The sequence below is a fragment of the Acinetobacter pecorum genome (assembly GCF_014837015.1).
GTDB lineage: Bacteria > Pseudomonadota > Gammaproteobacteria > Pseudomonadales > Moraxellaceae > Acinetobacter > Acinetobacter pecorum.
In genome coordinates this window covers 1-57,671 of sequence record NZ_JACSPT010000001.1, presented here as the reverse complement: position 1 = coordinate 57,671, position 57,671 = coordinate 1, and the positions used below count along the sequence as shown (strand labels likewise).

Here is a 57,671-nt window from a genome sequence, read left to right as displayed (position 1 = left end):
GTTGTGCCGTTGCCTTGCAGCAAATCGGTATAGAGTCGATCCGTGAAACACTGGAATTCCAGAATCCGATCGAGATGGACTGTCAGTTCTGTAATAGCCAGTATACGTTTACGGCTGAAGAAGCTTTAGGTCTTTTCGGTGAGCATCTGAGCTAACCAACCCTACTTCTCTGTTTTAAAAAGCATTCTTCAGGAATGCTTTTTTTCCATTTGAATTTCTACAACGCTGAAGAATAGAAAAAAGTATGTCCTTACAGTAGAAAATTCGCCCCTGCCTTAAGTTTCACTCTCTGGTAAATCTCACCCCAGACCTCTACTTAAATTGCGATATTATTCACATCAATAAAAGCCTAACATTTCTCATTTTCAGAAAATTTAAGAGAAAATAATCACATTTTATTTTCTTGATTTAATTACACTTTTAAAATAAATTAGAGCAATAATTCTAAAACGAATAGATTATCTTACCAACAGGCATGTTATGAAGAAATTATTGAATACTCTAGTAATGGGGATGAGTTTGGCCGTAGTTTCAAGTTTGGCCTTTGCCTATGAAGATCCGCTAGTGGGTAAATGGAAAACCATTGATGATCAATCTGGCTATTCCCGTGCAGATGTAGAAATTCGCAAGAAAGCGGATGGTAGCTATGAAGGAATTATTGTTGAAACACGCAGCCTGCCAGGTGCAGAAAAAATGGGGATCTGCCATAAGTGTCCAGGTCAGCTCAAGAACAAGCCTTTCCTAGGTTTGCCATTTATCTGGGATTTTAAAGCAGATCCAAAAAAACCGCGTGAATACCATGATGGCAAAGTGCTCGATCCGATCAGCGGCAAAGTATACAAAGGTAAAGCACGCTTAAGCACGAATGGTAAACGTCTGACCTTACGTGGTTACGTCGGCGTATCAGTGATCGGACGCAGTGTAACCTGGGTAAAATATTAATTTAAAATATAGATTTTAAAGCCCCTGTTTTCAGGGGCTTTTTACTTTGTCATGATTTGAAACAAGAAGGTACAAATAAAAACTGTTTCCTAGGGCGGAAAATTATAATAATGGATTGAAGACGGTTATTTTTTATTCATGTATATATGATGATCAATCTTCAGCCTCGTTCAACATCAATTCTGCCTTTCGGGCTGTTATGTCATCCTCATTTGGTGCCACCTGTTCATCGCAGCTTTGTCAATATACGTGCCCTGCTGATCGAATATAAAACTATAAAAACAGGTTCAGCCTCCATCCTTTTGTATTTAGATGCTACTGAAGCAGATTTGGTCAGAGAGGCCGCATCATTGCATGCTCCCGTATATTCTCTCTGCATTTATGATCAGCTGAATCATCATGCCAAATATGCAGATCAGGAAAAAGATGGTGCTTTATACCAGCACCGTAATTTTCCTTTCATTTTGCATAGTTAGGCGGTTTAAGGAGTAGATCCATGACTACGATTCAATACCAAGAAAGTTTTTCACACGGTTATATTCCATCGGAAATTGTGGATGATCGTTCATTTGACCTGGCTCACTTTGCCGAAGCATGCGGACAAAGCCCGGAATGGGTCATGCAACTGATTGAATATGGAATATTGCCGGACCGTTCCAAAACCCAGCACAGTATCTTCCTGGGTGAAGATATCTCACGCGCACAACGCGCCTACCGTCTGCAACGCGATTTCGATGCTTCGTTTACTGCAGTTGCCATGATGCTGGATTTGATCGATGAAGTGCAAGAGTTACGCCGTGAGGTTAAACATTTGCAACTCAAGTAAATCCTCTAATGCTCTGTCTATCTGCATGCTTTTGCGGTAGCTCAGAGCTATCTATTTAATTTTAAAATGAGAGTATTAGAGTTACTATGAAAACCAAAGATTGTAATAAGAAAATCAAATATATGTTCCCCGAATATCGCGATTTAATTGTCCAGCTTCGGGAGGAAGATCCACACTTTGCTAAGTTATTTGAGGAGCATAGTGAACTGGACAAGCAAATCACTCAGCTGGAACTGGATCCAGTAAATCAGATCAATAGTGATATTGAACTGATTAAGCGTAAGAAGTTAAAAATAAAAGATGAAATATATAAAATACTGACGCAAACGGCTGAGGCAGGAAACTTGTCTTAAGTAGGAGCCAGGCAAGCCAAGCTAGGATCATTCTGCACATTGTGCGTAACGTTTGAATCCGCTTGGCTATGCTTAAAAATGTTATCTTTGTATATAAAAAAGATATCACTGTTTTTATTTTAATTTGGTCAGTTTTTCGACTTTTTCTACGGTTTTTTTGACAGACTGCCTGATGGGCTTATAGTCCAGCAACCAGAGCAGGTTGATGTGTTGATCTTTATTTTGCTGTGCTAACAGATCAATCACGCTTTTCTCGCCCAAACCCACCAAGTGTCTGCGATAAAAATAATAAATTAATAATATGGTCGTAATACCCATGACGATTAGCATCATCCAAAATCCGGTGGGAGATTTCAAACCTGGAATAAACTCAAAATTCATCCCATAAATACCGGTTAACAAGCTCAAAGGTGCGAAGATGGCCGTGATAATGGCCAATATACGCATGTTTTCATTGGTTTGGTTGGCGATTGCAGAAAAATGTAAATCTATAGTAGCTTGGATCGAAGCACGCAGACGAACAATATGTTTCTGAATTCGCTCCACATGACTGATCAAATCATTGATACGGACTAGCAATATATCCAGTCGTTCAGACTTTTTCTTACCTTTCGCATGTGGGTAATTATCTATAATTTCATCCCTGAATTCTTGTAGAGTATCAATCTGCTCTTCACATAAATCTTCAACCTGCTGAAACGAGATGCTTTCTTGTAATAACTGATCCCATTTCTTAAATCGGCGACGCCCTTGCAATAATTCTTGCTGCCAGAATCCAACCCGTCGGGTCAGCGGTACACGCAAATCCAGATAACCATCCACCATGCTGTTTAGTAGGCGCAAGGACAAATCAAAAGGTGAAGCTGGAAGTTTACGTGACTTATTCTGTTCCCTGTTAGAATGAATAAAATTTAGCTCAATCCGGGAAATATAGTTTTGTAGGACTTTATTTCCTTGTTCACGTACCGTAACCAGAACTTGCGGCGTGATAATAAAACTGACAGGTGTGGTAGCCAGACCAAACATTTGTTCATGCTGTTCATCTGTCGTCCCTATCTCATCATCCGGAGTAATGAGCTTACGGAAAATCAGCAAGTTATAATCATCCATCGTATCAAATGAACAGGGATGCTCTAAATTTAAAATATCTTTTACATGAAATTCATTTAAAGACATATGAGCATGTTGATATATTTCTTTTTGCCAAGTTTCTACACGATTTACAACATCTATGCGGGTGCAATCAATCCAGATAAATTCAAGTTGAGTTTCAGCATCTGTAATGCGTTCTTTTTGTACAGAAAGATAATGATCTGAAAGACGCTGATAAAAATAATAAATTTTCATTAAAACTATTCTCTATTCACTATTTTAATTGCTCTATGACTGAATAGAAACTTAAGCCACTTTATCTATCAGCCTTAAAATTATGAGTCGGGCTGAAACCTTAAGCAATCACATAATGCTTTTATTTATAAGTCTTCATGACTACGCAGCTTAAAATAAGGTACAAAAAAGCCCTGTACCTGCCAAAGCAATCACCTTGGCAAAGTACAGGGCTTTTACTGATCTTTTACTCACATGGACTCAGCCATGTGAATGTGCAATCAATTATGCTTGTTCGATGTCTTTCATAGTCAGTTTAATACGACCACGGTTATCAACATCCGCAACCTGTACTTTCACATCCTGACCTTCTTTTAAAACATCTGCCACATTCGCAATACGCTCGTTCGAGATTTGAGAAATGTGAAGTAAACCGTCCGTACCTGGAAGGATGTTTACAAACGCACCAAATTCTACGATACGAATGACTTTACCTGCATAGATGGTACCTGGCTCAACTTCAGCAGTAAGTGCCTGGATTTTTGCAATTGCCGCTTGCGCAGCCGCTTTAGTTTCACCAAATACACGAACTGTACCGTTATCTTCGATATCGATTGCCGCTTTGGTTTCTTCAGTAATCGCACGAATGGTCGCGCCGCCTTTACCGATCACATCACGGATTTTATCCGGATTGATGTTGATTACCTGGAATGTCGGTGCGTGCATCGAAATTTCAGGACGCGCACGTGAAATCACCTGGTTCATCTCATTCAGGATGTGCATACGACCCGCATAAGCCTGGTTCAATGCAGATTCCATGATCTCTTCAGTGATGCCTTCGATCTTGATGTCCATTTGTAGCGCAGTAATACCGTTTGCAGAACCAGCTACTTTAAAGTCCATATCGCCCAAGTGATCTTCATCACCCAAGATGTCAGAAAGCACTGCGAAACGCTCGCCTTCTTTCACAAGACCCATCGCGATACCCGCAACTGGTGCTTTTAGTGGAACACCTGCATCCATTAACGATAATGAAGCACCACATACAGACGCCATTGAAGACGAACCGTTTGACTCTGTGATGTCAGAAACGATACGGATCACGTACGGGAAGCGGTCAGCCGCAGGAAGTACAGCTTGAACACCACGACGTGCCAGACGACCGTGACCGATTTCACGACGCTTAGGACCAGATTCACGACCAGTTTCACCTACAGAGTATGCAGGGAAGTTGTAGTGCAACATGAAGTTGTCAGTTTTGGTACCTGCAAGGGTATCAACCATCAGTGCATCACGAGTATTACCCAAAGTTGTTGTTACCAACGCCTGAGTTTCACCACGTGTGAACAATGCAGAACCGTGTGCACGATCTAGAACACCCACTTGTACGTCAATTGCACGAACAGTTTTGGTATCACGACCATCAATACGTGGCTTACCAGACAGGATATTGTCACGTACGGTACGGTATTTAAGATCTTCGAATAATTCGTTAACTTCATCAGCAATGCCAGTTTCGTCATTTTCAGGAACGAATTGAGCCAATGCTTCTTCTTGAAGTGCATCAAGTGCTGCATAACGTTCATGCTTAACTGCAATGGTGTATGCTTCAGAAATTTTCGCTTCGAATGCTTCTTTCAATTTGCCAAGAAGTTCTTCATTTTTAACCGGAGCAACCCAAGTTGACTCAGTTGCACCCGCAGCGGCAGCAAATTCTTTGATCGCCTGGATCGCGATTTGCATTTCGTCATGACCAAACAATACAGCGCCCAGCATCTGGTCTTCTGAAAGCTCTTTCGCTTCAGATTCAACCATCAACACTGCAGATTCTGTACCGGCAACCACAAGATCAAGATCAGACTCTTTGAGTTGTTCAAGGTTCGGGTTCAGAATGTATTCGCCGTTGATCAAACCAACGCGTGCGCCACCGATTGGACCACGGAATGGTGTACCAGCGATAGACAATGCAGCAGATGTACCTAACATTGCAGCAATGTCAGCATCCATCGTTTTGTCAGAAGAAATAACGGTTGCGGTTACTTGAATTTCGTTGAAATAACCTTCCGGGAACAACGGACGGATTGGACGGTCAATCAGACGTGAAATTAAAGTCTCAGCTTCAGACTGACGGCCTTCACGCTTGCCATAACCACCCGGGATACGACCAGCAGCATATTGCTTTTCTTGATAGTTTACAGTCAATGGGAAGAAGTCTTGACCTGCTTTTGCTTTAGGCTGTGCAACAACTGCTACAAGCACCTGTACACCACCCATGGTGATTACAACACTGTTTGCCTGACGGGCCACACGACCTGTTTCTAAAGTTACAGTGTGCTGACCGAATTGAAATTCTTTACGAACAATATTAAACATCGACATGTTTTATTTTTTCCTAATTTTATTCTAGTGGAGACCCCTAAGGTTTGGCATTCACGACCAACTGGACGAATAAATGACAAAGCTTAGAAGCCGACCTCACCAGATTAAATACTATTTTTAAACACAAAGAAGGAGCGAAATATTCGCCCCTTCCACAGACCTAGCCATAAGCCAAGCCAACTTTAGTTTTCAGCAATACAGCACAAAGCATGCAATAAACCCGAAAATAAAGTTTAAATCGAATTAACGACGTAAACCTAAAGCACCGATCAAAGCTACATAACGACCGTGGTCTTTACCATTTAGGTAGTCAAGAAGCTTACGACGTTGGTTAACCATACGGATCAAACCGCGACGGCTATGGTGGTCGTGTTTGTGCTCTTTAAAGTGACCTTGTAAGTCATTGATTTGAGCAGTTAAAAGAGCTACTTGAACTTCTGGTGAACCAGTGTCGTTTTCAGCGCGAGCAAATTTAGCAATGATCTCTGCGCGATCTGCGTTAGTTAAAGCCATTCGATTTCTCCGAGATGCTTATATATTTTGATAAAAATCAAAGTAATGAGAATTCAAAACCTTGACTGCCGTGCATCACTACAGCAAGTTGCATATTTTAAGGGAAAATGCGTCAAATTGCAAAAAGAGATCCATACTTTCGCATAGTTTTGGTCGCTCATTTTCTGGGTGCTGATCCGTTAAGCTCCGGTTCATGAAGTATTTATATACTGCAGTATGATTAAGGGAAAAATGATGAAATGAATGTGACTGAAATTTTTCTGTAAAGCTCAAGCGTGATGTAATTTACCCGCATCGTCAGCCTGCTCCGAAAAAATGAATAAAAAAAAGCCCGAGTAAACTCGGGCTTTTTGGCGCTGTAGTTCTTTCTCTTATCATTATTATTTATTGTATTGTTATATAGCGTTTTACGCTTATTATTATTTTCAAACATCCTGTTGAAAATTCATCTTCCGTGTATGGTAGATTTTGCCACACTCTCTCCAGACACATAGAGGTATTTAGCGCATCTCGGTGTAAGCCATTGCGTACAATTTCTCGCCTGAAAGTTGCACAATGTTACATTAATCTCGTTTTATTTAACTTTAGTTACCTAAATCTACTCAATAAATTATATAAATTAGGTTAAGGAATTAAGATAATAATCTAACAACTTAGAAGTTAAAAAATAACAGGATATAAAAAAGCCTTGTAGTCTCTCCCAAAACTACAAGGCTTAGCGGCTGTAAGTTTCCTCTTTTACTTACTTCACTGTAAGTTCGCTGTCTACCGACATTATTATTATCATTATGCGATTATGCTCAACTTTCCATGTTGAGTTATTTTGTAGGACCAATCTTCTCAAATACTGAGTAAAAGCTCTATGCGTCAATTTCCTGAATCCTTGTAAGCTTTTACCTACACGATTTGATTATTTTTTGCCAACCAAATTACTAGATTGTTCAATAATTTTCTGACTCAAACCACTTTTTCTTATGCTTCTAACACATAGTGCTTGTGTAAAAGCGTCATAATCCACCAATAAACTGACCACCTTTTTAGCTCGAGTAATTGCGGTATAAATCAACTCTTTGCTCAATAAGTTTTTTGCATATTGATCCAGTACCACTGCGGTATGGGCAAACTCTGAACCTTGAGATTTGTGAATGGTCAGCGCAAAAGCAGTTTCAATGCTTTTAGGTAAACGGGTGGCTAATACCCATTTTTCCAGACTCGGAAAATACACTTCAAACTGACGCTGACCAGACTGTTCACGTAAAAAACAGATGCCAATATCACCATTGGACAGCCCCAACTGATAGTCGTTATACCCCATCATCACGGGTCGTCCGACATACCAGTCGCCCTGTTTCAACTGACCTTGGGCTGCCAGAAAACGTTGCTCAATCTGCAAATTGATCTTGAGCAGACCCAGATCACCAGAACGGATTGCAGTTAAAATCCGGTAATGATCAAAAGTTTTGACTACCTGTTGTACATACTGCTCAAAATCAGCTGAGTTTTCTTCTGTTTTTATGGCCTGTACATAAGCCTGATAACCATACATAAGCTGGTCATAATACTGATTCAAGTTATGCGCGGTCTGTTCGGCGCCAGCGAGCAGGTATTGCAACTGCAACTGGTCGATCTCAACCTGATCCAAATCGATCGCCTGTAACTCACTGGCTGCCACAATCTGCTGCTCAAATTTCTGTAGTACTGCTGAAGGCTCATGACTCTGCTGGATAAACTCTGCCATTGCCCCAATCCTGGCTCCAGCCGCAAAACGTCGCGTGGTGATTAAATTGACCCGGTTATCCTCCAGAGTCGTCACTTGCTGTAAATCTGCCAGTACCGTTCCGACATCCACAGAGGCCAGCTGGTCTGCATCACCGAGTAAAATCAGCCGTGCATGAGACGGTACGGCGGCCAGCAACATCTGGGACAGATTCAAATCCAGCATTGAGGCTTCATCGACCACGATCACATCATAGGGCAAAGGCTGTTTGGCATGAAAGCGTGGCTGTCCGCGAGTACCCAGACCTAGTAAGCGATGCAGGGTCACTGGTTGTAACTGTTTTAATGCTTCTAGCTCAAACTGTTGTAACGCTTCACTGTGCAAGGCTTTTTGCAGTGCTTCTTTCATTCGCTGCGCGGCCTTTCCGGTAGGTGCTGCCATAGCGATCCGTATATGCGGCAAGGCTTCATACAGCACAGCAATAATATGCGCCAAGGTATAGGTTTTACCTGTTCCAGGCCCACCGGTAATAATATTCAGCGCCTGCTGCGCAACCATTTCCAGTGCCAGTTTCTGCTGTGGATCTGAGAGAAGATTGCGATTATGCTCGCTTAAATTCACCGGAGTCACCGTTTGTGACTTGATCCGTACCAACTGTGTAGCCACTGCCTGTTCCAGTTGCCAGTAGCGGTACAGATATAAATGCTGATCTGCACAAATAAATGGTGCAATTCCTGCACTCTGCTGATGGCGGTCTAGAACCAGATTATGCAGTAAGGCAACCTGCTGAGGATTAACTTCGATACAGCTATCTCCCGCCTGCATCGCTTCCAGCAGTTGCTCGATCAATAATTTTGCTGCCGGATCAAATGCAGCTGTACTGAATGGAGGCTGACACAGATAGTCAATCCAGGCCATTAAATCGGAATGTTGCTGTGACACGTGATTCTGCTCATTTTCCACACAGTTATCCTCAAAGTTATCCACAGGATAATTTCATGTTTAATCTATACATATTTTATAAAATCGCAAAATCATGCTGATTTTTTCTGCTCACAATAGCCCAATATTTGATCCAGTCTTTCTATGAATTCAGAGTCCGGTTGCCAATGATAGGCTCCTTGCTGCGCCTGTCCATTCATCCCGCGCAAATACAGATAGGTTGCGCCGCCCAAGTGCTGCTGAATCGAATAAGTCTGCATATTGGCACTCAAGTACCGATGCAGCGCCACCAAATACAAAGCAGCCTGCAACCAGTAACTGGACTGGCTCATATTCTGCTGAATCGCCTCAGCACTATAGTGCTGCTGATCCGGCCCGAGGAAGTTACTTTTATAATCGGCAATATGGTAGCGCTGACCATCGAAATACACCAGATCGATGGAACCGGTCAGATATCGCGCCGATTTGGCCTCATTAAAATCGCTCATGACCATGTCATGTTCGAGAAAAAGCTGATGGATTTGCCGAATCTGCAAAGGGGCATCGGTCAAGGACAGATAAAAAGGAAATTCTGACAGATACTGTTTAGCCTCCAGCTGTGCCAAGGCAAAATCTGTCTGGATCGGAGTGGCCAGAATGTCATGTACCCAGTCATGCATCAGATTCAGCAAAATATCTTCTGTGATCTCGTCCAGCAATCCCTCAAAAGCAGTCTGGAAAATACTGTCCACATTCAGCGATTCAGTGCTTGCAGAGCGTGTGAGCTGGGCCACTTCCTGTTCAAAAAACTGGATAAAGGAGTCATCCTCCAGCCCATCAAAATACACCCTAAACTGACCTAAAAATTCCAGCAGAGCTGAACGCTTGAGCTGTTGTGCCGAGTGAAACAGCTGCTGCCATTGCTGGCGATAAGCTTCACTTTGATCATGCAGGCGAATTCCGGTCAATAACTTATAGTTCAGGCTGGACAATACGCGCTGCATACTATGACGCAATTCCTCGGCTTTGAAATCTGCCTGAGCTGTGGCCTGAAACAGGGTTCGCAGATTCACCACAGCGGCCTGATAATGAGGGAAAAAGGCCTGTTCCAGTACACTACGTATATGAAAAGCCTGTTCAAATTTTTCTTTCAGTTCCTGCCAGATTTGCGGTGCGGTATTTTTAAAACGGCGCCGGATTTCCAGATTCCAGTAACTGCTGTCCTGAAAATCAATATGTTCAAAAATGCTGTGCAAGAAAGTTCCGGCTACGGTGCCTTTAGGAAAATTCAGCCTAATCCAGTTTAAGGGTACGGCTGCTGGCTGTTCTTCCAGACCAGTAAAATGAATTTCATCGGCAGCACTATCGAGCTGTTCAGAAGCCATGACCAGGTCATCCTGCAAGATATGTCCATGTAGCTGATGCTGTGACAAGGCAGTAAAACTGGTTTTGGTTCGCGGATAAAACTGCCGCTCTGGCAAAGGTTGCGCCCGCATGTCAATCTGATGATGGTTCGACTGCTCCACCAGACGCGGTGGTTCCTGAGACAGGGACGGCTCGACCAGACTTAAAGCATGTTGAAACAGTTGATCTCCCTGACCACGCCAGAAGGCCAGCCCGGAATCGGACTGTGCGTTCTGGTCCTGCAGCATGGCATATACCCGGTGACTGGCACGGGTCAGCGCCACATACCAAAGCCGGTGGTTTTCGGCAGCATTACGCGCTGCATTCTGCAGAATCGCCTGCTCATGTAAATTCTTGTGATTGACTGCAATCACCCGGGATTGTTCCAGAATGTTGTCCTGTTCAGGCGCAGACAGGGAAAAATTCAGGTTGCCTTTATTCACATCAAAAGCAGCATCTGCTCCCAATAAAAACACCACTTTAAATTCCAGCCCTTTGGAGGCATGAATGGTCATCAGCTGCACCCCATGATCCCCAGACAGCTTGCGTTCTTTTTCGCTGTCCTTGCCTGAAGGTGACTGAAGCTGGCGCAAATACCAGTGATAGAGTTTTTGCGCCCCCTGATAATATTCACTCTGCTGGCTCAGCATCTCGGTCAGATGGCGCAGATTAACCACTACCCGCTCATTGTCCAGACTTTGACTGGCCACCAGATTGGTCCAGACCTGAAACAGGTTCAGTGCATAATTCCATGCGGTCAAAAAGCCTTTCTCAAACCACATTTCCCGAATGATATCCAGATCCGCAATATAGCGACTGAGGCCTTCACTCTGCTCCTGTAATTCGATCAGTTTTTTCAGATTGAAGCCCAGCAGACGGGTCAGTAAAGCCCGCTTGACCTTGGCCTCATTGAAAGGATCCATGATCGCCGTCAATACTGCTGCGACATCCTGAGCGATTGGACTGGCAAACACGCTCTGTTTGGATTCTTTATAGCAGGGAATGCCCATACGCTGCAGACGCTGCTTCACCTGTTCCAGAGCAAAATGTCCAAACCCCAGTACGGCAATATCATCTGCGCTCAGGCTTTGCTGATGCTCTTGCTGCTGAAAGTACAGTTGTTGCTGGGCAGACTGATTCAGCAATGCACGGATTTTCCAGGCCACCTGATCTGCTTCCAGATCCGATTCACCTAGCTGAATCCATCGTAAGGGCTGCGGGTTGATCCTGCCCATATCGACCAGATCTGGATGTGGGCGACTACCCGCCTGAATCCGGGTGTACTGCACCTGTTCGCCAAAATCCATTTGCCGCTGGAACAGCGCATCAACCACTTCTACGAGCGGTTTGACTGAACGATGGTTCTGCATCAGGGTATATTCACGACCCTGCTTGTGACGTACGTCAGCGTGTGCCTTGTTATAAGTCAGCATGTCGCCGCCACGGAAACCGTAAATTGCCTGTTTCGGATCGCCGACCATAATCATGCAGCCGGACTGCACCCGGTTGGCATCACGCCAGATCTTGGCCAGCAGATCATCCTGATCCTGATTGGTGTCCTGAAATTCATCGACCAGAATCAGCGGATAACGTGCCTGCACAAACTGGGCAAAACGCTGTCCCTGCTGGCCTTGCAATGCTTCCGCCAATGTACGGATTTGCTGGGAAAAAGTGGTTTCACCCTGCTGCTGCAAGGTTTGCGGCAAACGGGTCTGCACACTTTGAATAATATGAAATTCCAGATGGGTCGTAAGCTGTTGCAGCTGCTCATCCAGATACTGTTTGACCTCGCACAGCGCATCAATTGCCACGATCAGACCATGTTGCAAAATCAGCTGCTGCTCTGCATCCGGACAGCTTTTGTTAAAGACCTGAGTGGTCGGCTGGAAATCGGTTTTCTTGCGGCGCAAATGGCACAGATTCAGTATAATCGGCTGTAATTCAGCATCAAAGAAACTCATGCCCCCCTGATTTTGCAGGGCTGCGCTCCAGGTCATAAAGTTTTCACAAATTTCGGTTAACTTGGTCAAAAAACTCTTGTGAAAATACTTCGGACTTTCCTGACAATAACGCCGCATGACGGCAAGATCATGCTCCTGAATATTCACTAATTGACTGATGCAGGCTTCCAATTTGTTCAGGTCACATTCAGCCGGTTCGATCTTGCGGAAATGCTGCTTGCTGAAATTCAGTGCATCACGTACCAGCCCGGTATAATGCTCCACCGGTTTCAGCAGATTCTGAACATACAGATGATTGACCATATATTGCGGCTGTTGCTGAATCCAGTCACGCAGTACATCATGAATCAGCTGCTGGATATACAGATCCTGATCTTCGGTCAGTTCTGCACGTTCAATCTTGCCACTTTCAAAGGCAAATTCACGTAACAGTTTCTGGCTAAAGCTGTCCAGGGTGCCGACAAACAGTTCATCCAACTGGTTCAGCACCAGACGTAAACGGCGACGGGCATAATCCAGCCGTGAACCATAATCTTTCAGTACCTGCTGAAATAAGGGATCGGTTTCATTCTGGATTTTTGCTGTGATTTCAACTGAATTGAGCTGCTGATGATGCTGGATATAAGCTAGGGTTTCCTCAACCCGGAGCCGTACCCGGTTTTTCAGTTCAGCCGTGGCCTTACGGGTAAATGTCGTCGCAATCACCTGATGCGGATAATACTGATCCAGAAAAATCCGCACCATCAGACTGGAGAGCGTATAGGTCTTGCCGGTTCCTGCGGAGGCTTCAATCCAGTGCAGGCCACGGAATTTCATGTCCTGAATCGGATTGGTGGAAATGGCTTTTTGCATCTGCTGCTTTAATAAAGTCATACGGCTATTTCACCCACTCCAGATGTTGATGAATCGGCGCATACAGGCCATGGGCAAAATCATGGCAGCAATTTTGCAAGGCCAGATCCGGATCCTGATCCTGCAAAATAAATTGCCAGTCCTGATGCAGCAGACTGGATTCATCCGAAGCCAAAGGTTTGGCACTCTCATAGCTGTTGTTCCAGGCCTTTAGCAATTCCGGCATTTCCACAATGGTCATCTTGCCCTGTTCATTCTCGGCCCACTGCCACTCTTTTTTCATTAGTAATTCTGCCGGCAAGACCAGCGGCTGCTGTTGACCAATTTCCCAGGCCTTTAACCAGAGCTGCAAATACTCATGTGCCTTGCTCGAACTCAAGCCAGAAAACTTCAGGGTTTTATTACTAAAAATGACAATGCGCTCCAGTTCTGGTGAGCGTGCATCATCATTTAAGTAAGCCAGCCACAACAGATACTCCAGCCAGATCTGGGCACGGCGTTTTTCCGAGGCCGAAGAGGATTGCATACTCAGCCAGTAGCTGCTGTGTGGAACCTGAGGTACGTTTATATGAATGATCAGTTCAGGACTGAACTGCAGGGATTGTTGGGTGACTGGCGTCAGTTCTTTGCCCAACTGTAGCAAACGTTCTTGTAACAGCTGCTGTTCCTGCTGGCTGCCCAGCCAGGTGGCTTGCTGGGTTTTGCCCACCGGCAAACGGTCCAACATCAGATTTGGCTCAATCTCCTGCTCTTGTTGCAACAGGAAATCCCGTACCTGATACTGTTCTAGCTTGTTCAATAATAAGGGTTCCCGGGAACTCGGCAAATCGGCAAATCGAATTGTGGAAACCCCGACACTTTTCAGGAATAGACGTGCAGGGAAAATCATATCGCGGATCCATTCATCACCTTTGAGTACCCGGATTTCTTTTTGTTCTAGTGCCGGATAATGTGCATTAATCCAACTGCTGCGTTTGCCTTCGGCACTACGGATATACTCTGCTACCGCAAACCACTGATCCTGATAACGTGGTGTCTGCATATCTGTAAATCCGGCCGGATCAAAAGGCTGCAAGGGATGTACATGATAAAGCTGTTGGATATGTTGAGCCACGGACAGACCATGCATATCCACCATCGGATCGACTTCGGCATCCGGCTGTTCAGACTGGCAGATCAGCGCGAGATGCTGAACCAGTTCCTGCAAGGCAGTGGATGGATCGCGAGCTTCACCATCCTCCAGATCAAAGCCATTATAGAACAGCCATAGATTTTCCTGTGCCAGCAGCAAGGCATCCAGAAAAGCGCCCTGCTCGTCATCCAGACGGGAACGGTCACCAAGTTGCGGCTTCAGGCTGCGCATCAGGTCAAACGGAACCTGTTGATTGCGGCTCGGAAATTTACCGCTATCCAGATTCAGCATCACCACCAGTTTATAAGGCAATGGTCGGATCTGGCCAATCTGGCTAAAAGTAATCTGTCCGGTCGGTTCGGCCTGATCCAGCTGCATCTCCAGGGTATTCTGAATTTCTTCCAGCACATAAGGCAGAGGCAGACTGAGTGCCACTAGCTCTTGACTGGCATGCGGATCATCTTGGTCATGATAATCGGCCAGGGTCAGCATCCGCATTTGCTTGTCGATAATTTCGGCAACGGTTTTGAGTGATTCTACCCCGGCATCACGGAACTCGTTCAGATCGGCACGCAGATATTCCAGCCAGGTTTTGACTGGCGTACGTTGTCCAGTTTCATGCAAAGTCAGCCAGTCACGGCGCTGTACCAGATCCTGATAAATCCGGATCAGGGTCGAAATCAGCGGAAAATCACTAGTCAGAACCTTGGCATAACTCAAGGTATCCTGAAACAGGGTATGTTCAGGAATCGCCAGCCCCAACGCCAGACGGTCCAGCGCGAATTTAAAACTAAACCGGTAATCTTCATCGCCTGCGCTGAGGCTTTGCTGTAAATGCTGCTGGTCCAGTCCACGCTTGAAACCGGCATCTGTCAGCAACTGCAACATCCGTTCTACCTGACTATAGTCCAGACCATAATACTGCTGGGTGGCATTCAGGCTGAGCCAGTCGGCAAAGTCCTCAATACTGAAACGGCGCCGTACCCACTGAATCCGGCCCAGTACCGCGCGCCAGGCATTGCTGACATCCAGACGTGATACCCCGGCAATCTGGATCGGTAAATACAGGTTATCTTTCTGCAGGCGTTTGCTGCCAGTCTCGCGCTCACGCGGTGGCGGGGCAAAAACACTGCGAATTGCCGGTTCCAGTTCTTTCAGACTTGGCGTCAGCACCAGAATATCACTGGGCTGACGCGGCGCGTCATTCGTATCTTGAGCCAGCCAGTGAATTAGCTGTTCTTTGAGGACTTCTAGCTGACGTAATGAAGAATGACAGACATGAATCTGTACTGAATCATCGTCAGGGCTTAAAGCATATTGATGCTGTTGGGGTTCCAATAAATACAGGATATCCGACTGGATTTTGGCCAGCAGCCTGTCCTGATATTCATCGACAAAGACATCGGCCCAGAGACCCTCTTCCCCCGAAGACAGTTTAGAGAGTAGAGAAAAATGATCCCGTGCCTGCTTGCCGAATCGGGTCAGAAGCGGATGCCGCGATTCCCGGTCTTCGGCATTAAAATTCAGTTGCTTGATCCTGAAGTCTTTTATTTCCGCATCATTTGGTTTACGTTGACGGGTTTTTTCAAAACGCTGAATAAAGCGCTCTTCGCGCTGCAAATCAAATCTGGCTTTCCAGTCAGGATCGACACTGTCCGCCCAGTATTCCTGCGAGGGGTTGAAGTGAAAAATATAGATATCAATGTATTGCCCCAGACGACGTAAAAAATCCAGCTGGCTCGGTGGTAGTTCCAGCAGGCTAAATACCACAATCTGGGCCGGCAGGCGTTTTAGAGCCTGGGCGCGGGTTTCTGCATTCTCCAGCCGCTCCCAATACAGGCGTTCAATCTCCAGGATTTTGGCATAATCATCTTGAAATACATGCTGCCACAACCAGCGTTGCCAAGCTTCCAGTTCACGTGCCTGAATCTTGACAAAATCCGCCACCTGCATCTCATGACCATTTTCATCTTTGGGGCTATAGAGCATCTGTTCGATATCAAGCGCAATATCCTGCCCCCAGGCCTCGAGCCAGTTGGTCGGGCAGCTACAGTGTTTTGGAGGACAGTTACGCGCGCAATAACCGCGATAATCCATATAATGGCTGAACAAACGCGATACCTGCTCGGCTACCCAGTACAGCATGCTCTGTTTTTTCAGCTGCTTCTCTGTACCCTGCTCCAGCCGATCAGCACTGTCATAAATCCGTTTGATAATAGAATACAGCGGATGATCCATGTCTAAGGAAATCTGTTCGGGCAGAATATATTTACGTAGCGCCTGAAATACCCGCCATTTGATGATAATGCGCGGAATATTGGCTTCGCGCACCTGTTCCACCTCTTTGGGTGCATTCAATACCCACTGATAGGAAGCCCATTGAAAGGCGCGAATCCGGTGATGAAACTGGGTATTGGCACTAATGCCTTTTTTCTCGGCAATTTTCTGGGTCAGCCAGCTTTCTACTGCCGGAGACGGCACAATAAAGTGCCGGGTCTGTAACACTTCAAACGGATTTCGGGCAGTCTGGTTGACAATATGCAGCATACTATCCAAAAGTACATCAATACGTTGACTCTGAATAACATGGATGGCCATTGGTTCCCCTGAACTGCTGAATGTGGTTTTTACTACAAAACGATAAAGATTATTTACTATACATCCCGAGCGCGCTATGACACCTTAAAACCACACTTCAGTCGAAAAATTTCTTTGAAAAAAGCATCTTAAAGATGCTTGAATGGAAAAAAACAACATAGAGCTTAGGTAGTGCCCATGAAATTAGATAAAATTCCTGAACGTCTCGACGCGAACCTGGATCTGGAAAAAATCCGCGACGAATGCCTGGAACTCACCAAAAAACGCGCCTACTATTCTGCCGGTGCCGCTGTTATTCCGGTACCTTTTATGGACGTGGTCATTGATGTCGGTATCTTGTCGCAATTAATTCCCGAGATCAATGCCCGCTTTGGCTTGGCCCCTGACCAGATCAGTGTTTACGATCCAAAAACCCGTCAGATCCACTGGCAGGAGCTGCGTAAACGTGGCGTAGAGTTTTCTGGTCTGGTGGTCGCACGGACGGCAGTTAAAAAATCTTTGAACAATGTTGCAGCGAAAGTGCTGATAAAGCAAGTCACAAAATTCATTCCGCTAGGGGGTCAACTGGTTGCTGCAAGTCTGGGTTATTTTGTCATGAAAAAAATTGCCGATGCCCATGTGCAAGACTGCTATCGCACGGCCAAAAGTATCCAGCAAAAACAGGTAGCACAGGCTTAATCCTGCGCAAGCTGAATATTTTAGACAATTGCTTTCCTTTACTTCAGGCAGATTTATTCTGCCTGAAGCTGTTTTAAAATGACCTTTAACACTTCGACCCGTGCGGTATTTTTATCATCGGTGGCAATAATATGCCAAGGCGCATAATCGGTTGAGGTACGTTCAAACACGTCCGCTGCTGCTTTTAGATAATCATCCCAACGTGCCCGGTTTCGCCAGTCTTCGTCGGTAATTTTAAAACGTTTATGCGGTGTTTCTTCACGTGCCTTGAAACGTACTGCCTGTTCATCTTTGGAGATCGCCAACCAGATTTTTACGATAACGGTTTGATGCTTGACCAGGCTCTGCTCAAAACGGTTAATTTCTCCATAGGCACGCTGCCATTCTGCCGCACTGATCAGCCTCTCGACCCGCTCGACCAGGACCCGCCCGTACCAGGAACGGTCAAAAATACAGATGTCATCATCGGTTTGCAGTTTGGTCCAGAAGCGCCATAAATAGGGATGGCTATGTTCATATGTTTCTGGTGCCGAAATACTGTAAATTTCATATTCACGCGGATCAAGTTTCTTGACAATGCGCTTGATGGCTCCCCCCTTCCCCGCAGCATCCATGCCTTCAAACAGAATTACCACATTACGCGGATCGGAACGCATGGCTTGGGCAACCTTAGCGCTTAACTTTTTCAGTTCCGGTTTATATTCTTCTGGTGCAGCCCGCGTATTGGCAGGATGTTTCAACTGCTCGGGAATCTTGGCCTGTTTCCATTTCCCGCTGGCTCTGACTCGATGTTCGGGACAGTTTTCCATCGCATTCAGAACGTACTGGGCAAATTGCTGGTCGCGCCATTTTTCATTTTTGCTGTCAATAACAAACCAGTCCTCAGTAAAGCGCTGCCGCAAACGCTGCAAGTTCTCGTACTGTTTTCTGTTCCGCCAGTCTACCCCCTGCATTTGATGCCAGTGGGTTTCACTTGGGTCCATGGCCTTCAAACGTTTTTGCAGGTCCTTCCATGACAGATTGAACCAGACCTTGACTACATCCACATGGTTATTTTTCAGATCCTGCTCAAAGTCCTGCATTTCTTTCAGGTATTCATTAAACTGTGCTTCATTAATTGGGTCAGATACCCGCATTGCACTGTTAAGTAAATCGGTATACCAGTTGCCAAACAGCACGACGATCTGCCCTTCGGCTGGAATAAATTGCGCATAAGGCTGCCAGAACACCTGTTTGGGACTGACCGCTTGTGGTTCATCGGCCTTCACCCTCAGATAACGTGGATCGACCCATTCACGCAACTGTTTGACCGCTTCGCCCTTGCCAGCCAACTCGATACCATTGACCAGAATAAGCAGACTTTTAGCATTTTTCTGGCCGCGCGTTTTTCTTAAATCGTATTGGGCATCAATTAGCTCGGCCGATAACTGATCTTCATCCATTAACTGGAATTGTGGTTGTTCCATCTGTATCTTCAACCTTTATCTTTTATTCTTGTTGCAGTATAGCGAGGAGCTTTGGGCCAAAAATAGCGTTGGCAACGTTTTTCACACGATTAGATTGCCTGTTTAAACAACAAATTGACATTCAAATAAGTAATCATTGACCAATTTGTCATAGCGAGATTGAGCCACACCCTCTAAGATTCTGACATCGCAAAAATCATATTTGAAAAATTCATGTCCAAACTTGCCCGATTAGATGAACTTTTAGAACAATATTATCAGCTCAAGTATCACACTCAGCCTGAAATTTTAAGCCGTTTACAGGATGTACAGGCATGGCAGAAAGCACGAATGCAGCGTACCCATCAGCAGCATTTTTCTGAAAAAAACAATCAGCTGATGGCAGAATATTTCCTGAACCGGCTTTATGGTGGCTCAGACTTTGATGCACTGGCTGAACAGATTGCACGGCTGATGAAATATGCACACAAGGCAGAAAAAATTATTCCAGAAAATGCAATTAAAACTGGAACTTCAGGCGTAGAACTGGCGATCCTGGCGGTGCAGCTGGACGAACAGGTCGCGATTCAGCTGCTAAAGGATTACCCAGCCCACACAGCATTAACTGATGAAATGATGCGCCTGACCTACCTGAAACTGGATCAGGGTGAAGCACGCTTAAAACAGCTGGCTCTACTGGACCAGCTAGGGGTCAGCCTGGATAAATATATGCGTTCTTTTGTGGTCTATACTGCCTTTAAAATGTGTAAAAGCGCGGCCAACAAGTATCATTTTCAGGTGATGTATGAGTTTATGCAGGACGGATTTCAGGCTATGAAACCGTTAAAGTCGGCAGAAAAATTTGTAACCGATTTTACTGCAATCGAACGCGGTATCATTGACAAGGTACATTCAGGCGATCCATTACCCTTCCAATAATAGCTTCTTTGCTGATCTACAATGGATGCTATTCACCGTCCTGTCTGATCCTGATATTTTCAGGTTTTTGTGGCAGGACAGCGCAAGTGACAAATCATATGAATTATTCGATCACTGGCCATGAAGATTTCCGCCCACATTCCTATTTTTCTGTATATTATTCATAACAATTGCATCATGACTGCTGAATAACATCCAAGAATCTGTCATTATGCAGACAATGCAAGATTAACCCGATTGATATGTTAGGAGTGACTCCAATGTCAAATGAAAATACAACGCCTACCCCTACACCCGAGTCGGCACAACAGACAGACAAAGTGAGCCCATTCTTAACCACTCCGCTTCCACAAGGTGCTCCACAAGGTCAGCAACAATCTCTAGAACAACGCCTGACCGATACGCCTGTGACGGGCACTATCCCTAAATATAACCTGCCACGCGGTGCCAATACCGGCAATGTCGGAACTACCACGCATTTTGGCTACCAGACCGTAAACAGCGATGAAAAAGCCCAGAAAGTGGCTGAAGTGTTCCATTCGGTCGCCAGCAAATATGACATCATGAATGACCTGATGTCTTTTGGTATTCACCGCCTATGGAAACGTTTTGCGATTAACATGTCAGGTGTGCGCCGTGGCCAGCATGTGCTGGATATCGCAGGGGGTACGGGTGACCTGGCAAAAGTATTTAGCCGTGAAGTCGGCCCAACCGGTCATGTGGTGTTATCTGACATCAACGAATCAATGCTCAATGTTGGTCGTGACCGTCTGATCGATGCAGGTTGCACCAATGTCGACTTCGTCCTGGCCAATGCTGAAACTTTAGAACCGTTCGCCGACAACAGCTTTGACCTGGTGACGATTTCTTTTGGCCTGCGTAACGTAACAGATAAAGATGCGGCACTGGCTGCAATGTACCGTGTGCTTAAGCCAGGCGGCCGTTTGCTAATTCTGGAATTTTCTAAACCGGTGTTTGAACCATTTTCGAAACTGTATGACCTGTATTCGTTCACCGCGCTACCAATCATGGGTAAAATCATTGCCAATGATTCAGAAAGCTATAAATATCTGGCTGAATCGATCCGTATGCATCCAGATCAGCGCACCCTGAAAGGCATGATGGAAAATGCCGGCTTCCAGAACTGTGACTACCACAACCTGACTGGTGGTATTGTTGCCGTTCACCGTGGCTTCAAGCTTTAAGGGCCTTAGCCAATGTGGTCAATTCTCGCCCTAGGTACTATTGAACGCGTGATTCATCATGTGATTGATCTGGATGCAATTACCCGTATTCAGCTCAATGCCTTGGCCGGTAAAATGTTGCGGGTGGTGATCGCCTCACCGCAACTGTCAGTCGATGTCTTTTTCGATGACGGCAAGGTTCGTCTGGAACCGACCGCAACCGGTCATTCTGAAGTATCTTCCATCTTCGAACAGCGGCCTTATGAAGCGAACAGTGCGCAGATTTCTGAAGCAACAGCGACTTTACAGGTCAGCAATGTCGTAGAACTGCTCAAGCTGCTGCTTGCTGACGAAGTCGGTAATATTCCACTGCAAGGCGACTATAAGCTCTTGCAAGAGATCCAGCGCATCATGCAGCAGGCTGAACCTGATCTGGCAACGCATTTAAGCCCCTGGATTGGCCCTGCGCTGGCACATGAAATCGGCAAATTGCAACTTGCGCCAAAATATTTGAAGCGTACGTTGCAAAGCCAGTTATTTTTTGTCGAAGATGCCCTGAAAGAAGACAGTGGCCTGTTTGCTCCACGCTGGCAAATGGATGACCTGAATCAGGATACCCGTATCCTGAACCAGAATTTAGACCGTGTCGAAGCCAAAATCCATCAGCTTCAGGCCCAGATTGAAAATCAGCAAGATTCAACTCAGAACTAGGTACACCACTTTATGATTCCGCATGTTTCACGTTTACTCGAACTCTGGCGCATTGCCGCGCATTATCGACTCGACACGTTGTTTCCTGCGGAAGAACTCCCTGAAAAAAGCCGTCATGTCCTGTCCCTGATTCGTATGCACCCGGCAGCCTGGTCTAGCCGTGAGCGTAAAAATCCACTCAAGCTTAAAGAAGCTTTAGAGGAAATGGGGCCACTGGCGATCAAGCTGGGGCAATTGCTTTCGACCCGTCGTGACCTGATTCCACCTGAAGTTTTACAGCAGCTGGTGTTATTGCAAGACCAGGTCAAGCCCTTTGACAACGACGTCGCCAAAATGCGTATTCAGGAATCGTTAAAGGCCGATGTAAATACCCTGTTTGCCCGTTTTGATGCCCAGCCTCTGGCAGCTGCTTCAATTGCGCAGGTACATACCGCAGCACTGCATGATGGCCGGGAAGTCGTGGTCAAAGTCACCCGCCCGAATATTCGCCAGCAGATCTTGCAGGATTTTGAGATTTTGAACTGGCTGGGTGATTTTCTGGAAAAGCGTCTGGAAGCAGCACGTGCCCTACATTTGTCGGAGATCATTCAGGACTATCGACAGATTATTCTGAACGAGCTGGACCTGACGCTGGAAGCCGATAATACCCGCCGGATGCGTCATTACTTCACCGGCTCCAGCATGATGTATGTGCCTGAAGTCTATATGGACAGCAAGGATGTACTGGTCGCAGAACGGATTACCGGTGTGCCGATTTCAGATATTGCCACCTTTGATGAACTGGGCATGGACCGTGCTGATCTGGCGCGTAAAGGTCTGACCATTTTCTTTACCCAAGTGTTCCGTGACAACTTCTTCCATGCCGACATGCATCCAGGCAATGTCTTTGTGGAAACCATCAATCCGGCCAATCCGCGCTTTATTGCGCTGGACTGCGCGATTATGGGTGAACTGTCCAAGCATGACCAGATGACTGTGGCGCGTATGCTGCTGGCGGTCATGAACAGTGACTTTATGCAGCTGATCCAGATTGTGCATCAGGCAGGCTGGATTCCACCAGGTACCGATCAGGATGCCTTGGCCCGCGAAATGCGTCGTACTGTTGGCCCAATGGTCTCCAAACCGATGCATGAGCTGGACTTTGCCGGTATTCTGATTCAGGTCATGGATATTGCCCGTCGTTTCCACCTGGAAATTCCTCCACAACTGATGCTGTTACTGAAAACGCTGGTTCATGTGGAAGGTTTGGGTACGGATCTTTATCCAGAACTGGATATCTGGAGTCTGGCCAAACCGATTCTGACGGACTGGATCAAGGCTCAGGTAAATCCACAAAAGAACCTGAAAGAACTGGGACAGAAAATCCCGGATCTACTGTTAGGGGCGCAGGATTTACCCACCCTGATGATCGACAGCCTGAATGGTCTGAAAAACCAGTCGGCCTGGCATGCCAAACAGCTCAATGAACTGCAAAGCATGCGTCTGCAAATGGAACATCAGCAGAAACGCAGCTGGATGTTTGGCAGTATCATGGCGATTCTGCTTTCAATTGCAATTATTTCACCCTGGTTTGTCTCAGTCATTCTGATTGCGTTGGCAAGCGTTCTGGCAGTCTGGCGGATTGCGAAATAACTAAATGAGCTTTAAAAAAACCTGACACTGTTCAGGTTTTTTGTTTTCTGGACATAGCATGACTGCAAAGTCACCTTCGGGCACATCTTGCCATTGGGTCTGGTAAGCAGAGGCTTAAAATAAGCCTCACTGATCGAATATGGGTTGAACCTCTATGCAGATTTTACAAAAACATGCGCCTGCCCTGAGAATCCGGGCCGGACATCTGGCACGTGAGCTGATTCTGGAACAAGGTTTGCAACCCGAACAGGTCGATATTGTGCCAGGTGCGGCAGGCGGCCCCAAAGGCATCGGTATTCAAGGACTGGATCAGGCCATTTTTGGCGAGTTTTTTTCACGTGCTCCTCAGCGTAGAACTTTGGTGGGCTCATCCATTGGTAGCTGGCGTTTTGCCAGTATTGCCGCACATGGAGCTCAACAGGGAACCGAACGCTTGGGTGAGCTGTATACAAACCTTTATTTTCATAAAAAAATGACCCGCCAAGAGGTCAGCGAAGTTTGCCGTGGCATGCTGCTGGATCTGGTCCAGGGTAAGGAAACTGATCTGGTTAATCATCCTGATTACCATCTGACAGTTTTGTCGATCAAGGCCCAGCATATTTTCCAGAGTGATAAAGCTTTACCATTACTGGCTTCTGTAGCGGGAATTGTCGGAACCACAGCAGTGGCGCGCAAACATAGCCGGCATTTCATGCAGCGGGTCATCAGCCAGCCGAATATCGGTGAACAGTTTAAAATTACCGATGATGGCTTCACTACGCATTACCATCCCCTGACCGAGCAAAGTGTGTTGTCCTGGCTGATGGCTTCTGCCTCCATTCCGGGTGTGATGGCAGCGGTGAATAATATCCCGGATGCACCGCAGGGCTATTACCGTGATGGTGGCCTGATCGACTATCACATAGACCTGCCCTTCCAGAGCAAAGGCATTGTGCTGTATCCGCATTTTACCGACAGTATCACGCCCGGCTGGTTTGACAAGTTATTTAAACGTACCTCAAATCCGGAGAATCAGGCACGAACTTTGCTCATCTCTCCTTCTCAGGAATATCTGCAAAGTTTGCCTTTGGGTCGCTTACCGGACCGTAAAGACTTCACTTTAAAAGGTTTAGATCAAACCCAGCGGATTCAGCTCTGGAAACAATGTATTGCTGAAAGCCAGCGCCTGGGAGATGAGTTTCTGGAACTGGTCGAAAAGCAGAATTTTGCTGAAGTGATACAGACCTTGTAATTGGCCGCAGCTGCCCGATTATTTGTATAATTGCCTTAATTTTTTGAGCTGTTGAGATTTATGCAGAAGTTTTTAGTTGTCCTGCAATATGCCTGTATCGCCTTTGGTCTTTATCTGATGTATAGCGTCGGCATGTCGCTGTATACCCAGCAATTTGAGCTGATGGAACTGGTGGCCGATATTGGTACCATCCTGATCTGTCTGGATTTGGGGGTGTTTTTATATACCAGTAAAGGTAAGTCTGGCATTAGCATGGAAGAATATGCAAAAAGACTGGAACAGCCACCGTCTAAGCTGGTCTATGTGACACGAAAACTGGGGCATCTTGGTATTTTACTGATTATTACCAGCTGGATTGTGCCGATGATCAATTCATAAAATCAGACATAAAAAAACCTCCTATTGGGAGGTTTTTTTATTGGTTAATTAAAGATTATTTCGAACCTTTAATCCCGGCTTGCAATAACAATGCACCCAAACCACCAATTTTTTGTTCTTGTGGTTTAGCCGCCTGCGGTTTCTTGCCATGCGGGCGATCACCTTGCGGACGTGCTTGCTGTGGACGTTTGCCTTGAGGCTTACGTTCACCACGTGCTTCATTGTTTTCACGGCGTGGCTGACGTGGTGCTTTCGCTGGGACTGCCGAACCTTCAGGACGCATCGACAAATTCACGCGATTACGTTCAGCATCCACATTCAAAACACGTACTTGCACGATTTGACCTGGTTTCACCACTTTATGCGGATCAGCGACAAATTCATTGGCCAGTTCAGAAATGTGTACCAAACCGTCTTGATGTACACCGACATCGACAAAAGCACCGAAGTTAGTCACATTGGTCACTACACCTTCCAGTTGCATGCCTTCAGTCAATTGTGCAACTTCAGTGATATCGTCACGGAACTTGGCGGTACGGAATTCTGGACGCGGATCACGGCCCGGTTTTTCAAGTTCGCTCAATACATCTTGAATCGTAGGTAGCCCAAATTTATCATCCACAAATTCTTCAGGATTCACCTGGCGAATGATTTCCGTGTTGCCAATGATGTTTTTTACCGTTGTTGCTTTCGCTTCGACAATTTTAGATACCAGTGGATAAGACTCTGGGTGAACTGCAGAAGCATCCAGTGGCTCAGAACCATTTTGAATACGTAAGAAACCTGCAGCCTGCTCGAAAGTACGCTCACCTAAACGTGGCACTTTTTTCAAGGACTGACGGTTATCAAAGCGGCCATTTTCCTTACGGAATTCTACAATTTGCTGGGCAATCGATTTATTCAGACCGGCGATATAACCCAGAATTGCAGAAGAGGCAGTGTTGACATCGACACCCACCGAGTTCACACAGTCTTCAACGACCGCTTCCAGCGTTTTCGCCAGACCAGTCTGGTTCACGTCATGCTGGTACTGACCTACACCGATTGATTTAGGATCGATTTTAACCAGCTCAGCAAGAGGGTCTTGCAGACGGCGTGCAATTGAAACTGCACCACGAATTGAAACGTCTAAATCTGGCAATTCTTGTGATGCAAGTTCAGATGCTGAATATACTGATGCACCAGCTTCCGATACAGACACACGGGTCAGTTTCAGGTCGCTATTGGCAGCCATCATTTCAGCCACAAGCGCTTCAGTTTCACGGCTTGTAGTACCATTACCGATCGCAATCAGGTCGACATTGAACTCGCGGCATAAACGTGCCAGCTCGGCCAGTGAACCTTCTTTATCATCTTTTGGTGCAAATGGATAAATGGTGCTGTGTGCAAGAACATCGCCTGATTCATTTACGACTGCCAGTTTCACACCGGTACGGATGCCAGGGTCTACACCTAATGTCGTACGAGCACCAGCAGGCGCAGAAAGCAGCAAATGACGCAGATTCTCAGCAAAGACCTGCATCGCTTCTGCTTCAGCAGCCAGACGTTTTTCAGTCAATAAAGAATGTTCGATGCTTGGACGGACTTTACCTAGCCAGAACAGCTTTGCAGTCTGTTTCAGGAAATCCTGACGAGACTGTGGCTGAATGGCGTCCAGGTTATATTCGGTTTCAATACGCGCCAATGGTGCGTCATCTTCGCCATCCACTTTCAGACCCAGGACATTTTCCTGACGGCCACGCAGCATGGCCAGTAAACGATGTGAAGGAACTTTGTTCAGGTTTTCAGAGAAATCGAAATAATCACGGAATTTCTTGCCAACTTCTTTTTTCTCTTCACTCGCCACCAGACTTTTCAGCACGGCAGTTTTGGCAAACATTGCTTTGAGCTCGGTAGTTAAAGCAATATTTTGTGCCCAGTCATCAATCAGAATGTGCTGGATCGCATCAAGCTGACTTTCAGTATCTGGATAATCTTCATGGCTAAAGCCCGCCAAAGCTTCAGCTGGATCAACGGCTTCGTTAAAGATTTTTTCGGCAATTGGCCCTAAACCAGCTTCTTTGGCCTTGAATGATTTACTGGTCCGTTTTGGACGGTACGGCGCGTAAATTTCTTCTAATGCATTTTTGGTTTCAGCGGCATTCACACGCGCCAATAAATCATCAGACAATTTATCTTGTTCTTTGAGTGATTCAATCACCTTTTCACGGCGCTCATACAAATCACGCAAGTATGATAAACGCGTATCGAGTTGACGTAGTTGCGTATCGTCTAAGCCTTGCGTTACTTCTTTACGGTAACGTGCAATAAAAGGAACACTGGCACCTTCATCAATAAGCTTGATGGCAGCCTCAACTTGATTTGGACGTACGGCAAGTTCTTTTGCCAACTGCTGAACTAAGTCAGTCATCGTGTTTGATCCCACAAGGATAAGTACTAAATGGCATGATTATAAAGACCGGGTCTATAAAATCCACCATTGTTTTTATTAATTTATATAAGCTTCAGATAAAGGCATACGATCGATTTTCAGTTTTTTGGCTAAAATTTGCATGAACTTTGCATTTTATTCTTTTCCCAAGACGGTTTTTTTCGCATATAGATGTATATATTTGGTATCTATGTCTTGATTTTAACTGCAATATTTGGTGCTTTAGAGCATAGTCAATTAATATCTATGAATCGTATACTCAAAGCCTATCTGATTTTTGTTTATGACGACAATAAAGAATAAAGGAGCATCTCATGAGTTTAGTTGTGCCTGCTGAAAAATCCGATGCCGTACATACCGAAACGGACCGAGTCGAACGGATATTAGTAGTTGATGATGATGTTCGTCTGCGTACTCTATTGCAGCGCTTCCTCGAAGACAAAGGTTTTGTGGTTAAAACCGCACATGATGCCACACAGATGGATCGACTTTTACAGCGGGAACTGTTTTCTCTGATCGTACTCGACTTTATGCTGCCTGTCGAAGATGGCTTGAGTATCTGCCGTCGCCTACGCCAATCCAACATTGATACCCCGATTATCATGCTAACTGCTCGTGGTAGCGATTCTGACCGTATTGCCGGTCTGGAAGCGGGTGCCGACGATTACCTGCCTAAACCATTTAACCCGAATGAATTACTGGCACGTATTCGTGCAGTATTGCGCCGCCAAGTGCGCGAAGTACCCGGTGCACCAAGCCAGCAAATGGAAGTGGTCACCTTTGGTCCCTGGTCGCTCGACTTGTCTACCCGCACCCTGACCCGTGAAGGTCAAGTGGTGACTTTGACTACCGGTGAATTTGCGGTACTAAAAGCCCTGGTTCAGCATCCACGTGAACCCCTGACCCGCGACAAGTTGATGAATCTGGCCCGTGGCCGTGAATGGGGTGCAATGGAACGCTCGATTGATGTGCAAGTGTCACGTTTACGTCGTCTGGTTGAAGAAAACCCGGCGCGTGCACGTTATATCCAGACCGTATGGGGAGTGGGTTATGTCTTTGTTCCAGATGGTGCGGAATAAAGGAAAAATTATAGGATAAAGATCACTTCGATTTATTGTCCATCAAGCCATTCGCCGCTGTTTGAGCATCGACTACTTCACAGGCTCGCATGGAAATATGTGAGTTTAGCGAATGGCAAGATTTTTTGGTTACTTTTTTAAGAAAGTAACATGAGAAAATCCTTCAATTAAATGTCAATGCAGTAATACTCCACCCAGAACATCACTGCTGATTTTCAGAACAAAATTGCCCATAGGAAGCTGGCGTGAAACTCGATCCTATCGACCCGCAAAAATTTACCGATTTTGTCAGCTACTCGGAAACAAAACGTACCCGCTGGGAACGCTTTATGGACAAGATCAAACCGCGTTCTGCGGCCATGCGCACCACAGTACTGGTGGTTTTTGTGGTCTGTTTCAGCCTGTTTATGTCTTTGTGGTTCTTTTGGCGTACCTTGTTTCTACCTGAAATTCAGCAACATGCGCGTTATCTGGCCATGGAACTGGAAATTCTCAATAATCCGGATCTACGCCTGTATCACAAACAGCAGGAAGTCGATATCGATGACTGGTTAAAAAATCGGGTCGGCATTGAATATGTCACCAATCCGGCAGAATATCCTACAGTCCGTGAAAAACTGATCGCAGAATTTTTTACCCGCCAGATCGAAACCAAACTGGCCAAAGAGTTACGCATTAAGGAAGCTACGGTCTATTTCCAGTTCAAGCCAAGTCCTCGTATCTGGATCCAGACTCCTGAAATGAATGGTCACTGGGTACAGGAACCTTTAAAGACCTATGCCAATTATAGCAATGAACTGATTTTGGGCTGGCTGCTCGGTACGCCAATTATTGTCGGCATCATTATTTTGACTTTGGTACGTCAGCTGAACCGGCCTTTACGCCGTTTGCAGGATGCTGCCAACAGTTATAGTCGTATCGGTTCGGCGCCCTATCTGGATACCAATCATGGTCCACTGGAAATCCGTCAGGTCAATCATGCTTTTAACCAGATGATTTACACGCTGGACCAGACTGAACGCGAACGCCGCATCATGCTGGCCGGTATTTCACATGACTTGCGCACGCCGCTAACACGGATTCGCCTGAGTGCCGAAATGATGCCGGATGAAGACTTTCTCAAAGAAGGCCTGATTTATGATGTCGAAGATATGGATGCCATCCTGAATCAGTTCATCTCCTATATGCGTGATGGTTCTGATGAAGAGCCGCAGGATACCAATGTCAATGTGCTGCTCCAGGAACTGGTCAAGCAGTTTAAACCGCTGGATATCCGCTTTACGCCACAAGACATCCCGACCATTCAGGCGCGCAGCATGTCGCTAAAAAGACTGATTGGTAATCTGATCAATAATTCGAAACGTTATGGTTCAGAACCGATTGAACTGTCTGCTCATGTAGAAGACGGGCACCTGTTGATTTGTGTTGCAGACCATGGAGAAGGCATCCCGGAAGATCAGATTGAAGCCCTGATGCAGCCCTTTGTACGGGGTAATTCTGCACGGACTGTACAAGGCAGCGGCTTGGGCCTGGCGATTGCTAAACGGATTGTCGATATTCACCATGGTCAGTTGCGTATTCATAATCGTCCTGAAGGCGGACTCGAAGCCATCATTTCATTGCCCTTAAATCAGGCTGGTACAGAGACGCCTCCCCCTGCCACCACACTCGATAAAATCCGACAAACCTTGACTGATCACTTTTAAGAAGTGATCAATAATCCAACAAACAACTTTTTAGTTTTTCTATACAATTCATTTTATATTTCATTAAATCAACAATTTAAAAATCATCATTTTTTATTATACCTACATTTAGCTAAAAAATTAGACCTTAGCCTAACATCTATGCACAATACTTTTTTGAGCGGTACAATCCGTATCATAGTTTAAGAATTAATGAGAGTTAAAATGTCTTTAGATCGTATCCGTTTAGCCTCCCTACACAACAAAGTCATCAGCCCAGAACACGCGGCTGAATTCATCAAAGATGGCATGACTGTGGGTATGAGTGGCTTTACTCGCGCTGGTGAAGCGAAGGCGGTTCCTCTAGCTTTAGTTCAACAGGCAAAAGCAAATCCATTAAAGATCACGTTGATTACTGGTGCATCACTAGGAAACGATCTAGACAAACAACTGACTGAAGCCGGCGTATTGGCACGTCGTTTACCGTTCCAGGTCGACAACACTTTACGTAAAGCCATCAACAATGGCGAAGTGATGTTCATTGACCAGCATTTGTCTGAAACCGTTGAACAAATGCGTAACCTACAGTTGAAAAAACCAGACGTTGCGATCATTGAAGCTGTAGCGATTACTGAAGATGGCGGCATCATTCCAACGACATCTGTTGGTAACTCTGCAAGCTTTGCGATTTTTGCTGAAAAAGTGATTGTAGAAATCAATACCAACCTAAGCCCGGCATTTGAAGGCTTGCACGATATCTACATCCCGACGTATCGTCCAACGCGTCAAGCGATTCCATTGACTCAAGTTGATGAGCGTATTGGTACGCATGCGATCAATATCGATCCATCTAAAATTGTTGGTATCGTATTTAACAGCGAATTACATGACTCTCCATCTACTGTAACTGCGCCAGATGATGAGACACAAAGCATTGCCAACCATTTGATCGCTTTCTTTGAAAAAGAAGTGGCTGAAGAGCGTTTACCGAAAAACCTCGGGCCTCTTCAGGCAGGGATTGGTTCAATCGCAAATGCCGTATTGACCGGTCTGAAAGATTCAAACTTCGAAGACCTGATCATGTACTCAGAAGTTCTGCAAGACTGTACGTTTGAATTGATCGATGCAGGTAAAATGAAGTTTGCTTCAGGTTCTTCTATTACGCTTTCTGCAAAATACGGCGAGAAAGTATTTAACAACCTTGAGCAATACAAAGACAAACTGGTATTACGTCCACAGGAAATTTCAAACCATCCTGAACTGGTACGTCGTTTAGGTATTATCGGTATCAATACTGCGCTTGAGTTTGATATTTACGGTAACGTGAACTCGACCCACGTATGTGGTACCAAAATGATGAACGGTATCGGTGGTTCTGGCGACTTTGCGCGTAATGCACATCTGGCGATCTTCGTGACCAAATCAATCGCAAAAGGTGGTGACATCTCTTCTGTGGTACCGTTCGCTTCACATATCGACCATGCGGAACACGATGTAGATATCCTTGTAACTGAACAGGGTCTGGCAGATCTTCGTGGTCTGGCACCACGTGAGCGTGCACGTGCAGTGATTGATAACTGTGCACACCCAATGTACCGTGATGCGTTAAATGATTACTTTGACCGTGCATGTGCAAAAGGCGGACATACGCCTCACCTTCTTCGTGAAGCGCTGTCTTGGCACTCAAATTTCGAAGAAAATGGTCATATGCTTGCTGTTGAAGCTGCGGTAAAAACTGCATAATTAACTGCATTAAAAAAAACGCCCTACGGGGCGTTTTTTTATGGTTTTTATTTTTCAACATAGCTTATCAAGGGCTCAAAAATCGATTAATCTAAATTGCTCAAAATAAATGCAAAACTATAATTATGTTTATTATTCGCCCCTATTTAGAATCCGATTTAGATGATGTCATTGCACTTTGGGAACTGTGCGGATTGACCCGTCCGTGGAATAACCCTGAAATAGATATCTTTCGTAAATTGGCACAGCGCGATCAACTGTTTTTATTGGCGGTCAAAGATAACCAACTGATTGCAACCGTCATGGGAGGCTACGATGGTCATCGCGGATGGGTCAACTACTTGGCTGTTCATCCCAATTTTCAACGTAATGGTGTTGCAACGGCATTAGTGCAACAACTAGAAAAACGTTTGATTGCTTTAGGTTGTCCAAAGCTTCAACTGCTTATACGTAAAGATAATATTGATGTACAAAGCTTTTATGAACAATTGGGCTATAACGAAATTGAAGTCATTTGTTTAGGTAAGCGCCTAATTCAAGATTAAAGCCTGTCTAATTTTATTTAATCACCCTTACTTTGCATCACAAAATTGATGTGCAATAGTAATCACTGTGTACTTGAAAATGGATTAATTCTACATTCTCTAGAAATGAGCCGAAGATCAAAAAGGGTTTGCATTCCTGGGCTTTAAAATTTAGGATTTGCCCCCATAACTCCTAAAGAATATGGAATAGAGATTTATCATGCGTGTAGATATTTGGTCTGACGTGGTTTGCCCCTTCTGCTATATTGGTAAAAAACGTTTGGAAGCTGCTGCACAACAAGCCGGTATTGAACTGGAAGTACATTGGCACAGTTTCCAGCTCGATCCTGAAGCACCAGTTCGTCAGGAAGTGTCCAACTCTGAACGTCTGGCGCAAAAATATGGCCGCACCGTGGCTGAAGTCGAAGAGATGCAGCGCAATATTGCTGCGATGGCCAAAGAAGAAGGCATTGAATTTAACTGGGAAGGTGCCAACTCAGGCAATACCTTTAATGCACATCGCCTGATTCATCTGGCACAAAGCAAAGGTCTGGGCAATGAAGCTGAGGAAGCGTTATTCTACAGTTATATGACTCAAGGCCTGCCGATTGGTGAACGTGAAACGCTGGAAGATGTTGGAGCGCGAATTGGCCTGAATCCGGTCGAAGTTGATGACCTTCTTGATTCGGATGAATTTGCTGACTTTGTTAAATTTGATCAGGAAGTGGCCCATGACCAGCTTAAGGTCACAGGCGTCCCTTTCTTTGTTTTTGATCAGCGCATTGCTTTGGCGGGTGCTCAGCCTAAGGAAGTTTTCCTGCAAGTTCTTGAAAAAGCATTAGAGCAGCCGCAGCAACAATCATCTGCCAATCAATGCACTACAGAAACCTGTGATGTTCCGGTGAAGCCTGAATAAAGATCAATTCAACTAGAGAAATCCTCATCCAAGATGGGGATTTTTTATGCTTTTTATAAATTTATTCCATCAAAGAATTCATCTTTAGATTGACAGAGTAATCCGTAATTTTATTGTCATTAAACACAATTTTCTCTACCTCAACTCAGGTTAACTGAATATTTTCAATTGCCGCCTAAAAGTCTTGATTACTCAATGAATTGATTGCCATAGCTTTTAGGATTGCTCTATAAACCCCATAAAACGCTCAGGCTGAAAATAAATAAAAGTCCCGCTTAGTCCATTCCTAAAAAATTGTAGAATCTCGAAAATCAGCTTTAAGTTGTGATATTAAAAAAAACAGCTAGCTGCTTTTTTAGTACTCAACCAGATCCATATTCTGACTATAAAAACAAAGCATAATGCCCTGTAAAATCGTAAAAAATCGAATAATTTAAATCCACTAATTCATTGTTTTATAGAGTAATTAATCTAAAATTTACTGCTTAAATTTGCCGAAACTATCATTTTCTATTCAGGCTGATTTGCTATTATTTTACTCGCAGTAAGTTTAAATATTCTCCCATGTTCAAGTTATTGAACGCCCTGATATTAGAGGTCATCTTATGAATGCTCTTAAATTTGCTTTCGCAGCAATCATTATGGCTTTTTCTGTTCAAGCATCAGCGCAAATGACTCAAGTGGTTTATCTACCAGATTTTCCGGTGACTAAAGCACCTGCTGAACCAGTGAATTCAGATTCCACTCCTGTTCAGGCATCCCTGCAAACAGCACAAGTCGTTTATCTGCCAGATTTTCCGGCGACCAAAGCGCCTGCTGAAACAGTAAATTCAGATTCTGCGAATATAGGCGCCAAATATACAGCTTAAAAGCAGAAGCTATTTGTATTAAAACAGGCTGATTGATTCAGCCTGTTTTAATATCAGGTGAATCATATCCAGATTAAAAACCGATCAAGCTAAAAATTTCGACTATTTCTCATTCTGATTTTTTTCTATTGATTTTTATCACTTTTTATTAAAAATTTTGTTTATAAAATATTCAAAATAAATCACTATTTTATATGATCCCTGCTTATAATTGCAGCATAAATATACTGATATCAAGAAATTCTGCTATGCATGAACTTCAAGCATTGCTACAGGGCAAAATTCCACCTCAGGCGATTTCTGTTGATTTTTTAATTGAAATGGCTGAACGCCATACAAATCTAAATTCTGCTGAATATAAGCTGATCGAACTGGCAGTCAACATGATACTCGCCCACACACTGGATCAGGCATTGCAACATCTCTAGAGATCTAAAAATGAATGCTTTAGAAAAAGCACAATTAATTAAAGAATTACAGCAACTAACACGACAACTTGAGTATAAAGCCCTGCCTTTGTATGAAATTGCACGCTCAAAAAAAAGAATACGCGATATTTTTGATCTATGTGATGAGCCTATTTTCAGAGCCCAGATTCTAGCTTTTAAAGCCCGCACCCAACCTGAGCTTGTCGCCTACCAGTTTTCTGAAAATACCGCCTATCATCTCAGCTTCCGTGGTTATTTCATCGAAAGCCAGGTGCTGGAAAAAGCCTTGTATGCCTATCCGGATTCAGGTTGGGCACTTTTACATCGTCCTGAACATGGCTGGCAGCTCTGGCTGATTCCGGCTCCCCACTCTCCTGCCCTGCACAGTCCATGGGCTGAACTGCAACAATGTTATATCTGGCTGTTGCAACAACAGCAGCAGTCGGCTTGTCTGAAAGAAGATCCACCATTATTGACGGTACCGGCTCTATCCCTGAATGAGGCTGAAAGCAGCTTAAAAGTGGAAGAAAAAAGCAAATACCATCGTGGTCAGCCAAGAGCAATAATCCAGGTGCCGGAATCAAGTCACCCTAATGAACCAGCTACTCAAGTAAAAACCCTACTTGAGGATCTTAATCCTCATCCAGAAACAGAAACAATAAGTCATCAAGAACCGGGCCTAGCCATGGAACTCATTCAGTTTCCTGCAGAAATCCAGATAGGTAGCATGATCGCCCAGGTTCGCTCTTTGGGCTTAGAAGAAGCCAATATACAACGGCTCTGTGCTTTAGAACTGGCACCCGATGACGGACATCCCGCCTACCTGGATATTGCCCTATATTATGCCGCAGAAGACAACTGGCAGGCTCGTCAGGTCTTTGTGGCTGAGCAATTGAATCTGCAAGGCCAGTTTGTCAAATATCTGATGCTTTTAGGCGTACCAAGTCAGTTGCAGGCACACTATTGCATCCAGCACTGGCTGGCCCAGCATCAACGTCAGGCTGCTGCAATTAAATCACTGGCATGGTCTGCTTTAGCTACCAGTTTCCTGCAAGTGGAGCTCTTTTCAAAAGCTTACCTGCAACAGGCAGAAACGGTCTGGACATCGCCAGATTATTACCCGTTTATATTTGCGCATTTAATCCAGAAGCAGAAATTTATCTCATTTAAAGAAGCTGCTGCAGATTTTTCTACCCCAATACTTTTACTACAAGAACATCAGAAAATTCGAGTGATTCATGGTGAAGCACGTATGTCGCTTGCAGAAGATGAGCTGGCCTATCCGCACCTGTTGCTACAACGTGACAAACAGCTAAATTGGCAGAATATTCACAATATTATTTTATCAATGCCACAGCCCATTCAGGTGATGGATCTTTATCGGGAGATTCAGGCTCAAATGATTGAATAATTGCTGTTATTTTGTAGCTTTAACTTGCTTTTCAAGGCCATTTTTTAGAAAACTACAGCTAGATATAAGAATACAAGAGCAACAAATAACTCATGCAAATAAACAGGATTACTCCAATCTTACTGCTCTCTCTCGGTATAGGAATGAGCAGTAGCATGTCTTGGGCAAATTCAGTAACAGATGCTCCTGACAATCCGGCAGATACAGAGCCAAATCATTCAGGATTACTGGATCAGATTCCGCGCTTGATCGATGCGACGCCTACGATCTTACCGGAACAGTCTGATGAAGCAATTGTGCCCTCCATGACAGAAACTGAAAATAACTCATGGGCCGATAAAAGGCAGAAAGGAATCCGTGAATGGGCAGACCGGACCGCACATAAAATTGACAACTGGTTTGGCAAGACCGATCCAGACCAGCCAGCTAATGCGACTTTACGAATCATTCTGGATAATAGCTGGGACAAATATGAAACTTATGAGATCAAGCCCAGAATTCGAGGAAAAATTAAACTTCCAACTCTGGAGCAGAAATTAAGTCTGGTTTTTGGTGATGACAGTCTGGATAACGAACTGGACACCAATGCCGCCATTACCAATGAAAATCTTGATAATACTAGGGATAAAAATCTGGATATTCGCCGTACCCGTGAAAACAACAGCTCATTTGCCTTGCGCTGGTCAGAATTTGCCGATGGTCTGCCTTTCGATACCGACCTAGACCTCGGGGTACGTTCTGGCGATGATATCTATGCACGTGCCAAAATCAGTAGAGACTGGACCATGGAGAATGACTTCTCCTTTCATGCGGAACAGATTTACCGTTATGGATTGCAGAGTGAAAACTATCTGAGAACCAATCTTGAGCTGATCCATGCCCGGCCCAATCAGGCCTTTTTTTCCAATCAGCTGAGTCTGACTTATGCGGATGAACAGGAAGATGATCTGACCTGGGACAATTACACCTTCAGACAGCATCAATTTTTTCAGGAAAATCGCTTCAATTATGGCATCTATACAGGCGGTTATCTGGAGGATAAAGATCTGCATCTGAATCGTTGGGGCCCTTATGTATCCTGGAGACAGCCGTTTCTACGCGAATGGTTTTTTGTACAGGCTGACCTGAACTACCTGAATGATGACCGACTGAACCGTAGCCATTATCTGGGTGCGTTAGTGCGTATGGAAGCCATTTTTTAAACCCAAACTGTTCTGAAAACTTCAAAGTCCATACAATATGGGCTTTTTCATGTTTGGATAAAATCAATGCTTATTCAGGAGAGTAATGTGTCATGAAAGCAAAAAAATTGCTGCCCCCTATACGCTTTTCTTGTAAGGATAAGTCCCATCTGCGACATATTAAATCTCCCACGATCGGTACACTGGATACGCTGTAATTTTGGTACGTCTTTTTTGACTGATGCCTGAAAGCCAATATGATCATTATGCACCACTTTTCTTAGATGCCGTGTTGGCCAAATCCATGCATTCATTAAGATCAGCATAACTATACTGGACTTATTACTGGCGATTTTTTCATGAAGAACTCTCCAATCCCAATAATCTCCATTATGAATTAATATTCAATAATCTATCCCATTTAAAGATTATAAAATTAAAGGTATTTCTTTATATGAGCTCACGCTTTTTAAAATTATGCAAAGAAAATTAAAGTTTTCAGGAATGAATTCAAGCTATGAAAAAATCCCTCCGAAGAGGGATTTTTGAAGCCTAGAAAATTAACCTAACAGCAGGCTGTTAATACGTTTCACATACTCAGCCGGATTTTCTGGCAAACCACCTTCTGCAATCATGGCCTGATCAAAAATCACATTGGCCAGATCATCAAACTGGGCAGAACCTTCCAGTTTTTTCACCAGCGGATGTTCAGGGTTAATTTCAAGAATCGGCTTAATGTCAGGGACAGGCTGTCCGGCATCTTTCAGCATACGGATTAACTGCGGAGATAGCTCGCCTTCACCTGTGACCAGACAGGCCGGAGAATCCACCAGACGAGTAGTCACACGCACTTCTTTGGTTTTGTCTTTGAGAGAATCAGTCAGTTTCTCAACTACTGGCTTGAACTGTTCAGCCGCAGCTTCTAGCGCTTTTTTCTCTTCGGCGTCTTGCAAATCACCGAGGTCAACTGCACCCTTGGACACATTCTGCAATGGCGTACCATCGAATTCATGTACGAAGTTCATGGCCCATTCATCGACACGCTCAGACATCAACAGTACTTCAATGCCTTTTTTCTTGAAAAGTTCCAGTTGTGGCGAATTCTTCGCAGCGTTCAGGCTTTCTGCAGTGATGTAGTAGATGGCCTTCTGGCCTTCTTTCATGCGTGCCTTATAGTCCGCCAATGAAGTGCTGACTTCGTCGTTGGTCGAGGTGGCATAGCGCAACAGCTTTAAGATACGTTCACGGTTCGTAAAGTCCTCACCCAGACCTTCTTTCAGTACCGCACCAAATTCATGGTAGAAAGTCTTGAAGTTTTCCTGATCTTTTTCATCTTCAGATTTTGCCAGGCTATCCAAAGTGGTCAGGATACGGCGGGTATTGCCTTCACGGATGGTTTTCACATCGCGGCTTTCCTGCAACAGCTCACGGCTGACATTAAGCGGAAGATCGGCACTGTCCACTACACCCTGTACAAAGCGCAGATAGTTTGGAATCAGGTTATCCGCGTCATCCATAATGAAGACACGTTTGACATACAGCTTGATGCCGGCTTTGGCTTCACGGGTAAAAATATCCTGTGGTGCCTTGCTTGGAATATAAAGCAGCTGGGTGTATTCCGTGCTGCCCTCGACACGATTGTGCGCCCAAGCCAAAGGTGCAGCAAAATCATGCGTCAGGTTTTTATAGAACTCGATATACTGCTCTTCGCTAATCTCAGACTTGTTACGGGTCCAGAGCGCGCTGGCCGAGTTAATGGCTTCCCATTCATCAGTCTTCACATAGTGACCGCCTTTCGGTGTTTCACCTTCAGCAGCTTCATCTTCCTGCCAGACTTCTTTTTGCATCTGGATTGGTAAGCTGATGTGATCCGAGTATTTATTGATGATCTGCTTTACTTTATAACTTTGCAGATAATCCAGGGCATCTTCACGCAGGTGCAGGATAATATCGGTACCCCGGCTTTCTTTTGTAATCTGTTCAACTTCGAACTCACCCGTGCCCTCGCTGATCCAGCGCACACCTTCTGAGGCATCTGTACCGGCACGACGCGATTCTACCGTAATCTTATCTGCCACAATAAAACCTGAATAGAATCCTACCCCAAACTGGCCAATCAGCTGGGCATCGGCTTTCTGATCTCCAGTCAGTTTAGACATAAAATCTTTGGTACCAGACTTTGCAATAGTCCCCAAATTATCAATCGCTTCTTGCTGGCTCAGGCCGATCCCGTTATCTGAAATGGTAATAGTTTTATTTTCTGGATCAAGGCTGACACGAACATGCAGGTCTGGATCATTTTCATAATATTCAGGATGATTAATGCCTTCAAAACGCAATTTGTCACATGCATCTGAAGCATTGGAAATCAGTTCGCGCAGGAAAATTTCAGGATTTGAGTAAAGCGAATGGGTCACGAGGTGCAGTAACTGTGCTACCTCGGCCTGGAAACTGTGTTTTTGTACGTTTAAATCGCTCATGAATCACTCCTATTATTGTAAATACAGATATTAACTGCTGCCTATATGAATGGAGTGAGTTCAATAATTTTCAATAGTCTGAAGTGGATTTTTTCTCAAAAAAATTTAGATTTTTTATCTTTATCAGATTAATAGATTGAATCAATGAATCTTAATAAGGTCCCATTTTATAGATACGCTCAAACTGCAGGTCCAGCTGCTGCTGACGCATGTTATAGACCTGACTCAGACAAGACACCGATTCCTGGCAGCGGTCGCGAAACTGCAACCATTTGACCTGATCGCGCTGAATCACCGAGCGCGTTCCCATCGGTACCATACGGCGTAAAATATGGTAGCTGGTGCTCATCTTGACATCGGCATCATTGAGCAGTCGATGCTCACAAATCGTTTTTTCTGTACCAGTTACAGCTTTCTGACACTCAAAGCTTGCTGCATAGGCAGATGCTGCCAGCAGACTGGAGAAGATCACAATACCTTGGATTAAAAACTTCATGCTGATCTTCCTTATTATTCAATTATTAAGTCGTATTCAATTAATGTTTACTTTATTCGTTTTAATATAGTTGAACATTGCCGATCTGCTCAATTTCAACACGTTATAAATCGTTGTTATTTTGAAAAAAAAGCCTCATACAAGATGAGGCTATTGGAAAATCAATCCAGGAATGTGGAAGCTTAAACTTTTTAGAATTTGTAGCTATAACCCAATGTATAAACAATCGGATCAATATCTAAATTAAATTTAGATTTTCCAACTGCTGCAGCTGTTGCATCATCTAAAGTCACTTCAGGACTCAAATCCGCATAACGCACATCTACAAACACACCCCAGTTTTTAGCATCTGCCGGTTGATAGTTAAAACCGACTTGTCCAGCAATACCAAATTCCTCTTTGACGTCTTTTGCTGCACCTTCTTCATCCCAAGCAATAAAGGCTGTTCCACCCAAACCTACGTATGGCGTAAAACGTGTAGAGTTTTTAAAGTGATATTTTGCGGTAATGGTTGGTGGAAGATGCTTAATCTTGGCAATTTTTCCTAGACCCTGAGCAGAAATGTCATGGTTAAACGGGGCAGCCAATAATAATTCTGCCGAAATATTGTCATTGAAGAAATATTCAACAGAAGGAGTAAAACCATATTCCTGATCGGCTTCTACGACTAAACCTGGTGCAATTTCAGTATCGCTTGTTGGTGCCAAAGAACTCGCACCCACTTTAACTTGCCACGGACCTGCCATCGCAGATGCAGAAAGACCCATTAATGCAATTAAAGTAATTTGCTTTAACATTTTAAACACCCCACTGGAAGAATAATTATTAAAAAATAAACCCTAATTAATAATAAACACGATAGAAAATAATATGCAATACAGATTATAAAACTAATTTTCAATTATTATTTAAGATATTGTTTTAACTTTAAATTTATTTTAAATTGACTGGAAAGGTTGGTTTTAAATACCAAGTGAATTAATCAGATTAACAGGCTTTATTCAGAGTAAAACAATCAGGTTTATATTAATTTAATCTTTAATAAAAATATTTAAAATACATCTTATAATTTATTTTAAATCCAGATTAATCTGCCCTGATCTATATCAGGGCAGATTAAAATTTCCTTAGAGGACCATAGCTGCAATCCAGCCAAAAATGATCAGCGGAATATTAAAATGAATAAAGGTAGGGACTACGCTGTCTTTCATATGGTCATGTTGACCATCCATGTTTAAACCCGAAGTCGGACCTAAAGTTGAATCCGATGCTGGGGAACCGGCATCACCCAAAGCTGCTGCAGTCCCGATAATCGCAATAGTCGCTGCAGGACTAAAACCGAACTGGATACAAAGCGGCACATAGATAATCGCTAGAATCGGAATGGTTGAGAAAGACGAACCAATACCTAAGGTAATCAGCAGACCGATCAGCAGCATCAAAAATGCGGCCAGTGCCTGACTATTACCAATCCAGTGGACCGATGCCTCGACCAGCGCAGGCACCTGATTGGTGGCTTCAATCACGGCTGCAAAACCTTGTGCTGCAATCATGATAAAACCGACCAGCGCCATCATGCGCATACCGGTAATTATCACATCATCCGCTTCTTTCCACTTGAAAATACCGGCACAGCTGAGAATCGCCACACCGACCAGACCTGCTAGAATCATTGAATCTGAGTACAGTTGCACTACCAGGGTTAAAATAACAGCCAGACCGGCCATCCAGATAGTGAATTTCGAAATTTCAGGTTTAAGCTGTGGCTCTACCCCGAGTTCAGATGAAATACTTTGCGGCTTTTCAATCTGAATGTCTTTATACTGACGCGGTTTACGATAGCTGATAAATATAGCCACCAATAAGCCAACGAACATTCCAAATACCGGGATCGCCATGGCAGATGGAATCTGGTCATAGCTGATTTCAAAACCATAAGGCTTACCAAAAGTATTGATGTTATAACCCAGAATATCATTCAGGAAGATCGCACCAAAACCCACTGGAATCAGCATATAGGTTGCAACCAAGCCAAAGGTTAGCAGGCAGGCCACCAGACGGCGATCCAGCTGTAAATGGTTAAATACAATCAATAGCGGTGGAATCAGTACCGGAATGAAAGCAATATGCACAGGAATGACATTCTGTGAGAACACTGCAGCAATAGCGACGGTGAAAAAGATCAGATATTTCATCCGGTTCTGTGCTTTAAAATCCGCCTCACCCTTTAAGGTGCTAATCATTTTATAGGCCAGTAAATCCGGTAAACCCGAACGTGCCAAGGCCAAAGCAAATGCACCTAGAATACCGTAAGCCAAGGCAATTTTGGCCCCACCACCCAAACCATTGTTAAATGCGTCTAAGGTACCCTGCAGGCCAAGACCTGCCAATAAACCACCTGTAACAGCACCAATGACCAGGGCAAAAACCACAGGTACACGTGCCAATGAGAGTCCAAACATGACTCCAATAGCAGCAAGAATTGCGAACATAATGAATCGGAGATAGAGAGAAAGCCGCTATTTTATCAGAAAATACGGATAAAAATTCCGCCACTTTCTCCTCGCCGGGTCATGCTTCACAAAGCGGCTTCTCAATCGATGACCGCAGACTTCTTCTGAATAAAATGATCAATTAATTGAGCAACTTGCTCTGGCTGACTCAGAATCGCCCAGTGATTGGCAGCCAATTCTACTCTCGAAAAATCATCCACCCATTTAGACACTTCATCGATCAGATCAGGGCCGACAAACTTATCATTTTGCAACACAATCGCTTGTACAGGACAGATTGCAAAGCGCTGCCGTGGTTGAGCTAAACGTGGCAAAAAGTTAGCCCGATACAGATTCACACCATATTTTCCATCTTTGACAATATAGGGATTAAGCGGCAGATCATCGCGTTTTTCCAGTTGCTCAACGATCTTGGCCCAACGCTGCGGATTAAAAAAATTCCAGGCCAAAGGTGCCACCCAGGGCAGCTGAAACACCGCGATATACCAAGACTTGCTCATCTGCTTTAAGAATTTTGTTCTGTTTTGCTGGAACTGTTCGCGCATCCAGAAAGCTGCATGGTCCAGACAGGGGCCGGACAGCGTGCTATAAGACAAAATTCGGCCTTTGAATCTAAAATCTGTGACAGATTCCCAAGACTGAATTGAGCCCCAGTCATGTGCAGCCAAATGAAAAGCTCGATTCGGCAATACCTTATTCACTACTTCTTCCAGATCCTGACTTAAACGTGCCAGACGGTAATCCGAGATTTTTTTAGGAATACTGGACTCACCTGCACCACGTACATCATAGGTCACAATAAAGTAGTTCTGAGTTAAATAATGAATGACTGGCTCCCAAACCATCTGATGATCGGGATAGCCATGAACCAGCACCAATGCCGGCTGTGTGGGCTGTCCATAAGTTCTGACACAGAGCCGCTGCTGATCCGTGGTATCGACCCATTGTGTTTGCATTTCCATCTTTTAATCCTGTTCTTGTTATTGACCGCTTAGTTTATAAATCGGCATGATTGATCAATGCTAGCGCATTTTTGTTGCTCTAGTATGCATAATCAAAGCCACAAAAAGAATGTCAGTATGAACCTATTCCAGAAAATTCAACAACTGCCGCTGGTATCAAAATTTATTTTGAACCGCTATGCTCCTTACCGGGGTGCAGGTATCGAAATTGATAAGATTGATTTTAATAATTATCACGTGCGGGTCAAAATGCCGCTAACCCGTAAAAACCAGAATATTGTCGGCGTACATTTTGGTGGCAGCCTGTATTCGATGGTCGATCCTTTTTATATGTTACTGCTGATGCATCATTTGGGGCCGAAATATCTGGTCTGGGATAAAGGTGCCAGTATTCAGTTTTTGGCTCCTGGCCGCGGCACCGTGATCGCGGACATCCGGATCTCTGCTGAAGAAATCAGCACAATTATCAATTTGGCGGCCAACAATGCACCTGTATACCGCAATTATCAGCTAAATATCTATGATGAAGCCGGGGTCAGGATTGCGGAAGTAGAGAAAACGGTTTATATCCGGCGAAAACAGAGCAAAGGGAAAAGCCTATCTGTCAAATAAGATAAAAGCGCCCATATGGCGCTTTTAAATTTAGATTATTTTACAAGTGAAACAGGACTTAACGACGACGGTTATCCTGTTCAATGGCAGCTCCGGCACCACCACCGATGGCACCACCGATTGCAGCACCGGCATTACCACCAAAGATGCTTTTACCGACTGCTGATCCTACCGCACCACCTACACCACTATAGGTTGCATTACGGTTGGAACCACCTTGGGATTTACTACCTACTGCAGCACCGGCACCACCACCAATCGCAGAACCGACACCACCACCGACACTATTACCTACGCCACCACCGACGGCACCACCTAAGGCAGCAGCACCAATACGTTGATTTTTGCTCGACATGTTTTCACAACCTGCCAACATAAAGGTGGAAAGCGTGGCAACTGCCATAACACCGATTAACTTTTTCATGACCTTGGCCTTCCTGTCTTGTCTTGTTTTAATTAAGCTTATCTTCATTTTATGGAACTAAAATCTGCAGCGTGTTATTTCTCTCGGTATTCCTGCTGATTTTTGTAAGTATCAGTGGATAATTCCCATGTTGAGGAAGCTATCTGGATGAGTTTTGTATAAAAAAAGACGCCCGAAGGCGTCTCTTTTTTAAGCTTTAACTTGAATTAGAATTCTTCGTTAAATGCCTGGCTTAAAGCTTGGTCCACATCAGAGAAGTTATTATGCAGTTCAAATTCTGCAGCTTCTGCTTCTTGACGACGACGCTCTAAGTGGTAAGCCAAACCTGTACCCGCTGGGATCAGACGACCTACAACCACGTTCTCTTTCAAGCCGCGTAAATCATCTTCTTTACCTGTTACAGCCGCTTCAGTTAACACACGTGTGGTTTCCTGGAACGATGCAGCAGAGATGAACGAGTCAGTAGAAAGCGATGCTTTGGTAATACCCATCAATTGACGTTCAAACTTCGCAGGGAACTTGTTTTGCGCAAGAACTGCTTGGTTTTCCTGAACAACACGGATGTAATCCACTTGTTCGCCTTTGATGAAGCTAGTATCTCCACCGTCAGTGATATCAACTTTACGCAGCATTTGACGTACGATCACTTCAATATGCTTATCGTTGATTTTTACACCTTGCAGACGGTATACGTCCTGAACTTCGTTCACGATGTAATTCGTCAATGCCACTTCACCTTTCAGACGTAAAATGTCATGCGGGTTTTGTGGACCATCAGAAATCGTCTCACCACGGTTTACATGCTCGCCTTCGAACACGTTAATGGTACGCCATTTCGGAATCAGCTCTTCATAGATTTCAGAGCCATCATCCGGCGTAATCACCAGACGGTTCTTACCTTTGGTCTCTTTACCAAAGCTCACAACACCTGACACTTCTGCAAGGATTGCATGCTCTTTCGGCTTACGTGCTTCGAACAAGTCAGCTACACGTGGCAGACCACCGGTAATATCACGAGTACGTGAAGATTCTTGTGGTACACGACCGATTACGTCACCGACACCAATTGTTTCGCCATCGCGAACAGAAAGAATCGTGTTTTGTGGCAGGAAGTAGAACTGCTCACCACCATCGACTGTGTCTAATACAACAGCAGGACGCAAATCTTTACCTGACGCAGGACGTGAAGTCACTGGCAAGATTTCGATGGTTGACATACCTGTTGCATCATCAGTTTTAGAAGTAACCGTCACGCCATCAGCAATCTGGCTGAAACGCACTTTACCAGCAACTTCTGTTACCAATGGATGTGTATGCGGATCCCAAGTCGCCACGATACCGCCTGCTTCTACAGCTTCGCCATCTTTGAGCAAGATAGATGCACCGTATGGAATTTTATAGCGCTCACGCTCACGACCTAAGTCATCCGCAATACCGATTTCACCTGAACGTGAAGTCGATACCAAGTGACCTTTGGCATGTTGTACTGTTTTCACGTTGTGGAAACGTACTGTACCCTGGTTACGAACCTGTACGCTGTTTGCAGCAGAAGTTCGGCTCGCAGCACCACCCACGTGGAAGGTACGCATGGTTAACTGTGTACCTGGCTCACCAATCGATTGAGCTGCCATAACACCAACAGACTCACCCGGGTTCACCTGATGACCACGTGCCAGGTCACGACCGTAACATTTCGCACATACACCGAAGGTAGATGCACAGTTCACGACTGAACGCACTTTAATTTCGTCGACACCCTGGCTTTCGATAAACGCAGCCAGTTTCTCGTCAATTAAAGTATTACGTGGAAGCAGAACTTCATCTGTACCCACTTTCTTGACATCTTCAGCAACTACACGACCCAATACTCGTGCACCCAGGTTCTCGATGACATCACCACCCTGAATGAACGGAGTCATTACTAGGCCGTCGAAGGTACCACAATCTGGCTCGGTAATGACCAAGTCCTGCGCAACGTCTACCAGACGACGAGTCAAGTAACCAGAGTTTGCAGTCTTAAGTGCTGTATCGGCCAAACCTTTACGCGCACCATGTGTCGAGATGAAGTACTGAAGTACGGTCAAACCTTCACGGAAGTTCGCTTTAATTGGGGTTTCAATGATCGAGCCATCCGGCTTCGCCATCAAACCACGCATACCCGCCAACTGACGAATCTGAGCTGCCGAACCACGGGCACCCGAGTCAGACATCATGTAGATCGAGTTGAATGATTTTTGCTTCTCATCTTCACCCTGTTTGTTCTTCACAGTGGTGAAAGACAAGTTGTCCATCATCGCTTTAGCAACCTGGTCATTGGTACGTGCCCAAATATCGACCACTTTGTTATAACGTTCGCCGGCAGTTACGAAACCTTGTTCGAACTGTTGTTCGATTTCACGAACTTCAGCTTCCGCTTTACCAATAATTGCTTGTTTTTGCGGTGGAATAACCATGTCTTCCATACCGACAGATACACCTGAACGCGTCGCTTGACGGAAGCCCAAGTACATTAATTGGTCAGCGAAGATAACAGTATCTTTCAGACCCAATTTACGGTAGCAAGAGTTAATTAACTTAGAGATGTTTTTCTTGGTCATCTCAACGTTAATTTGCTGGAAATCCATCCCTTCAGGTACAACTTCCCAAAGTAGGCAGCGACCAGGCGTCGTATCTACAATAATGGTTTGCTGTTCGCGGTTACCGTCTTCGTCGATCACAGTCTGGTGTACACGTGCTTTAACGCGAGCGTGTAGATCAACCTGACCTGTTGCCAGTGCACGGTTTACTTCGTGAGTATCCGCGAACACCATGCCTTCACCTTTGGCATTGATTGCATCACGCGTGATGTAATACAAGCCCAAGACAACGTCCTGAGACGGTACGATGATTGGCTCACCGTTCGCTGGAGACAAGATGTTGTTTGTCGACATCATTAACGCACGAGCTTCAAGCTGAGCTTCAAGTGTTAATGGTACGTGTACCGCCATCTGGTCACCATCGAAGTCGGCGTTAAACGCAGCACATACGAGTGGATGTAGACGGATCGCTTTACCTTCGATCAGGATCGGTTCAAATGCTTGAAGACCCAGACGGTGAAGAGTTGGTGCACGGTTCAACATCACTGGATGTTGACGAATCACGTGAGCAAGTACGTCCCAAACTTCTGGGGTTTCGCGCTCAACCATTTTCTTCGCAGCTTTAATGGTGGTTGCTTGACCAGATGCCTGTAGTTTCGCAAAAATAAATGGCTTGAACAGTTCAAGTGCCATTTTTTTCGGAAGACCACATTGGTGCAAACGCAGGTTTGGACCAACAGTAATTACCGAACGGCCAGAGTAGTCAACACGCTTACCAAGTAAGTTTTGACGGAAACGACCCTGTTTACCTTTGATCATGTCTGCCAAAGATTTAAGTGGACGCTTGTTCGAACCGGTAATTGCACGACCGCGACGACCGTTATCCAGCAATGCATCTACAGACTCTTGCAACATACGTTTTTCGTTACGTACGATGATGTCTGGCGCAGCAAGGTCAAGAAGACGCTTCAAACGGTTGTTACGGTTGATCACACGACGATAAAGATCGTTCAGGTCAGAAGTCGCGAAACGACCACCTTCAAGTGGTACAAGCGGACGAAGATCTGGTGGAAGAACTGGAAGTACAGTCAACACCATCCATTCTGGCTTGTTGTTTGAATCGTTGAATGCTTCCATCAACTTCAAACGTTTAGAGGCCTTTTTCAGCTTGGTTTCTGACGTTGTAACAGGAATTTCTTCACGAAGACGTGCAATTTCAGCTTCAAGATCGATGTCTTTCAACAGGTCTTGAACCGCTTCAGCACCCATTTTCGCTGTGAATTCATCACCGTGTTCTTCTAATGCATTGAAGTATTCTTCATCGTTTAGAAGCTGGTATTTCTCAAATGGAGTCATACCCGGATCGGTCACTACATAAGATTCGAAATACAATACACGTTCAATATCACGCAGCGTCATGTCTAAAAGAAGACCGATACGGCTTGGTAATGATTTCAAGAACCAGATGTGCGCAACCGGTGAAGCAAGGTCAATATGACCCATACGTTCACGACGAACTTTCGCAGTAGTCACTTCAACGCCACATTTTTCACAAATGACGCCTTTGTATTTCATACGCTTGTATTTACCACACAAGCATTCATAATCTTTTACTGGACCAAAGATTTTGGCACAGAACAAACCATCACGTTCAGGCTTGAACGTACGATAGTTAATGGTTTCTGGCTTTTTAACTTCACCGTGAGACCATGACTTAATCATTTCTGGTGACGCAAGACCAATACGGATGCGATCAAACTCTACAGGAGCATGACCGTCTGAATCCGTCTTTTTGCGCATGATATCGAGCAAGTCTTTCAATTTTTTTCTCCGTGTGTTGTGGAGATTTTCACTCAACAACTGGGTCACAAATATTGTTTTTTAACTGAACTAATCCCCCTTGATCCCCCTTTTTCTAAGGGGGAAAACTCCTCAAAGCAAGAGGAGCAAATCCCCCCCTTTCATAAAGGGGGTTGGGGGGATTAAATGGAACTAATTAGTCACCATTTTTCAGTTCAATGTTGATACCTAAAGAACGGATCTCTTTGGTCAATACGTTGAACGATTCAGGCATGCCCGGATCCATATAATGGTTGCCATCTACAATGTTCTTGTAGATACGGGTACGGCCTTCAACGTCATCCGATTTCACAGTCAGCATTTCTTGTAGCGTATATGCTGCACCGTAAGCTTCTAGTGCCCAGACTTCCATCTCACCGAAACGCTGACCACCGAATTGTGCTTTACCACCAAGCGGCTGTTGCGTTACTAGCGAGTAAGAACCAGTTGAACGCGCATGCATCTTATCATCAACCAAGTGGTTCAGTTTCAGCATGTACATATAACCGACAGTTACCGGACGGTCGAAACGTTCACCTGTACGACCATCATATAATACAGTCTGACCAGTACTAGATAGGCCTGCAAGTTGTAACAACTCTTTGATCTGACCCTCTTCAGCACCATCGAATACAGGCGTTGCCAAAGGCACACCAGCACGCAAGTTGCCAGAAAGTTTCAAGATTTCTTCGTCGGTCAAGCTATCAAGATCTTCTTGCTCGCCACCCACTTTGTTGTAAATCTTGTCTAGGAAATCACGAAGCTCAAGTACAGTACGTTGCTCTTTCATCATCTTGTCGATTTGATCGCCAAGACCTTTTGCAGCCATACCCAAGTGAGTTTCAAGAATCTGACCCACGTTCATACGCGATGGTACGCCCAGCGGGTTAAGCACGATATCAACAGGTACACCGTTGGCATCATGTGGCATGTCTTCTACCGGTAAGATGTTAGATACAACACCTTTGTTACCGTGACGACCCGCCATCTTATCACCCGGCTGGATGCGACGTTTTACAGCAAGATAAACTTTAACAACTTTCAATACGCCAGTAGTCAGTTCATCACCTGTAGAAAGTTTGCGTTTTTTCTCAGCAAATTTCTCGTCAATTTCAAAGCCCTTCTCTTTCAAGAACACTTGAATTTGCGTTAAACGTTCAGCAATTGCTTCATCAACTGGTTGAATTTCAAGAAGATCAACGAGCTCTAAACCAGACAACACGTCTTCAGACAATTTGTCGCCACGTTTAGTTGTACCGCCACCATTCGACTCTTGGCCGTTGAGTAGACGGATCACACGTTCACGTGCAGCTTCTTCGAAGATTTTGAACTCTTCTTTCAAGTCTTTACGGTATGCATCAAGCTGTGCTTTTTCAATTGCTTGAGCACGTTCGTCTTTTTCAAGACCGTCACGTGTAAACACTTGAACGTCAATCACAGTACCTTTCGTACCCGATGGAACGCGTAAAGATGAGTCTTTTACGTCAGCCGCTTTTTCACCGAAGATTGCACGTAGCAATTTTTCTTCCGGAGTAAGCTGCGTTTCACCTTTAGGTGTCACTTTACCAACCAGGATGTCACCGGCAGTTACTTCAGCACCGATGTAAACGATACCTGACTCGTCCAGTTTAGACAGAGCAGCTTCACCTACGTTCGGAATATCCGCAGTGATTTCTTCCGCACCCAGTTTGGTATCACGTGCAACACATGACAATTCCTGGATATGAATAGACGTTAAACGGTCTTCTTGAAGTACACGCTCAGATAACAAGATCGAGTCTTCGTAGTTGTAACCATTCCAGGTCATGAACGCAACGCGCATGTTCTGGCCCAGTGCCAGCTCACCGCCATCTGTTGATGGACCATCAGCAAGCACATCGCCACGACCTACTTTATCGCCCATGTTCACAAGAACTTTCTGGTTGATACAAGTGTTCTGGTTCGAACGGGTGTACTTGATCAGGTTGTAGATATCTACACCTGCTTCACCTGCGATCATTTCGTCTTCATTCACACGAATAACCACACGTGACGCATCTACATATTCGATACGACCACCACGTTTCGCGATCACACATACACCAGAGTCATGTGCTACGTTCGCTTCCATACCTGTACCAACAAGCGGCTTGTCAGCGATCAACGTCGGAACTGCCTGACGTTGCATGTTTGAACCCATCAATGCACGGTTGGCATCATCGTGTTCTAGGAATGGAATCAGTGAGGCTGCTACAGAGACTACCTGCTGAGCAGATACATCCATATGCGTTACTTTTTCAGGAGGCATACGTACGAAGTCACCTTGATGACGTACAGATACGAATTCTTCAGTTAAATGACCATCTTTATCAATTGCAGAATCGGCCTGTGCAATCACAGTACCCACTTCTTCAATAGCAGATAAGTATTCAACTTCGTCTGTTACACGACCATCAACCACTTTACGATACGGTGTTTCCAGGAAACCGAACTCGTTCGCTTTAGCATATACAGAAAGCGAGTTGATCAAACCAATGTTTGGACCTTCCGGTGTTTCAATTGGACAAACACGGCCATAGTGAGTTTGATGTACGTCACGTACTTCAAAGCCTGCACGCTCACGTGTCAAACCACCCGGACCAAGCGCTGATACACGACGTTTGTGTGTAATTTCAGACAACGGGTTGTTTTGGTCCATGAACTGGGACAACTGGCTTGAACCAAAGAATTCTTTGATTGCAGCAGCCACTGGCTTCGCGTTGATCAAATCCTGCGGAGACAGGTTATCAGTTTCAGCTTGTGACAGACGCTCTTTAACAGCACGTTCTACACGAACCAGACCCACACGGAATTGGTTTTCTGTCATTTCACCAACAGAACGAACACGACGGTTACCCAAGTGGTCGATATCGTCGACTTCACCTTTACCGTTACGGATTTCAACTAATGTTTTCAGTACATCAGTGATATCCTCATTCGAGAGAATACCTTCAACTTCACGTGACTTCTGGTCTGTACCCACTTCGTAAGGACGACCCAAACGACGGTTGAACTTCATACGACCCACTGGAGACAGGTCATAACGCTCAGAAGAGAAGAATAAGTTGTTAAACAGGTTTTCAGCAGCTTCTTTGGTTGGTGGCTCGCCCGGACGCATAACCTTGTAGATTTCTACCAATGCTTCTTCACGGCTTGTAGTCGTATCTGCACGTAGAGAATCTGCAATGAATGAACCGCGGTCGATATCATTGGTGAACAGAATATTGAACTGCTTCACACCGCCTTCTGCAATTTTCACCATAATTTCATGGCTTAATACAGTATTGGCTGCAATCACATCACCATCTTTTAATGGGATGTCTTCAGCAGTAATACGCTCATATAGGTACTCATCAGGTACTGCAAGTTTTTCAAGACCCGAAGCTTCCATTTGACGTACATGACGCGCATTGATACGTTTACCTTGCTCAACAATTGCCTTGCCATCCTTGTCCAGGATGTCAAACTGTGCCATTTCGCCACGCAGACGTTCAGGCACCAGGTCAATCTGGTAGCTACCCATGTCAAGATACACAGGTACTTTCTCGTAGAACATATCGAGAATGTTTTCGTTACTATAACCCAAGGCACGAAGTACTACAGTCGCAAGTAATTTACGACGACGGTCAATACGTACATAAACCAGGTCTTTCGCATCGAATTCAAAGTCTAACCATGAACCACGGTAAGGAATGATACGTGCTGAATAAAGAACTTTACCACTTGAGTGAGTCTTGCCCTTATCGTGGTCAAAGAATACGCCTGGTGAACGGTGTAATTGTGACACGATCACACGCTCGGTACCGTTAATCACAAAGGTACCGTTATCCGTCATCAATGGCATTTCGCCCATATAGACTTCTTGTTCACGTACGTCTTTAATTGACTTCGTTTCACGATCTTTCAGGATCAAACGAATTTTTACACGCATTGGTGCTGCATAAGTTGAGCCACGAAGGATACATTCGCGTACATCAAACTCAGGCTTACCAAGACTATACTCAACAAATTCTAAAGCAGCATTGCCAGAATAACTTTCAATAGGAAAAACTGAACGAAATGCGGCTTGGAGACCGATATCTTCGCGGTTTTTTGGTGATTTGCCATCTTGTAAGAATGTTCTGTACGAGTCGACTTGAATCGCGAGCAAGTACGGAGCATCCATGACGCTAGGCAATTTACCAAAATTCTTACGGATCCGTTTCTTTTCGGTATATGAGTATGCCATCTGGAGTCCTCGGAAAGTGTAAACCAAGCCCGCCTGCAGAACGGGCTCAGAAGGAATTACGCTGGCCGATATGGCCACCACTCTTTACAAATGCTGCAATTTTTAGTGGTATTAAAACGCTTATCAATATTTTTTTAATGAAAAATATTGGTAAGCGTTTGTTCATTATGTTTATTTTTAATTTGTATGAATTTTATATCATGCAAACAAAAATCGAGCCGATTATTGTAACGCAAAAAGGCTGATGACCCAAGAGCCATCAGCCAATTTTTGGAGCCGATTATAAAAAAACCGGCTCCCGGCAAAATTACTTAACAGTAATTGTTGCACCAGAAGTTTCAAGCTTAGCTTTAAGTTCTTCAGCTTCTTCTTTAGAAACGCCTTCTTTAAGGATCGCTGGAGCGCCTTCAACCATATCTTTAGCTTCTTTTAAGCCAAGACCAGTTACTTCACGAACTGCTTTAATTACAGCAACTTTGTTCGCGCCGAATGAAGTCAACTCAACGTTGAATTCAGATTGCTCTTCAGCGGCAGCAGCAGCAGGACCAGCAGCTACAGCTACAGCAGCAGCAGAAACGTTGAATTTCTCTTCAAAAGCAGAAATAAGTTCAACAAGTTCAAGAACAGTTTTTTCAGCAACTGCGTTTAGGATTTCTTCGTTTGTTAAAGCCATGAGAGTAACTCCAAATGGGTATTGAATGATGTGTGTGTAAGTTTGAGCTTATGCAGCTTCTGAACCGTTTTTCTCTTGAAGCGCTGTAAGCAAGCGACCCAATTTCGAAATAGGTGCTTGAAGTACATTTGCAAGCATAGTAAGTGCTTTCTCTTGGTTCGGAAGGTTCGCGATAACGCTAACTTCAGCACCTTGATACACTTTGCCATCAAATGCAGCAGCTTTAAGTTCAAATGCTTTATTAGTTTTCGCAAATTCTTCGAACACACGAGCAGCAGCGCCCATGTCGTCTTCAGAAGTCGAGAAAGCTAAGATTGTTGGGCCAACAAGGTTGTCGTTCAAGATATTGAATGGAGTATCTTGAAGAGCGCGTTTAGCCAAAGTATTACGCACGATACGTGTGTGAACACCTAGTTTACGAGCTTCAACACGAAGAGCAGTCAATTGCTCAACAGTTAAACCTTGGTAGTCAGCAACAACAGCAGCAAATGCAGTAGAAGCAACTTCAGTTACTTCAGCTACGATCTGTTTTTTGCCTTCGATAAGAAGAGCCATTGTAAAACCTCCTAATGGTGATTTATGTACTTACGCGAAGTACACTCCCAATTCGCGAGACCATCACTGGACTCACACGCGGAGGATGAACAAATCACACCACCGCGTCTACGCAGGCTGAGCTATTAAGAGCGAAGCATAAAACTCCCCTCGCCTGCGGTCTTTGACGCTGATAAATTTTCATTTATCAATTCAAAGTTTGCCTAAGTTCGCAAGATTCCCGAAACCGGTTTCTCTTGCGTAAGTTTTAAAGCAGTGCTTTAAAACTTACTCAGGGCTTTAAAATTCTGTAATAAGTCGAGACTTACTTAGATACGTTTGCTACATCAACGATCAAACCAGGACCCATAGTTGAGCTCAAAGTGATCTTTTGAATGTATACGCCTTTAGAAGTAGCAGGCTTTAACTTTTTCAAGTCAGCCACAAGTGCTTCAACGTTTTGACGAACAGCTTCAGCAGTAAAACCTACTTGACCGATCGCAGCGTGGATGATACCCGCTTTGTCTACACGGTAACGTGCTTGACCAGCTTTTGCATTTTTAACTGCAGTTGCTACGTCAGGAGTTACAGTACCCACTTTAGGGTTTGGCATTAAGCCACGTGGACCAAGGATTGTACCAAGTTTACCTACAACGCGCATTGCATCTGGAGCAGCAATTACAACATCAAAGTCAAGGTTACCCGCTTGGATGCTTTCAGCAAGATCGTCGAAACCAACAACATCTGCGCCTTCAGCTTTAGCAGCTTCAGCAGCAGCGCCTTGAGCGAATACAGCTACACGTACAGTTTTACCAGTACCTGCAGGAAGTGTAGTCGCGCCACGAACAACTTGGTCAGATTTACGAGGATCAACACCCAGATTTACCGCGATGTCTAGAGACTCTTTGAATTTAGGAGCTGGAAGGCTCTCTAAAACTGCAACAGCTTCTTCTAGTGTGTAAACTTTGTGCGCTTCTACAGCAGACGCAATCGCTTTTTGACGTTTAGTTAATTTAGCCATGTCTTAAAGCTCCACTTCCAAGCCCATAGAACGTGCAGAACCAGCAATGGTACGCACACGCGCGTCTAAGTCAGCACCAGTTAAATCTGGTTCTTTAGTAGTCGCGATCTCTTCTAACTGAGCACGAGTCAACTTACCAACTTTAGTTTTGTTAGGTACAGCTGAACCCTTTTGAATACCAGCAGCTTTCTTAAGAAGAATAGCAGCAGGTGGAGTTTTCATGATGAATGTGAACGACTTGTCGTTGTACACAGTGATCACGACTGGAATTGGCAGACCAGCTTCAAGTTTTTGTGTAGCAGCATTGAATTCTTTACAGAATGCCATGATGTTCACACCACGTTGACCTAGTGCAGGACCAATCGGTGGAGATGGATTCGCTTTACCAGCTGGAACTTGCAGCTTGATATAGCCGTCAATCTTCTTAGCCATTTCAAATTACCTCTGGGTGCAAACGCCGGTGAAGGCTCCCCAATGATTTCAAGTAACGATACCGTTACAACAACAATGCCTGACTTATAAATAAGCCAGGCGTTTTCAACCCATACAAATTAGACTGATTTTTCGACTTGGCGAAATTCCAATTCAACTTGAGTTGGTCGGTTAAATACATTAATTGTCAGCGTTAAGCGTGACTTTTCGTACTGAACCTCTTCCACCACACCTTTAAAGTCTGTGAATGGACCGTCAATAACGAGTAATTCTTCGCCTGGTTCAAACATCGTCTTAGGACGAGGTGCTTCACCAGTATTGCGTACACGCGCAAGAATCGCATCTGCTTCTTTTTGCGTAATCGGTGCCGGTTTTTCAGCCGTCCCACCAATAAAGCCTAAAACTTTTGGACATTCTTTAACAATGTGCCAAGTATCATCGTTCATTTCCATTTCGACTAGAACATAGCCAGGAAAGAACTTACGCTCTGATTTACGCTTTTTGCCATCCTTCATTTCCACCACTTCTTCGGTAGGAACCAGGACTTCACCAAAGCTATCGGCTACAGCGCTACGCTGGATTCGATCATTAAGCGAACGCATCACTTGTTTTTCATAGCCCGAATAGGCATGAATAATGTACCAACGTTTCATAGCTCTCTTACCCGATAATAAACTTGATTAACCAGCCTAAAATATAATCAAAACACCACAGTAATATAGATGCAATGACAACAACGACAAGGACATGCCAAGATGTGGTCATGGTCTCTTGTTTAGTAGGCCAGGTCACTCGACGTAACTCGATTCGCGCGTCTTTCAGCAAGCGAATAAAGCCTTTGCCTTGATGGGTGGCGTATAATAAACCGAATGCCGCAACGATACAAGCCAAAATCACCCCAACGCGCACCCAAATATCATTTGCGGGTGCCCAGTACGCTGGTAAATATTGGTTTACCATCATTGCACCCACCAATAAAATCAAGGCGATAACCCATAGAATTATGTCTAATGGAGAACCAGAATTTACATCTACTGCAGGATTATTTCTTTGAGGAATTGCCGCTTCGCCTAATGCGTCGCGTGATTTTTCATTCGACATTTTTGTACTCGTCGTAGGTTTCGCGACTTATTATATGACCAATTTTGCCGACATCAAGCGTCTTTTTAAAAACTTGGCAGGTCAGGAGGGACTCGAACCCCCAACATTCGGTTTTGGAGACCGACGCTCTACCAATTGAACTACTGACCTGCAAAACAACAAGTTGGAGCCTAAACCCCAACTCGCCTGTCTTATTCTATGATTATGCAGTTACTTTAGCAACTACACCAGCACCAACTGTACGACCGCCTTCACGGATCGCAAAACGTAGACCTGGGTCCATTGCGATCGGGTGAATTAGCTCTACTGACATCTCAACGTTGTCACCAGGCATAACCATTTCCACGCCTTCTTTAAGCGAGATCGCACCAGT

General features: G+C 44.7%; 46 protein-coding genes and 1 tRNA gene (1 of these 47 running past the window's edge). 23 read left to right on the top strand and 24 right to left on the bottom strand.

Annotated features, from left to right (window positions below; genetic code table 11):
- From hslO to H9629_RS00215, 5 genes are all read left to right on the top strand, one after another.
- Positions 1-155: the final stretch of an Hsp33 family molecular chaperone HslO gene (gene hslO / locus H9629_RS00235; RefSeq protein ID WP_191730323.1), read on the top strand. Its footprint begins 721 nt before the window's first position; the window shows 155 of its 876 coding nt (coding positions 722-876); its start codon lies off the left edge, out of view; it ends in the stop codon at positions 153-155.
- 325 nt (positions 156-480) lie between these two features.
- Positions 481-942, top strand: coding sequence for a DUF2147 domain-containing protein (locus tag H9629_RS00230; RefSeq protein WP_064094937.1), 462 nt, complete (start codon positions 481-483; stop codon positions 940-942).
- A 146-nt stretch (positions 943-1,088) separates the two neighbouring features.
- A complete protein-coding gene (locus H9629_RS00225; protein WP_191730322.1) occupies positions 1,089-1,418 on the top strand; it encodes a hypothetical protein in 330 nt (109 codons plus the stop codon).
- Between the two features lie 20 nt (positions 1,419-1,438).
- Positions 1,439-1,768 carry a chaperone modulator CbpM gene (locus H9629_RS00220; RefSeq protein ID WP_064094939.1) on the top strand — a complete coding sequence of 110 codons (330 nt, stop codon included), beginning with the start codon at positions 1,439-1,441 and terminating at the stop codon, positions 1,766-1,768.
- Between the two features lie 86 nt (positions 1,769-1,854).
- Positions 1,855-2,121, top strand: a complete 267-nt coding sequence (locus tag H9629_RS00215; RefSeq protein ID WP_064094940.1) for a YdcH family protein — start codon at positions 1,855-1,857, stop codon at positions 2,119-2,121.
- Between the two features lie 114 nt (positions 2,122-2,235).
- Here H9629_RS00215 and H9629_RS00210 read toward each other — a convergent pair whose 3' ends face one another.
- The 6 genes from H9629_RS00210 to H9629_RS00185 form a co-directional block, all read right to left on the bottom strand.
- The gene (locus H9629_RS00210) at positions 2,236-3,468 is read right to left on the bottom strand and encodes a magnesium transporter CorA family protein (RefSeq protein WP_191730321.1); all 1,233 of its coding nucleotides are present in this window, start codon (positions 3,466-3,468) and stop codon (positions 2,236-2,238) included.
- A 264-nt stretch (positions 3,469-3,732) separates the two neighbouring features.
- Complete coding sequence (gene pnp, locus H9629_RS00205; protein WP_171254907.1) at positions 3,733-5,820, bottom strand: polyribonucleotide nucleotidyltransferase; 2,088 nt, start codon at positions 5,818-5,820, stop codon at positions 3,733-3,735.
- Positions 5,821-6,069: 249 nt separating this feature from the next.
- Positions 6,070-6,339, bottom strand: coding sequence for a 30S ribosomal protein S15 (rpsO, locus tag H9629_RS00200; RefSeq protein WP_004637724.1), 270 nt, complete (start codon positions 6,337-6,339; stop codon positions 6,070-6,072).
- A 910-nt stretch (positions 6,340-7,249) separates the two neighbouring features.
- Positions 7,250-8,974, bottom strand: a complete 1,725-nt coding sequence (recD, locus tag H9629_RS00195) for an exodeoxyribonuclease V subunit alpha (protein ID WP_225215686.1) — start codon at positions 8,972-8,974, stop codon at positions 7,250-7,252.
- 116 nt (positions 8,975-9,090) lie between these two features.
- Entirely contained in the window at positions 9,091-13,215 is a 4,125-nt protein-coding gene (locus H9629_RS00190) for a UvrD-helicase domain-containing protein (protein ID WP_191730320.1), read from the bottom strand.
- A gap of 4 nt (positions 13,216-13,219) precedes the next feature.
- Complete coding sequence (locus tag H9629_RS00185; protein ID WP_191730319.1) at positions 13,220-16,924, bottom strand: exodeoxyribonuclease V subunit gamma; 3,705 nt, start codon at positions 16,922-16,924, stop codon at positions 13,220-13,222.
- 177 nt (positions 16,925-17,101) lie between these two features.
- Between H9629_RS00185 and H9629_RS00180 the strand changes: the two genes are divergently transcribed.
- Positions 17,102-17,602, top strand: a complete 501-nt coding sequence (locus H9629_RS00180; RefSeq protein ID WP_064094946.1) for a hypothetical protein — start codon at positions 17,102-17,104, stop codon at positions 17,600-17,602.
- A 53-nt stretch (positions 17,603-17,655) separates the two neighbouring features.
- On the opposite strand, the gene pap is transcribed toward H9629_RS00180, so the two are convergent.
- Entirely contained in the window at positions 17,656-19,074 is a 1,419-nt protein-coding gene (gene pap / locus H9629_RS00175; RefSeq protein ID WP_081406322.1) for a polyphosphate:AMP phosphotransferase, read from the bottom strand.
- Positions 19,075-19,281: 207 nt separating this feature from the next.
- Here pap and H9629_RS00170 point away from each other — a divergent pair, with 207 nt between their 5' ends.
- The 6 genes from H9629_RS00170 to H9629_RS00145 all read left to right on the top strand — a co-directional run bounded on the left by H9629_RS00170 (position 19,282) and on the right by H9629_RS00145 (position 25,122).
- A complete protein-coding gene (locus H9629_RS00170) occupies positions 19,282-19,986 on the top strand; it encodes an FFLEELY motif protein (protein WP_064094948.1) in 705 nt (234 codons plus the stop codon).
- A 260-nt stretch (positions 19,987-20,246) separates the two neighbouring features.
- Entirely contained in the window at positions 20,247-21,191 is a 945-nt protein-coding gene (ubiE, locus tag H9629_RS00165; RefSeq protein ID WP_064094949.1) for a bifunctional demethylmenaquinone methyltransferase/2-methoxy-6-polyprenyl-1,4-benzoquinol methylase UbiE, read from the top strand.
- Between the two features lie 12 nt (positions 21,192-21,203).
- The gene (locus H9629_RS00160; RefSeq protein WP_064094950.1) at positions 21,204-21,881 is read left to right on the top strand and encodes a ubiquinone biosynthesis accessory factor UbiJ; all 678 of its coding nucleotides are present in this window, start codon (positions 21,204-21,206) and stop codon (positions 21,879-21,881) included.
- Between the two features lie 12 nt (positions 21,882-21,893).
- Entirely contained in the window at positions 21,894-23,513 is a 1,620-nt protein-coding gene (locus H9629_RS00155) for an ABC1 kinase family protein (protein WP_064094951.1), read from the top strand.
- A gap of 154 nt (positions 23,514-23,667) precedes the next feature.
- Positions 23,668-24,744 (top strand): patatin-like phospholipase family protein, encoded by a 1,077-nt coding sequence (locus H9629_RS00150; protein WP_064094952.1) that lies wholly within the window; start codon positions 23,668-23,670, stop codon positions 24,742-24,744.
- 60 nt (positions 24,745-24,804) lie between these two features.
- Positions 24,805-25,122, top strand: coding sequence for a hypothetical protein (locus tag H9629_RS00145; RefSeq protein ID WP_064094953.1), 318 nt, complete (start codon positions 24,805-24,807; stop codon positions 25,120-25,122).
- A gap of 55 nt (positions 25,123-25,177) precedes the next feature.
- Here the strand turns inward: H9629_RS00145 and H9629_RS00140 are convergent, their stop codons facing one another.
- Positions 25,178-27,532, bottom strand: coding sequence for a Tex family protein (locus H9629_RS00140; protein WP_191730318.1), 2,355 nt, complete (start codon positions 27,530-27,532; stop codon positions 25,178-25,180).
- A gap of 335 nt (positions 27,533-27,867) precedes the next feature.
- On the opposite strand from H9629_RS00140, the gene ompR reads away from it, so the two are divergent.
- From ompR to H9629_RS00095, 9 genes are all read left to right on the top strand, one after another.
- The gene (gene ompR / locus H9629_RS00135) at positions 27,868-28,632 is read left to right on the top strand and encodes an osmolarity response regulator transcription factor OmpR (protein WP_064094955.1); all 765 of its coding nucleotides are present in this window, start codon (positions 27,868-27,870) and stop codon (positions 28,630-28,632) included.
- A 245-nt stretch (positions 28,633-28,877) separates the two neighbouring features.
- Positions 28,878-30,338 carry an ATP-binding protein gene (locus H9629_RS00130; RefSeq protein WP_064094956.1) on the top strand — a complete coding sequence of 487 codons (1,461 nt, stop codon included), beginning with the start codon at positions 28,878-28,880 and terminating at the stop codon, positions 30,336-30,338.
- Between the two features lie 204 nt (positions 30,339-30,542).
- Positions 30,543-32,060, top strand: a complete 1,518-nt coding sequence (locus H9629_RS00125) for an acetyl-CoA hydrolase/transferase family protein (RefSeq protein WP_191730317.1) — start codon at positions 30,543-30,545, stop codon at positions 32,058-32,060.
- A gap of 125 nt (positions 32,061-32,185) precedes the next feature.
- Entirely contained in the window at positions 32,186-32,605 is a 420-nt protein-coding gene (locus tag H9629_RS00120; protein WP_191730316.1) for a GNAT family acetyltransferase, read from the top strand.
- Positions 32,606-32,804: 199 nt separating this feature from the next.
- A complete protein-coding gene (locus H9629_RS00115; RefSeq protein ID WP_064094958.1) occupies positions 32,805-33,500 on the top strand; it encodes a DsbA family oxidoreductase in 696 nt (231 codons plus the stop codon).
- A gap of 605 nt (positions 33,501-34,105) precedes the next feature.
- Positions 34,106-34,369: a hypothetical protein gene (locus H9629_RS00110; protein WP_064094959.1), complete on the top strand. Its 264-nt coding sequence runs from the start codon at positions 34,106-34,108 to the stop codon at positions 34,367-34,369.
- Between the two features lie 248 nt (positions 34,370-34,617).
- Complete coding sequence (locus H9629_RS00105; RefSeq protein ID WP_064094960.1) at positions 34,618-34,797, top strand: hypothetical protein; 180 nt, start codon at positions 34,618-34,620, stop codon at positions 34,795-34,797.
- Between the two features lie 10 nt (positions 34,798-34,807).
- A complete protein-coding gene (locus tag H9629_RS00100) occupies positions 34,808-36,208 on the top strand; it encodes a hypothetical protein (RefSeq protein WP_191730315.1) in 1,401 nt (466 codons plus the stop codon).
- Between the two features lie 92 nt (positions 36,209-36,300).
- Complete coding sequence (locus H9629_RS00095; protein WP_191730314.1) at positions 36,301-37,410, top strand: hypothetical protein; 1,110 nt, start codon at positions 36,301-36,303, stop codon at positions 37,408-37,410.
- A 539-nt stretch (positions 37,411-37,949) separates the two neighbouring features.
- Here H9629_RS00095 and htpG read toward each other — a convergent pair.
- From htpG to H9629_RS00070, 5 genes are all read right to left on the bottom strand, one after another.
- Positions 37,950-39,869, bottom strand: a complete 1,920-nt coding sequence (gene htpG, locus H9629_RS00090) for a molecular chaperone HtpG (protein ID WP_191730313.1) — start codon at positions 39,867-39,869, stop codon at positions 37,950-37,952.
- 151 nt (positions 39,870-40,020) lie between these two features.
- Positions 40,021-40,365 (bottom strand): lysozyme inhibitor LprI family protein, encoded by a 345-nt coding sequence (locus tag H9629_RS00085; RefSeq protein ID WP_064094964.1) that lies wholly within the window; start codon positions 40,363-40,365, stop codon positions 40,021-40,023.
- 191 nt (positions 40,366-40,556) lie between these two features.
- Complete coding sequence (locus H9629_RS00080) at positions 40,557-41,162, bottom strand: OmpW/AlkL family protein (RefSeq protein WP_064094965.1); 606 nt, start codon at positions 41,160-41,162, stop codon at positions 40,557-40,559.
- Positions 41,163-41,492: 330 nt separating this feature from the next.
- Positions 41,493-42,857, bottom strand: coding sequence for a Na+/H+ antiporter family protein (locus H9629_RS00075; RefSeq protein ID WP_064094966.1), 1,365 nt, complete (start codon positions 42,855-42,857; stop codon positions 41,493-41,495).
- Positions 42,858-42,958: 101 nt separating this feature from the next.
- Positions 42,959-43,840 carry an alpha/beta fold hydrolase gene (locus H9629_RS00070; protein WP_064094967.1) on the bottom strand — a complete coding sequence of 294 codons (882 nt, stop codon included), beginning with the start codon at positions 43,838-43,840 and terminating at the stop codon, positions 42,959-42,961.
- A gap of 117 nt (positions 43,841-43,957) precedes the next feature.
- Here H9629_RS00070 and H9629_RS00065 point away from each other — a divergent pair, with 117 nt between their 5' ends.
- The gene (locus H9629_RS00065; protein WP_191730312.1) at positions 43,958-44,452 is read left to right on the top strand and encodes a DUF4442 domain-containing protein; all 495 of its coding nucleotides are present in this window, start codon (positions 43,958-43,960) and stop codon (positions 44,450-44,452) included.
- 58 nt (positions 44,453-44,510) lie between these two features.
- Here H9629_RS00065 and H9629_RS00060 read toward each other — a convergent pair whose 3' ends face one another.
- From H9629_RS00060 to rpoB, 3 genes are all read right to left on the bottom strand, one after another.
- Positions 44,511-44,876 (bottom strand): hypothetical protein, encoded by a 366-nt coding sequence (locus H9629_RS00060; protein ID WP_064094969.1) that lies wholly within the window; start codon positions 44,874-44,876, stop codon positions 44,511-44,513.
- A 206-nt stretch (positions 44,877-45,082) separates the two neighbouring features.
- The gene (gene rpoC, locus H9629_RS00055) at positions 45,083-49,273 is read right to left on the bottom strand and encodes a DNA-directed RNA polymerase subunit beta' (protein ID WP_064094970.1); all 4,191 of its coding nucleotides are present in this window, start codon (positions 49,271-49,273) and stop codon (positions 45,083-45,085) included.
- Positions 49,274-49,448: 175 nt separating this feature from the next.
- On the bottom strand, positions 49,449-53,537 hold the full coding sequence (gene rpoB / locus H9629_RS00050) for a DNA-directed RNA polymerase subunit beta (RefSeq protein WP_064094971.1): 4,089 nt from the start codon (positions 53,535-53,537) through the stop codon (positions 49,449-49,451).
- Between rpoB and H9629_RS00045 the strand changes: the two genes are divergently transcribed.
- Positions 53,531-53,782: a hypothetical protein gene (locus H9629_RS00045; RefSeq protein ID WP_064102178.1), complete on the top strand. Its 252-nt coding sequence runs from the start codon at positions 53,531-53,533 to the stop codon at positions 53,780-53,782. The two genes, rpoB and H9629_RS00045, sit on opposite strands and share 7 nt — an antisense overlap.
- Positions 53,783-53,844: 62 nt before the next feature.
- On the opposite strand, the gene rplL is transcribed toward H9629_RS00045, so the two are convergent.
- From rplL to H9629_RS00005, 8 genes are all read right to left on the bottom strand, one after another.
- Entirely contained in the window at positions 53,845-54,210 is a 366-nt protein-coding gene (gene rplL, locus H9629_RS00040) for a 50S ribosomal protein L7/L12 (protein WP_064094972.1), read from the bottom strand.
- A gap of 48 nt (positions 54,211-54,258) precedes the next feature.
- Positions 54,259-54,765 (bottom strand): 50S ribosomal protein L10, encoded by a 507-nt coding sequence (rplJ, locus tag H9629_RS00035; RefSeq protein ID WP_064094973.1) that lies wholly within the window; start codon positions 54,763-54,765, stop codon positions 54,259-54,261.
- Between the two features lie 304 nt (positions 54,766-55,069).
- Entirely contained in the window at positions 55,070-55,765 is a 696-nt protein-coding gene (rplA, locus tag H9629_RS00030) for a 50S ribosomal protein L1 (protein WP_064094974.1), read from the bottom strand.
- Between the two features lie 3 nt (positions 55,766-55,768).
- The gene (gene rplK / locus H9629_RS00025) at positions 55,769-56,197 is read right to left on the bottom strand and encodes a 50S ribosomal protein L11 (RefSeq protein ID WP_004813566.1); all 429 of its coding nucleotides are present in this window, start codon (positions 56,195-56,197) and stop codon (positions 55,769-55,771) included.
- A gap of 119 nt (positions 56,198-56,316) precedes the next feature.
- Complete coding sequence (gene nusG, locus H9629_RS00020) at positions 56,317-56,850, bottom strand: transcription termination/antitermination protein NusG (protein WP_064094975.1); 534 nt, start codon at positions 56,848-56,850, stop codon at positions 56,317-56,319.
- A 7-nt stretch (positions 56,851-56,857) separates the two neighbouring features.
- A complete protein-coding gene (gene secE, locus H9629_RS00015; RefSeq protein ID WP_064094976.1) occupies positions 56,858-57,298 on the bottom strand; it encodes a preprotein translocase subunit SecE in 441 nt (146 codons plus the stop codon).
- 74 nt (positions 57,299-57,372) lie between these two features.
- A tRNA-Trp gene (locus H9629_RS00010) sits at positions 57,373-57,448 on the bottom strand.
- Positions 57,449-57,500: 52 nt separating this feature from the next.
- On the bottom strand, positions 57,501-57,671 hold a 171-nt coding region (locus H9629_RS00005), incomplete at its 5' end, for an EF-Tu C-terminal domain-related protein (protein WP_449689269.1).

Bases quoted from the DNA above. Each gene is read 5' to 3' on its own strand.
- H9629_RS00100 (WP_191730315.1), top strand. From the start codon at position 34,808: ATGAATGCTTTAGAAAAAGCACAATTAATTAAAGAATTACAGCAACTA.
- H9629_RS00160 (WP_064094950.1), top strand. From the start codon at position 21,204: ATGTGGTCAATTCTCGCCCTAGGTACTATTGAACGCGTGATTCATCAT.
- rpoB (WP_064094971.1), bottom strand. From the start codon at position 53,537: ATGGCATACTCATATACCGAAAAGAAACGGATCCGTAAGAATTTTGGT.
- H9629_RS00225 (WP_191730322.1), top strand. From the start codon at position 1,089: ATGATGATCAATCTTCAGCCTCGTTCAACATCAATTCTGCCTTTCGGG.
- H9629_RS00125 (WP_191730317.1), top strand. From the start codon at position 30,543: ATGTCTTTAGATCGTATCCGTTTAGCCTCCCTACACAACAAAGTCATC.
- H9629_RS00080 (WP_064094965.1), bottom strand. From the start codon at position 41,162: ATGTTAAAGCAAATTACTTTAATTGCATTAATGGGTCTTTCTGCATCT.
- H9629_RS00075 (WP_064094966.1), bottom strand. From the start codon at position 42,857: ATGTTCGCAATTCTTGCTGCTATTGGAGTCATGTTTGGACTCTCATTG.
- H9629_RS00220 (WP_064094939.1), top strand. From the start codon at position 1,439: ATGACTACGATTCAATACCAAGAAAGTTTTTCACACGGTTATATTCCA.
- rpsO (WP_004637724.1), bottom strand. From the start codon at position 6,339: ATGGCTTTAACTAACGCAGATCGCGCAGAGATCATTGCTAAATTTGCT.
- rplA (WP_064094974.1), bottom strand. From the start codon at position 55,765: ATGGCTAAATTAACTAAACGTCAAAAAGCGATTGCGTCTGCTGTAGAA.
- H9629_RS00060 (WP_064094969.1), bottom strand. From the start codon at position 44,876: ATGAAAAAGTTAATCGGTGTTATGGCAGTTGCCACGCTTTCCACCTTT.
- H9629_RS00045 (WP_064102178.1), top strand. From the start codon at position 53,531: ATGCCATCTGGAGTCCTCGGAAAGTGTAAACCAAGCCCGCCTGCAGAA.
- rplK (WP_004813566.1), bottom strand. From the start codon at position 56,197: ATGGCTAAGAAGATTGACGGCTATATCAAGCTGCAAGTTCCAGCTGGT.
- H9629_RS00170 (WP_064094948.1), top strand. From the start codon at position 19,282: ATGTCCAAACTTGCCCGATTAGATGAACTTTTAGAACAATATTATCAG.
- rplL (WP_064094972.1), bottom strand. From the start codon at position 54,210: ATGGCTTTAACAAACGAAGAAATCCTAAACGCAGTTGCTGAAAAAACT.
- nusG (WP_064094975.1), bottom strand. From the start codon at position 56,850: ATGAAACGTTGGTACATTATTCATGCCTATTCGGGCTATGAAAAACAA.
- H9629_RS00180 (WP_064094946.1), top strand. From the start codon at position 17,102: ATGAAATTAGATAAAATTCCTGAACGTCTCGACGCGAACCTGGATCTG.
- H9629_RS00110 (WP_064094959.1), top strand. From the start codon at position 34,106: ATGAATGCTCTTAAATTTGCTTTCGCAGCAATCATTATGGCTTTTTCT.
- H9629_RS00085 (WP_064094964.1), bottom strand. From the start codon at position 40,365: ATGAAGTTTTTAATCCAAGGTATTGTGATCTTCTCCAGTCTGCTGGCA.
- pnp (WP_171254907.1), bottom strand. From the start codon at position 5,820: ATGTTTAATATTGTTCGTAAAGAATTTCAATTCGGTCAGCACACTGTA.
- rplJ (WP_064094973.1), bottom strand. From the start codon at position 54,765: ATGGCTCTTCTTATCGAAGGCAAAAAACAGATCGTAGCTGAAGTAACT.
- H9629_RS00120 (WP_191730316.1), top strand. From the start codon at position 32,186: ATGTTTATTATTCGCCCCTATTTAGAATCCGATTTAGATGATGTCATT.
- H9629_RS00210 (WP_191730321.1), bottom strand. From the start codon at position 3,468: ATGAAAATTTATTATTTTTATCAGCGTCTTTCAGATCATTATCTTTCT.
- H9629_RS00105 (WP_064094960.1), top strand. From the start codon at position 34,618: ATGCATGAACTTCAAGCATTGCTACAGGGCAAAATTCCACCTCAGGCG.
- H9629_RS00065 (WP_191730312.1), top strand. From the start codon at position 43,958: ATGAACCTATTCCAGAAAATTCAACAACTGCCGCTGGTATCAAAATTT.
- secE (WP_064094976.1), bottom strand. From the start codon at position 57,298: ATGTCGAATGAAAAATCACGCGACGCATTAGGCGAAGCGGCAATTCCT.
- H9629_RS00185 (WP_191730319.1), bottom strand. From the start codon at position 16,924: ATGGCCATCCATGTTATTCAGAGTCAACGTATTGATGTACTTTTGGAT.
- H9629_RS00095 (WP_191730314.1), top strand. From the start codon at position 36,301: ATGCAAATAAACAGGATTACTCCAATCTTACTGCTCTCTCTCGGTATA.
- H9629_RS00155 (WP_064094951.1), top strand. From the start codon at position 21,894: ATGATTCCGCATGTTTCACGTTTACTCGAACTCTGGCGCATTGCCGCG.
- H9629_RS00140 (WP_191730318.1), bottom strand. From the start codon at position 27,532: ATGACTGACTTAGTTCAGCAGTTGGCAAAAGAACTTGCCGTACGTCCA.
- H9629_RS00115 (WP_064094958.1), top strand. From the start codon at position 32,805: ATGCGTGTAGATATTTGGTCTGACGTGGTTTGCCCCTTCTGCTATATT.
- ompR (WP_064094955.1), top strand. From the start codon at position 27,868: ATGAGTTTAGTTGTGCCTGCTGAAAAATCCGATGCCGTACATACCGAA.
- recD (WP_225215686.1), bottom strand. From the start codon at position 8,974: ATGGCCTGGATTGACTATCTGTGTCAGCCTCCATTCAGTACAGCTGCA.
- H9629_RS00190 (WP_191730320.1), bottom strand. From the start codon at position 13,215: ATGACTTTATTAAAGCAGCAGATGCAAAAAGCCATTTCCACCAATCCG.
- H9629_RS00215 (WP_064094940.1), top strand. From the start codon at position 1,855: ATGAAAACCAAAGATTGTAATAAGAAAATCAAATATATGTTCCCCGAA.
- H9629_RS00150 (WP_064094952.1), top strand. From the start codon at position 23,668: ATGCAGATTTTACAAAAACATGCGCCTGCCCTGAGAATCCGGGCCGGA.
- ubiE (WP_064094949.1), top strand. From the start codon at position 20,247: ATGTCAAATGAAAATACAACGCCTACCCCTACACCCGAGTCGGCACAA.
- htpG (WP_191730313.1), bottom strand. From the start codon at position 39,869: ATGAGCGATTTAAACGTACAAAAACACAGTTTCCAGGCCGAGGTAGCA.
- H9629_RS00230 (WP_064094937.1), top strand. From the start codon at position 481: ATGAAGAAATTATTGAATACTCTAGTAATGGGGATGAGTTTGGCCGTA.
- H9629_RS00070 (WP_064094967.1), bottom strand. From the start codon at position 43,840: ATGGAAATGCAAACACAATGGGTCGATACCACGGATCAGCAGCGGCTC.
- H9629_RS00145 (WP_064094953.1), top strand. From the start codon at position 24,805: ATGCAGAAGTTTTTAGTTGTCCTGCAATATGCCTGTATCGCCTTTGGT.